At 66.6% G+C, this 50027-nt stretch carries 44 protein-coding genes (1 of these 44 only partly in view); 18 read left to right on the top strand and 26 right to left on the bottom strand.

Annotated elements, in window-relative coordinates:
- Positions 1 to 428 precede the first annotated feature (428 nt).
- Entirely contained in the window at positions 429 to 2528 is a 2100-nt protein-coding gene (locus AC5P76_RS16600) for a glycosyl hydrolase family 18 protein (RefSeq protein WP_065175337.1), read from the top strand.
- Positions 2529 to 2647: 119 nt separating this feature from the next.
- Here AC5P76_RS16600 and AC5P76_RS16595 read toward each other — a convergent pair whose 3' ends face one another.
- Both AC5P76_RS16595 and xerD read right to left on the bottom strand, forming a co-directional pair.
- On the bottom strand, positions 2648 to 3439 hold the full coding sequence (locus AC5P76_RS16595; RefSeq protein WP_065182489.1) for a DsbC family protein: 792 nt from the start codon (positions 3437 to 3439) through the stop codon (positions 2648 to 2650).
- A 101-nt stretch (positions 3440 to 3540) separates the two neighbouring features.
- On the bottom strand, positions 3541 to 4518 hold the full coding sequence (gene xerD, locus AC5P76_RS16590) for a site-specific tyrosine recombinase XerD (protein WP_253120252.1): 978 nt from the start codon (positions 4516 to 4518) through the stop codon (positions 3541 to 3543).
- 56 nt (positions 4519 to 4574) lie between these two features.
- Between xerD and AC5P76_RS16585 the strand changes: the two genes are divergently transcribed.
- Complete coding sequence (locus tag AC5P76_RS16585) at positions 4575 to 5066, top strand: RDD family protein (RefSeq protein WP_065175339.1); 492 nt, start codon at positions 4575 to 4577, stop codon at positions 5064 to 5066.
- Positions 5067 to 5107: 41 nt separating this feature from the next.
- Here AC5P76_RS16585 and lptG read toward each other — a convergent pair whose 3' ends face one another.
- Positions 5108 to 6214, bottom strand: coding sequence for an LPS export ABC transporter permease LptG (gene lptG / locus AC5P76_RS16580; protein ID WP_053516943.1), 1107 nt, complete (start codon positions 6212 to 6214; stop codon positions 5108 to 5110).
- The gene (gene lptF / locus AC5P76_RS16575; RefSeq protein ID WP_253120250.1) at positions 6211 to 7293 is read right to left on the bottom strand and encodes an LPS export ABC transporter permease LptF; all 1083 of its coding nucleotides are present in this window, start codon (positions 7291 to 7293) and stop codon (positions 6211 to 6213) included. Before lptF ends, lptG begins: the two co-directional genes overlap by 4 nt.
- Before the next feature lie 104 nt (positions 7294 to 7397).
- Between lptF and AC5P76_RS16570 the strand changes: the two genes are divergently transcribed.
- The 4 genes from AC5P76_RS16570 (at position 7398) to AC5P76_RS16555 (ending at position 13185) form a co-directional block, all read left to right on the top strand.
- Positions 7398 to 8876 carry a leucyl aminopeptidase gene (locus AC5P76_RS16570; RefSeq protein ID WP_111186579.1) on the top strand — a complete coding sequence of 493 codons (1479 nt, stop codon included), beginning with the start codon at positions 7398 to 7400 and terminating at the stop codon, positions 8874 to 8876.
- A gap of 82 nt (positions 8877 to 8958) precedes the next feature.
- On the top strand, positions 8959 to 9384 hold the full coding sequence (locus AC5P76_RS16565; RefSeq protein WP_004154132.1) for a DNA polymerase III subunit chi: 426 nt from the start codon (positions 8959 to 8961) through the stop codon (positions 9382 to 9384).
- 72 nt (positions 9385 to 9456) lie between these two features.
- Entirely contained in the window at positions 9457 to 12300 is a 2844-nt protein-coding gene (locus AC5P76_RS16560; protein ID WP_197600669.1) for a valine--tRNA ligase, read from the top strand.
- A 63-nt stretch (positions 12301 to 12363) separates the two neighbouring features.
- Positions 12364 to 13185, top strand: coding sequence for an EamA family transporter (locus tag AC5P76_RS16555; protein WP_111186577.1), 822 nt, complete (start codon positions 12364 to 12366; stop codon positions 13183 to 13185).
- Positions 13186 to 13260: 75 nt separating this feature from the next.
- Here AC5P76_RS16555 and rimI read toward each other — a convergent pair whose 3' ends face one another.
- The 3 genes from rimI to pssA are packed head-to-tail and all read right to left on the bottom strand — an operon-like array spanning position 13261 to position 15025.
- The gene (gene rimI, locus AC5P76_RS16550) at positions 13261 to 13758 is read right to left on the bottom strand and encodes a ribosomal protein S18-alanine N-acetyltransferase (RefSeq protein WP_053516950.1); all 498 of its coding nucleotides are present in this window, start codon (positions 13756 to 13758) and stop codon (positions 13261 to 13263) included.
- On the bottom strand, positions 13755 to 14195 hold the full coding sequence (locus AC5P76_RS16545; protein ID WP_253120256.1) for a hypothetical protein: 441 nt from the start codon (positions 14193 to 14195) through the stop codon (positions 13755 to 13757). The genes rimI and AC5P76_RS16545 overlap by 4 nt, the downstream gene beginning before the upstream one ends.
- 53 nt (positions 14196 to 14248) lie before the next feature.
- Positions 14249 to 15025 (bottom strand): CDP-diacylglycerol--serine O-phosphatidyltransferase, encoded by a 777-nt coding sequence (gene pssA / locus AC5P76_RS16540; RefSeq protein WP_053516952.1) that lies wholly within the window; start codon positions 15023 to 15025, stop codon positions 14249 to 14251.
- An 80-nt stretch (positions 15026 to 15105) separates the two neighbouring features.
- On the opposite strand from pssA, the gene AC5P76_RS16535 reads away from it, so the two are divergent.
- From AC5P76_RS16535 to AC5P76_RS16525, 3 genes are all read left to right on the top strand, one after another.
- Positions 15106 to 15483 (top strand): DUF4124 domain-containing protein, encoded by a 378-nt coding sequence (locus AC5P76_RS16535; protein ID WP_197572565.1) that lies wholly within the window; start codon positions 15106 to 15108, stop codon positions 15481 to 15483.
- A gap of 460 nt (positions 15484 to 15943) precedes the next feature.
- Positions 15944 to 17635 carry a proline--tRNA ligase gene (locus tag AC5P76_RS16530; RefSeq protein ID WP_180875768.1) on the top strand — a complete coding sequence of 564 codons (1692 nt, stop codon included), beginning with the start codon at positions 15944 to 15946 and terminating at the stop codon, positions 17633 to 17635.
- Positions 17636 to 17857: 222 nt separating this feature from the next.
- Positions 17858 to 18238: an H-NS histone family protein gene (locus AC5P76_RS16525; RefSeq protein WP_053516955.1), complete on the top strand. Its 381-nt coding sequence runs from the start codon at positions 17858 to 17860 to the stop codon at positions 18236 to 18238.
- A 54-nt stretch (positions 18239 to 18292) separates the two neighbouring features.
- On the opposite strand, the gene AC5P76_RS16520 is transcribed toward AC5P76_RS16525, so the two are convergent.
- Positions 18293 to 19552 carry a threonine/serine exporter family protein gene (locus tag AC5P76_RS16520; protein WP_053516956.1) on the bottom strand — a complete coding sequence of 420 codons (1260 nt, stop codon included), beginning with the start codon at positions 19550 to 19552 and terminating at the stop codon, positions 18293 to 18295.
- Positions 19553 to 19644: 92 nt separating this feature from the next.
- On the opposite strand from AC5P76_RS16520, the gene AC5P76_RS16515 reads away from it, so the two are divergent.
- The 4 genes from AC5P76_RS16515 to AC5P76_RS16500 are packed head-to-tail and all read left to right on the top strand — an operon-like array spanning position 19645 to position 23163.
- Complete coding sequence (locus AC5P76_RS16515) at positions 19645 to 20766, top strand: ABC transporter permease (protein ID WP_053516957.1); 1122 nt, start codon at positions 19645 to 19647, stop codon at positions 20764 to 20766.
- A 1-nt stretch (position 20767) separates the two neighbouring features.
- Complete coding sequence (locus tag AC5P76_RS16510) at positions 20768 to 21595, top strand: ABC transporter ATP-binding protein (RefSeq protein ID WP_053516958.1); 828 nt, start codon at positions 20768 to 20770, stop codon at positions 21593 to 21595.
- A gap of 3 nt (positions 21596 to 21598) precedes the next feature.
- Positions 21599 to 22525: an MlaD family protein gene (locus AC5P76_RS16505; RefSeq protein WP_128988236.1), complete on the top strand. Its 927-nt coding sequence runs from the start codon at positions 21599 to 21601 to the stop codon at positions 22523 to 22525.
- Positions 22522 to 23163 (top strand): ABC-type transport auxiliary lipoprotein family protein, encoded by a 642-nt coding sequence (locus tag AC5P76_RS16500; protein ID WP_053516961.1) that lies wholly within the window; start codon positions 22522 to 22524, stop codon positions 23161 to 23163. Before AC5P76_RS16505 ends, AC5P76_RS16500 begins: the two co-directional genes overlap by 4 nt.
- An 8-nt stretch (positions 23164 to 23171) precedes the next feature.
- On the opposite strand, the gene AC5P76_RS16495 is transcribed toward AC5P76_RS16500, so the two are convergent.
- The 7 genes from AC5P76_RS16495 to rfbB form a co-directional block, all read right to left on the bottom strand.
- The gene (locus tag AC5P76_RS16495) at positions 23172 to 23759 is read right to left on the bottom strand and encodes an alpha-ketoglutarate-dependent dioxygenase AlkB family protein (protein WP_164152899.1); all 588 of its coding nucleotides are present in this window, start codon (positions 23757 to 23759) and stop codon (positions 23172 to 23174) included.
- A 48-nt stretch (positions 23760 to 23807) separates the two neighbouring features.
- Positions 23808 to 24440, bottom strand: a complete 633-nt coding sequence (locus AC5P76_RS16490) for a CoA transferase subunit B (protein WP_065175345.1) — start codon at positions 24438 to 24440, stop codon at positions 23808 to 23810.
- Between the two features lies 1 nt (position 24441).
- Positions 24442 to 25173, bottom strand: a complete 732-nt coding sequence (locus AC5P76_RS16485) for a CoA transferase subunit A (RefSeq protein WP_053516964.1) — start codon at positions 25171 to 25173, stop codon at positions 24442 to 24444.
- Positions 25174 to 25263: 90 nt separating this feature from the next.
- Positions 25264 to 26163, bottom strand: a complete 900-nt coding sequence (rfbD, locus tag AC5P76_RS16480; RefSeq protein ID WP_253120244.1) for a dTDP-4-dehydrorhamnose reductase — start codon at positions 26161 to 26163, stop codon at positions 25264 to 25266.
- Entirely contained in the window at positions 26160 to 26717 is a 558-nt protein-coding gene (gene rfbC / locus AC5P76_RS16475; RefSeq protein WP_253120241.1) for a dTDP-4-dehydrorhamnose 3,5-epimerase, read from the bottom strand. Before rfbC ends, rfbD begins: the two co-directional genes overlap by 4 nt.
- Positions 26714 to 27601, bottom strand: coding sequence for a glucose-1-phosphate thymidylyltransferase RfbA (gene rfbA / locus AC5P76_RS16470; RefSeq protein ID WP_193396183.1), 888 nt, complete (start codon positions 27599 to 27601; stop codon positions 26714 to 26716). The genes rfbC and rfbA overlap by 4 nt, the downstream gene beginning before the upstream one ends.
- A 14-nt stretch (positions 27602 to 27615) precedes the next feature.
- Positions 27616 to 28671, bottom strand: a complete 1056-nt coding sequence (gene rfbB, locus AC5P76_RS16465; RefSeq protein ID WP_065175347.1) for a dTDP-glucose 4,6-dehydratase — start codon at positions 28669 to 28671, stop codon at positions 27616 to 27618.
- Between the two features lie 259 nt (positions 28672 to 28930).
- Between rfbB and AC5P76_RS16460 the strand changes: the two genes are divergently transcribed.
- The 5 genes from AC5P76_RS16460 (at position 28931) to AC5P76_RS16440 (ending at position 34978) form a co-directional block, all read left to right on the top strand.
- Positions 28931 to 29677: an electron transfer flavoprotein subunit beta/FixA family protein gene (locus tag AC5P76_RS16460; protein WP_053516970.1), complete on the top strand. Its 747-nt coding sequence runs from the start codon at positions 28931 to 28933 to the stop codon at positions 29675 to 29677.
- Entirely contained in the window at positions 29677 to 30618 is a 942-nt protein-coding gene (locus AC5P76_RS16455; protein WP_253120238.1) for an electron transfer flavoprotein subunit alpha/FixB family protein, read from the top strand. The genes AC5P76_RS16460 and AC5P76_RS16455 overlap by 1 nt, the downstream gene beginning before the upstream one ends.
- Before the next feature lie 143 nt (positions 30619 to 30761).
- Entirely contained in the window at positions 30762 to 32120 is a 1359-nt protein-coding gene (locus tag AC5P76_RS16450) for a phosphohexomutase domain-containing protein (protein WP_053516973.1), read from the top strand.
- 14 nt (positions 32121 to 32134) lie between these two features.
- On the top strand, positions 32135 to 33544 hold the full coding sequence (locus AC5P76_RS16445; protein WP_065175349.1) for a mannose-1-phosphate guanylyltransferase/mannose-6-phosphate isomerase: 1410 nt from the start codon (positions 32135 to 32137) through the stop codon (positions 33542 to 33544).
- A gap of 3 nt (positions 33545 to 33547) precedes the next feature.
- Positions 33548 to 34978: a UbiA family prenyltransferase gene (locus AC5P76_RS16440; protein ID WP_197572361.1), complete on the top strand. Its 1431-nt coding sequence runs from the start codon at positions 33548 to 33550 to the stop codon at positions 34976 to 34978.
- A 109-nt stretch (positions 34979 to 35087) separates the two neighbouring features.
- Here the strand turns inward: AC5P76_RS16440 and AC5P76_RS16435 are convergent, their stop codons facing one another.
- The 11 genes from AC5P76_RS16435 to AC5P76_RS16385 all read right to left on the bottom strand — a co-directional run.
- Positions 35088 to 36224, bottom strand: a complete 1137-nt coding sequence (locus tag AC5P76_RS16435; protein WP_111186688.1) for a glycosyltransferase family 4 protein — start codon at positions 36222 to 36224, stop codon at positions 35088 to 35090.
- 2 nt (positions 36225 to 36226) lie between these two features.
- Positions 36227 to 36574: an EamA family transporter gene (locus AC5P76_RS16430; protein WP_053516976.1), complete on the bottom strand. Its 348-nt coding sequence runs from the start codon at positions 36572 to 36574 to the stop codon at positions 36227 to 36229.
- Positions 36575 to 36635: 61 nt separating this feature from the next.
- Complete coding sequence (locus tag AC5P76_RS16425) at positions 36636 to 38834, bottom strand: hypothetical protein (RefSeq protein WP_253120235.1); 2199 nt, start codon at positions 38832 to 38834, stop codon at positions 36636 to 36638.
- A 94-nt stretch (positions 38835 to 38928) separates the two neighbouring features.
- Positions 38929 to 39831: a GDP-mannose 4,6-dehydratase gene (locus AC5P76_RS16420; protein WP_053516979.1), complete on the bottom strand. Its 903-nt coding sequence runs from the start codon at positions 39829 to 39831 to the stop codon at positions 38929 to 38931.
- Entirely contained in the window at positions 39815 to 40849 is a 1035-nt protein-coding gene (gene gmd / locus AC5P76_RS16415) for a GDP-mannose 4,6-dehydratase (protein WP_053516980.1), read from the bottom strand. The genes AC5P76_RS16420 and gmd overlap by 17 nt, the downstream gene beginning before the upstream one ends.
- The gene (locus AC5P76_RS16410; protein WP_253120232.1) at positions 40846 to 44526 is read right to left on the bottom strand and encodes a glycosyltransferase; all 3681 of its coding nucleotides are present in this window, start codon (positions 44524 to 44526) and stop codon (positions 40846 to 40848) included. The genes gmd and AC5P76_RS16410 overlap by 4 nt, the downstream gene beginning before the upstream one ends.
- Positions 44523 to 45944, bottom strand: a complete 1422-nt coding sequence (locus AC5P76_RS16405; RefSeq protein ID WP_253120230.1) for an FkbM family methyltransferase — start codon at positions 45942 to 45944, stop codon at positions 44523 to 44525. Before AC5P76_RS16405 ends, AC5P76_RS16410 begins: the two co-directional genes overlap by 4 nt.
- A gap of 9 nt (positions 45945 to 45953) precedes the next feature.
- On the bottom strand, positions 45954 to 47216 hold the full coding sequence (locus AC5P76_RS16400; protein WP_053516984.1) for an ABC transporter ATP-binding protein: 1263 nt from the start codon (positions 47214 to 47216) through the stop codon (positions 45954 to 45956).
- Entirely contained in the window at positions 47213 to 48007 is a 795-nt protein-coding gene (locus AC5P76_RS16395) for an ABC transporter permease (RefSeq protein WP_111186692.1), read from the bottom strand. The genes AC5P76_RS16400 and AC5P76_RS16395 overlap by 4 nt, the downstream gene beginning before the upstream one ends.
- A 37-nt stretch (positions 48008 to 48044) precedes the next feature.
- Positions 48045 to 49343, bottom strand: a complete 1299-nt coding sequence (locus AC5P76_RS16390; protein WP_253120227.1) for a glycosyltransferase family 4 protein — start codon at positions 49341 to 49343, stop codon at positions 48045 to 48047.
- 8 nt (positions 49344 to 49351) lie between these two features.
- Positions 49352 to 50027: the 3' portion of a cystathionine gamma-synthase gene (locus tag AC5P76_RS16385; RefSeq protein WP_253120224.1), read on the bottom strand. The gene runs 497 nt beyond the window's last position; the window shows 676 of its 1173 coding nt (coding positions 498-1173); its start codon lies off the right edge, out of view; its stop codon occupies positions 49352 to 49354.

Raw genomic sequence — 50027 nt, 5'->3', positions numbered from 1 at the left:
TTCTGTCTTTCGTGGCTGGCAGCCGCAGGAACCTGTCCGTAGCCGGGTGGGTGGGCTGCGCAGGGGCGTAAGCGCCATGGATGGCGCGCCCGAGCCTACAGGGACGTATTCACGGCGTCCCCTGCGCAGCCCACCCACCCGCCCCCCCCCCCAGAAGTCCGCTGTAAGCGCCCCCAGCCACGAGGGGGCTCCGCCGTTGGCCGCCAACTGCGCGCCAGCGCGTTCCGCCCGAATCCCGGAACCATGCGCTTGCTCACGGATTGACCACGCAATTGATGACAACGTTGTCCCCACCTGGCGCCGGACTCTCTCCCCGGCCTCCCAGGTGCCTCCGTCCGGCCCCTCCCGTCGCCTTCCCCGGCGACGCCCGGACCTGCGTCACGCGCGGCGCCATCGGGGCCCGCGCGCCCTTTGATCGGAGACACACCATGTACGACCCGATTGTGCGCAGTGCCGAACGTTCCACCCGAAGCTGTCGTCCCCGCCGCCTGGCCTGGCTGCTTGCGCTGGCCGCCGGTGCCGCCAGCCTGCCGGGCCTGGCCCAGGCCGCCAGCTGTGCCGGCGTGGCCGAATGGGACCAGGCCAAGATCTATCGCGCCGGCGACACCCTGCAGAAGGGCGGCGTGCTGTACCGGGCAAACCAGGACATCTGGAATGCCCCGCCAGACCATCCGGCCGGTGCGCCCTACTACACCAACCTCGGTGCCTGCGATGGCGGCGGCGTCAACCAGCCTCCCGTGGTCAGCCTGACCTCACCGGCCAATGGCGCTACCTTCAGCGCCGGCAGCACCATCAACGTCACCGCCAACGCCAGCGACCCGGACGGCAGCGTCAGCAAGGTGGAATTCTTCCGCGACGGCAGCTCGATCGGCGTGGATACCAGCGCTCCCTACAGCGCCAGCTGGGCCAATGCCAGCGCCGGCAGCCACACCCTGCGCGCGGTGGCCACCGACAACAACAACGCCACCACCAGCACCCCGACCATCACCATCACCGTCAACGCTGCCAGCGGCGATACCACCGCACCCAGCGTGCCCGGCGGGCTGGCGGTGGGCACCCGTACCGCCAGCAGCATCGCGCTGAGCTGGAGTCCGTCCACCGACAACACCGGTGGCAGCGGCGTGGCCGGTTACGATGTGTACCGCAACGGCAGCCTGGTCGGTTCTCCGTCCAGCACCAGCTACGTCGATGGCGGCCTGACCGCGTCCACCACCTACCGCTACCGTGTGCGTGCCCGCGACAACGCCGGCAATGCGTCCGCCCAGGGCACGGAAATCAGCGCCACCACCCTGGCCGGCGACGGTGGCGGCACCGGCAAGCGGGTCATCGGCTACTTCACCCAGTGGGGCATCTACGGCCGCAACTACCGGGTGAAGAACATCGACAGCAGCGGTTCCGCCGCGCGGCTGACCCACATCAACTACGCCTTCGGCAACGTGCGCAACAACCGCTGCGAAGTGGGCGTGACCCAGCCGTCGGATCCGAACAGCGGCGCCGGTGGCGATGCGTTCGCCGATTACACCAAGGCCTTCAGCGCCGCCGAGAGCGTCAGTGGCAGCGCCGATACCTGGGACCAGCCGCTGCGCGGCAACTGGAACCAGCTCAAGCAGCTCAAGGCCAAGCATCCGGGTCTGAAGGTGCTGATCTCGCTGGGTGGCTGGACCTGGTCGCGTGGATTCTCCAGCGCGGCCCGTCCGGAGAACCGCCAGGCCTTCGTCGCCTCCTGCATCGACGCCTACATCAAGGGCAACCTGCCGGTGACCGACGGCGCCGGCGGCACGGGCGCAGCGCTGGGCGTATTCGACGGCATCGACATCGACTGGGAATACCCCGTGGCCTGCGGCATCGAGTGCGGCAAGCCCGAGGACAACGCCAACTTCACCGCACTCATGGCCGAGTTCCGCCGCCAGCTCGATGCGGTGCGTCCGGGCCTTCTGCTGACCGTGGCGGTGGGTGCCGGCATCGACAAGATCCGCGTCACCGACCCGGCGGCCTATCACCCGTACCTGGACTACATCAACGTGATGACCTACGACTTCCACGGTGCGTGGGATGCAAGGACCAATCACCAGTCGGCACTGTTCGATTCGCCGAATGATCCGTCCACCGGCGACCAGAAGCTGTACAACAGCAACGACGCCATCGAGGCCTTCATCAGCCGGGGTGTGCCGGCCGCCAAGCTCAACCTGGGCATCGGCTACTACGGACGTGGCTGGACGGGCGTGGCCAATGCCAACAATGGCCTGTACCAGACCGCCTCAGGCGCCGCACCGGGCACCTATGAGGCCGGCATCGAAGACTGGAAGGTACTGAAGAACCTGGCCTGGCCGGGCTACACCGACAACACCGCCGGCGCCACCTGGATCTACAACGGCAGCACGCTGTGGAGTTTCGACACTCCGGCCAACATCACCCGCAAGATGGGCTACGTGAAGACCCAGGGCCTGGGCGGCGCGTTCGTCTGGGAATTCAGTGGTGACGATGCGCAGGGCACGCTGACCAAGGCCGTCAGCGATGGTCTGAAGTAAGGAAAAGGCCGGGGACGCCGTGCGCCCCCGGCCTTGATCGGATAAGGCATCCGCCGGGCATGGCCCGGCGCTACCGTGGCCGGGCGGGTAGCGCCGGGCCCTGCCCGGCGATATCCCGGTCAGCGCTGGGCCGACAGTTTCTCCAGCGCCGCACGCAGCTGCGCCGGCGGCAGGTAGCCGCCCAGCTGGGTGCCATCGGGCGCGAAGATCGCCGGGGTACCGTTCACCCCCAGCTGCTGTCCGAGCGCGTACTGCATCGCCACCGGATTGGTGCAGTTCTTCGCCGGCACGGTTCCGCCACGCTTGGCATTGGTCAGCGCCTGGCGGCGATCGGCTGCGCACCAGACCGAAATCATGTCGGTGTAATCCTTGCTGCCCAGTCCCATGCGCGGGAAGGCCAGGTACTCGACGCTGATGCCGTTGCGGTTGAGTTCGGCGATGTCCTGGTGCAGCTTGCGGCAATAGCCGCACTCGATGTCGGTGAACACGCTGACCGTGTACTTGGCGTTGGGCGCGGCGAACACGATGCGGTCGCCGTGGTTGGCCTTGGCCAGCAGCGTGCGACGGTAACCGAGCAGGCCCTCGCTGTTGGCCGGCCCCTTGGCCCGGGTGTCATAAGGCTGCGACTGGAACAGGTAGCGGCCGTCGTCGGAGACATACAGCAGCTGACCGGAGACCACCACCTCGCGGAAACCGGGGAAGGGCGCGGCGCCGATGTAATCCACTTCGAAACCGGGGTTGAGCGCGGTCAGCGCGGCGCGCACCGCCTGCTCTGCCGGACCATTGGCAGCCGGGGTGGCCCGGGCGGAGGCGGCGGCAGGCGCCTTGGCCGCAGGGGCCGGCGGAGCCGGCTGGGCGCAGGCCGTCAGGCTGAGCGCGCCGAACACGGCGGCGATGGCGAATCGGAGCATGGAGCATTCCGCAGCAGAAGAGGACCACCGATTCTGACACAGCCGCCCGGGGCGGCGCCGTGGCCCGCTGACGGAAGCCGGACGGGGTTCATCCAGGTCGCTCAACCACGGGGATGGTGGCGGGCGTGCAGCTTCTGCAGGTGTTCACGCGCCACCAGCGTGTAGATCTGGGTGGTCGACAGCGAGCTGTGGCCAAGCAGCATCTGCAGCGCGCGCAGGTCCGCGCCACGGTTGAGCAGATGGGTGGCGAAGCTGTGCCGCAGGCCATGCGGGCTGATGCGGGCCGGATCGATGCCGGCGACCTGCGCGTGGCGCTTGACCAGATGCCAGAACGCCTGCCGCGTGAGCGCGTGCAGCCGGGGCTCGATGAACAGCGGCGTCTGCCCATCGGCGAGTGCCTGCACCCCGCCCTTTCCCACCAGCTGCGGCCGTGAATCCTGCAGGTAACGCTCCAGCCAGTGCTGTGACTCCTCGCCCAGCGGCACCAGCCGCTCCTTGCTGCCCTTGCCGGTCACCCGCAGCACGCCCTGCCGCAGGTTCACCGCCGTTGCCGGCAGCAGTACCAGTTCGCTCACGCGCAGGCCCGCGGCGTACATGAGCTCCAGCATGGCCCGATCGCGCAGCCCCAGCGGACTGCCGACATCCGGCGCGGCCAGCAACGCATCGATCTGGCTTTCGGCCAGCGCCTTGGGCAGCAGTCGTGGCAGCTTCGGCGGATCCAGCAGAGCGCCGGGGTCCTCGCTGCGCTCGCCGCGACGCACGCCATCGGCGAAGAACGCACGCAGCGCCGACAGCAGGCGCGCATTGCTGCGTGGCGACCAGCCATGGCGCGTGCGCCAGGCCAGGTAGTCGAACAACCCGGCGCGTTCGACGCCGGCCAGGCCCCCTTCGCGGCCGTCCAGCCAGCGTGCCAACCCTTCCAGATCGCGACGGTAGCTGTCCAGGGTGGCCCTGGCCAGACCGTTCTCCGCCCAGATGGCATCAAGAAAGCGCTGGATGCGCATGCTGTCGTCGGCACGCAGTGCAGGCAGTTGCTGGACCAGCTGACGGCGCTCGGCGGGGGTGGAAATGACGGCCATGCGTGGAGGATACGAGGGTGACTGCGGACGCGGCCAGCTTTGCGTATGCTCGGCGCATGTCCAGCCCAGCCACCGACGTGTCTTCCACTGCCACGCCCGAGGCGCAGCGCCCCCGTGCGCTGCTGCCGTGGCGCGTGCTGGCGATGGTCTACGACGCGCTGCCCGTGCTCGCGCTGTGGATGCTGGCCGGCACGGCGTTCACCCTGGCCTACACCTTCAGTGGCCATGCACAGCGCGAGAACATCGCGCCCTTCAGTGCCTGGCAATGGCTGTTGTGGGCGGTGTGCTGGGTCGTAACCGGGGCCTATGCAACCGCCAGCTGGCGCCGGGGTGGGCAGACCCTTGGCATGCGGCCGTGGCGGCTGAAACTGGTGTCGGCCGACGGCACCGCGCTGCGGCGCGCGCAGCTGTGGCTGCGGTTCGCCGTGGCAACGCTGTCGCTGCTGCTGGGCGGGCTGGGCTTCTGGTGGGCCCTGCTGGATCGCCAACGCTTGGCGTGGCACGACCGTGCCAGTGGCACGCGTCTGGTGCGGATGCCCAAGCGCTGAAGTGTCCTGCTGGCGCCGGGCATGGCCCGGCGCTGCCAGAATCAGCCTGATTTCCGCCGGAACAGCAGGCCTGACACCACCAGCATCACGATCGGCGGCAGCGCGTAGGCGATGCGGTAGTCGAACTTCAGTGCGCCGGCCATGCGCCCGAAGAACAGCTGCAGCAGCCAGAAGCCCAACGCGAACAGGATGCCGAGGAACAGGCGCTTGCCCATGCCACCACTGCGCAGCGAACCAAACGCGAACGGCACGGCGGCCAGGCACAGCGCCAGTACGTTCACCGGATAGAACCAGCGGCTCCAGTACACATCCTCGAAGTCACGCGCATCCAGGCCGTTGCGCTCGCGATAGGCGATGCTCGTGCTCAGTTCGGACACGCTCAGGTTGCGCGGCTTGGCGATACCGGTCGCCAGTGCCGCCGCGTCCAGCTTGGAATTCCAGGGCTCGCGCGCCACTTCCTCGCGCGTTGCCGAGCGCTCGCCGAAGGTATCGCGGCGCACGCCGGTCAATACCCAGCCGTCCTTGTCATGTTCGGCAGTGGCGGCGTGGGTCAGGGATGCGATCCGCCCGTCTTCGGCGATCCGGTACAGGCGGACGTCACGCAGGATCAATCGCGTTCCCGTGTTGCCGACCAGCTGTTCCTCACCGCTCTGCGCGTTGAGGAAGGTATCGCCTTCGCGTGCCCACATGCCGGAATAACGGGCCACGGCCATGTCCTGGCCCCATTTGGCACTCATCTTCAGCGAATCGGCACGGTTCTGCCCCCACGGGCCCAGCGTCTCGGCGCTGAACACCATCACTGCGGTCAGCAGCGACAGGGCAATCGCCACCGACACGCTCAGGCGTTTGCGGGACAGGCCCAGCGCACGCAGCGCGGTCAGTTCGGAGGTCGCCGCCAGCTGGCCCAGCCCCATCAGCGCGCCGATCACCGCCGCGGTCGGGAAGAAGGTGTAGGCGCGGCGTGGCACCGTATACAGCACCCACGCCGCGGCGTGTCCCAGGGTGTAGCCGTTCTTGCCGATGTCCTTGAACTCGCCGGAGAAGGCCATCACCACGTCCAGGCCGGTCAGCACCGCCCAGGTCAACAGCACGGTGCCGAACACCGCGCGCCCGAGGTAGAAATCGAACCGCATCGGTCGCAGCATCATGCGCGGGCCCCCTTGGGCAGGCTCATGCGTCCATCACGCGCATACATCCAGACCGCGAACGCCAGCAGTGGCAGGGTCAGCCACCACAGGCCCAGCATCGCCGGCAGCTTGCCACTGGCGATCCAGCCGGCGCCGATGAACGTCAGGTTGGTGCCGACCATGTAGGCCAGCAGGGCCAGCATCATGCGCCCATAGCGCTGCTGGCGCGGCGAGCTGCGCCCCAGCGGCACGGTCAGCAGGGCGAACGCCAGGGCGATCAGCGGCGGGGCCAGCCGGCGATGCAGTTCGGCCTGGGCCTGGGTGCGGCCGTCGCCCAGCAGCTGCAGGGTCGACATCAGTTCCGGATCGTCATCCTTGCGGGTCTGCGCACCGTCAGGCAGGGCCACATCGTTGCGGGCGAAGGTGGCCAGCCGGTAATCCAGCGCACCGGCCAGCGGACCCTCGACCTGGTGGCCCTTGTCCAGTTCCAGGAAGCGCTGCCGCTCGCCCTCGAAGTACATGCGGCCGCTGGCGGCAGAGACCACTTCCAGCCGGTCGTCCTTGGCACGCTGCAGGAACACCTTGCCCAGCTGGGTGCCATCGGGCGAGATCGAGGACAGGTAGACCACGCCGCCGTTGGGCAGCGGGGTGAAGCGCCCGGGCTCCAGGCCGGCCATCAGTACGCTGCGGTTGGCGTCCTGCACCATCTGCTCGGCGGTGCGTGAGGCCCACGGCCCCAGCCACAGCGAACAGGCGCCCACCACCGCCACCACCGGCACCACCAGCATCAGCAGCGGCCGCAGCAGGCGCCTGGGGCCCACGCCGATGGCGGTGATCACCGCCATTTCCGAGTCGCGGTAGAGGCGGGCGATCGCCAGCAGCAGGCCCAGCATCAACGCCAGCGGCAGGATCAGCGGCATGTAGACGATGAACTGCAGCGCCAGCTGCGAGAACAGTAGCCTGGCCGGCAGGCGCCCGTCGGCGATGTTGCCGAGGATGTCCACCAGCACGCCGCCCACGCTGACCACCAGCAGGACGATCAGGGTGGCCAGGAAACTCTGGACGAAATCGCCCAGCAGGTAGCGGTCGAGCTTCAACATGGGGCGGTGGTTTAAACTCTGGGGTTCGTTCGCGGTGCCGCCCAGTCTAGCGTCTGGGCGTAAACGGTCCGCGATTGTACGGACTTGCCAATGGAATCTGCTCAATGGCTCTCGAATTCACCCTGAACCACCTCGCCCCGGCCGCCGCCCCCGTTGACTGCCTGGTGGTCGGCGCATACGCCGACCATACCCTGACTCCGGCCGCACAGGCGCTGGATGCCGCCAGCGGCGGCCGCCTGTCGGCCCTCGCCCAGCGCGGCGACCTGTCCGGCAAGACCGGTGCCACCAGCCTGCTGCACGACCTGCCGGGCGTGGCAGCGCCGCGCGTGCTGGTGGTGGGGCTGGGTGAAGCCGCCCGCTTCGGCGTGCCGCAGTACCTGAAGGCCGTAGGCGACGCCGTTCGCGCGCTGAAGGCAGGCGCCACCCGCAGCGCGCTGTTCACCCTGTCTGAAGTGGCTGTGAAGGAGCGCGATGCGGCCTGGGCGATCCGCCAGGCAGTGATCGCTGCCGATCACGCGGCGTACCGCTACACCGCCACGCTGGGCAAGAAGAAGGCCGATGATGCCGGGCTGGCCCAGCTGGCCATCGCCGGTGACGACGCGCAGGCCCTGGCCCAGGGCCAGGCCATTGCTGCCGGTGTCGAGTTCGCCCGCGAACTGGGCAACCTGCCGCCGAACTACTGCACCCCGGCCTACCTGGCCGAAGTCGGCGTGAAGTTCGCCAGCGAGCATGACGGCGCCGAGGCCGAGATCCTCGACGAGACCCAGATGGAAGCCCTGGGCATGGGCTCGCTGCTGGCCGTGGCCCGTGGTTCGGCCAATCGCCCGCGCCTGGTCGTACTGAAATGGACCGGTGCCGGCGACGCCAAGCCCTATGTGCTGGTCGGCAAGGGCATCACCTTCGATACCGGTGGCGTCAACCTGAAGACCCAGGGCGGCATCGAGGAAATGAAGTACGACATGTGCGGCGGCGCCAACGTCATCGGCACCTTCGTCGCTGCGGTCAAGGCCAGGCTGCCGGTGAACCTGGTGGTGGTGGTGCCGGCCGTGGAGAACGCCATCGACGGCAACGCCTACCGCCCGTCCGACGTCATCACCTCGATGTCGGGCAAGACCATCGAAGTCGGCAACACCGACGCCGAAGGCCGCCTGATCCTGTGCGATGCGCTGACCTACGCGCAGCGCTTCGAGCCGGCCGCGCTGGTCGACGTCGCCACCCTGACCGGCGCCTGCATGGTCGCCCTCGGCCATCAGACCGCGGGCCTGATGAGCAAGCACGACGACCTGGCCAACGAGCTGCTGGCCGCCGGCGAGCACGTGTTCGACCGCGCCTGGCGCCTGCCGCTGTGGGATGAGTACCAGCCGATGCTGGATTCGACCTTCGCCGACGTCTACAACATCGGCGGCCGCTGGGCCGGCGCCATCACCGCCGGCTGCTTCCTGTCGCGCTTCGCCGAAGGCCAGCGCTGGGCTCACCTGGACATCGCCGGCGTCGCCAGCGACGAGGGCAAGCGTGGCATGGCCACCGGCCGCCCGGTCGGCCTGCTGAGCCAGTGGCTGCTGGACCAGGCCGCCCGCGCCTGATGCTGTACCAGACCCTGGCCGGCCACCGCCGGCCAGGGCCTCGCCCGGCCAGACCGGGCCCCCGCCTGTTCCGGACCCTGCCATGCCCCGCGCCGACTTCTACCTGATCGCCAAGCCCCGTTTCCTGACCGAGCCGTTGCGCCTGGTCTGCGAGCTGGCACGCAAGGCCAACGATGCCGGCCTGTTCACCCTGGTGCTGGCGCGTGACCAGGCCCAGGCCGAGGAACTGGACGAACTGCTGTGGGCGTTCGATGACGACGCCTACATCCCGCATCAGATTGCCGGCGAGGACATGGACGAGGAAGAAGCGCTGGTGCTGATCGCCGTGCCCGGCACCGAGGCGCCGGCCCGCCCGCTGGTGATCAACCTGCGCGACGACCCCTGGCTGGGCCAGTGCGAGCGCGTGCTGGAAGTGGTCCCGGCCGACCCTGAAGCGCGCGAACCGCTGCGCGAACGCTGGCGCCAGTACAAGGCCGCCGGTTACGACCTGAACAAGCACGACATGTGAGCGCCCCGCGGCCCCCTTGATGGGCCACCCCCGCGCCCTGATCCTTCAACGATTACCTCCTGGTTCCCCCGCATGACCCAACTCGCCTCCAGCTACGACCCGAAGTCCTTCGAGACCGACCTCTACGAGGCCTGGGAGAAGGCCGGCCACTTCAAGCCGTCCGGCCAGGGCGAGCCCTACACCATCCTGCTGCCACCGCCGAATGTGACCGGCACGCTGCACATGGGACACGCCTTCCAGCAGACCCTGATGGATGCGCTGGTGCGTTACCACCGCATGCGCGGCTACGACACGCTGTGGCAGGTCGGCACCGACCACGCCGGCATCGCCACCGAGATGGTGGTCAGCCGCAACCTGGCGCTGGAAGGCAAGGGCGAAACCCGTGACTCGCTGGGCCGCGAAGGCTTCATCGGCAAGGTCTGGGAGTGGAAGCAGCAGTCCGGCGACACCATCGAACGACAGATGCGCCGCCTCGGCACGTCGGCCGACTGGTCGCGCAGCACCTTCACCATGGACCCGCAGCCCTCGGCGGCGGTGATCGAGGCCTTCGTGCGCTGGCATGAGCAGGGCCTGATCTACCGCGGCCAGCGTCTGGTCAACTGGGATCCGGTGCTGAAGACCGCCATCTCCGACCTGGAAGTGGAGAGCGCCGAAGAAGACGGTTTCCTGTGGTCGATCGCCTATCAGCTCGATGATGGTCTGAGCTACGAGCACGTCGAGCGCGACGCCGACGGTAACGAAACCCTGCGCGAGACCCGCGATTACCTGGTGGTGGCCACCACCCGCCCGGAGACCCTGCTGGGCGACACCGCCGTGATGGTGCATCCGGAAGACGAGCGGTACGCGCACCTGATCGGCAAGACCGTGGTGCTGCCGCTGACCGGCCGCCGCGTGCCGGTGATCGCCGATGATTACGTGGACCGCGCGTTCGGTACCGGCGTGGTCAAGGTCACGCCCGCGCATGACTTCAACGATTACCAGGTCGGGGTGCGCCACAGCCTGCCGATGATCAACCTGTTCACTCCGGTGGCGGCGCTGAATGAGAACGCCCCGGAACGCTTCCAGGGCCTGGACCGCTATGAAGCACGCAAGGCCGTGCTGTCCGAGCTGGAAGACCTGGGCATCCTGGTCGAGACCAAGGCGCACAAGCTGCAGGTGCCGCGCGGCGACCGCACCGGCCAGGTGATCGAGCCGTACCTGACCGACCAGTGGTTCGTGAAGATGGACGAGCTGGCCAAGCGCGGCCTGGAGCTGGTCGAAGGTACCGATGGGAAGCCGGGCAGCATCTCCTTCGTGCCGCCGAACTGGATCAACACCTACCGTCACTGGATGGCCAACATCCAGGATTGGTGCATCAGCCGCCAGCTGTGGTGGGGCCACCGCATTCCGGCGTGGTTCGACGCTGCCACCGGCACCTGCTACGTCGGTCGCAGCGAGGATGAGGTGCGGGCAAAGCACGAGCTCGGCAGCGATGTCGTGCTGAACCAGGAAAGCGACGTGCTGGAAACGTGGTTCTCCTCCCAGCTGTGGCCGTTCTCCACCCTGGGCTGGCCGAACGAACAGGCCATGGCCGAGCGTGGCTTCGACCGCTACCTGCCGTCGTCGGTGCTGGTCACCGGCTTCGACATCATCTTCTTCTGGGTGGCCCGCATGATCATGGCCACCGACAACCTGACCGGAAAGATTCCGTTCAAGGACGTCTACTTCACCGGCCTGATCCGCGACGGACAAGGCCAGAAGATGTCCAAGAGCAAGGGCAACGTGCTCGACCCGCTGGACATCATCGATGGCATCAGCATCGATGACCTGGTCGCCAAGCGCACCGGCGGCCTGATGCAGCCGAAGATGGTGGAGAAGATCGAGAAAGCCACGCGCAGGGAGTTCCCGGACGGCATCGCCGCCCACGGCGCCGACGCGCTGCGCTTCACCATCGCGGCGCTGGCCACCCATGGCCGCGACATCAAGTTCGACATGAACCGAGCCGAAGGCTACAAGAACTTCTGCAACAAGCTGTGGAATGCCAGCCGCTTCGCGCTGATGAACACCGAAGGTGCGGCGTTCAGCGGCGTGCCGACACCGCGCACCGATGCCGAGCGCTGGATCCTTGCACGCCTGGCGGCCACCACCGCTGAAGCGCAGGGCCACTTCGCCGCCTACCGCTTCGACCTGCTGGCGCAGTGCCTGTACGAGTTCGCGTGGAATGCGTTCTGCGACTGGTTCCTCGAACTGAGCAAGCCGGCGCTGAGCGGCAGCGACGCAGCGGATGCCGAAAGCACCCGCCACACCCTGCTGTATGTGCTGGAAGCCCTGCTGCGCCTGCTGCACCCGTTGACGCCGTTCATCACCGAACAGCTGTGGCAGCAGCTCGCCCCGCGCCTGGGCCTGGCCGAAACCACGCTGTCGCTGCGCCCCTACCCGACCGCAGCCGAGTTCCAGGGCGATTTCGCCCAGGCCGAGGCCGACGTCGAATGGCTCAAGGCGGTGATCAGCGCGGTGCGCCGCGTGCGCAGCGAACTGAACGTCGCACCGTCCAGGCTGGTGCCCCTGCGCCTGCAGGCCGGCCAGCAGCAGGATCGTGCCCGCGTCGAACGCTTCAGTGCGTCGCTGTCGTTCCTGCTGAAGCTGGACAGCGTGCAGTGGCTGGGCGAAGGCGAAAGCGCTCCGCCTGCGGCCGCCGCCATCGTCGGTGAGTTGAAGCTGCTGGTGCCGCTGGAAGGCCTGGTCGATCTGGATGCCGAACGTGCACGCCTGGACAAGGAGATCAAGCGCGTGGAAGGCGAGCAGGAGAAGAGCGAAACCAAGCTGGCCCGGTTCACCGACAAGGTGCCGGCTGCGGTGGTCGAGCAGGAGCGCGTGCGCCTGGCCGACTGGAACACCCAGCTGGCCGGCCTGCGCGAACAACGCGCGAAGCTGTAACAGCCGACCGGCGGGTGCGGATCCAGGTCCGCACCCGCCCAGGTCTTTTGGCATCATCAGAGGATGCCGCTTTCGATCTTCCTGCTGGTTCTCGCCGCTGCCGCGCTGCATGCCAGCTGGAACGCCATCGTCAAGCGTGGCGCCGACAAGCTCCTCGGCACCGTGCTCGTCACCGGCAGCGCCGCACTGCTGTCCGCCGCGCTGCTGCCTCTCCTTCCTCTGCCGGACGTGACCAGCTGGCCGTGGCTGGCGGCCTCGGTACTGCTGCAGGTGGTCTATTACGCGCTGGTCGCGCGCTGCTATCAGCAGGTGGACATGAGCCTGGCGTATCCGCTCATGCGCGGTTGCGCACCGATCCTGGTCGCGCTGGCCGGCACCGTGCTCGGCGAATCACTGCCCGCAGCGGCGTGGCTGGGCGTGGCGCTGGTCAGCAGCGGCATCCTGGCCATGGCACTGGGCGCGCGCGCAGGCCAGCTCGGCCTGCCGCTGCTGACGGCGACGATGATCGCAACCTACACCCTGGTCGATGCGCACGGCGCGCGCCTGTCGGGCAGCCCGCTGGCCTACACGTTGTGGCTGTTCCTGCTGTCGGGCATCCCGCTGCCGCTGTGGGCGTTGTACACCCGCCGCAGCGCGGTGCTGACCTATGCGCGCCAGCATTGGCCGCTGGGCCTGGCCGGCGGCGTGGGCACCACCGCGTCCTATGCGATGGCACTGTGGGCGATGACCCAGGTACCGGTCGCGATGGTGTCGGCCCTGCGCGAGTCCTCGATCCTGTTCGCCCTGCTGATCTCGGCATTCCTGCTGCGTGAACGGATACCGCGCGTGCGCTGGCTGGCGGCGTCGCTGATCGTCAGCGGAGTGCTGGCCCTGCGGCTGGCGTGAGCCACACGTGCCCGCCAAGGTTGGCACCTGCCGCCAGCGCCCGGCCGTACCGGCGGGCAACGCGGCGCATGCCGGTTACAGCGGCGGCATCGTCTGCAGGTCGCCCTCGACCAGCTCGATCGCCATCACCACCGCGTCCTCGCGTCCCTGCGCGGCCGGGTAATAGCGCGGACGCCGGCCGATCTCGTTGAACCCTTCGCTGTGATACAGCGCCAGCGCCGGCGCATTGGACGGGCGCACTTCCAGGAACACACGCTGGGCACCGCGATCACCAGCCAGCTGCACCAGCGCACGCAGCAGCTGCCGCCCCAGCCCGCGTGACTGCACCAGCGGATCGATGCAGATGTTCAGCACATGCGCCTCGTCGGCAGCGATGCTCAGCACGCCGTAGCCGAGCAGCTGGCCATCGCGCTCCATTGCCAGACCGGGATAACCCGCACGCAGGCAATCGATGAATATGCCGCGGGTCCACGGGAAGGGATAGCCACGCACCTCGATCGCCATCACCTCGGCAAGATCGCTCTCGCGCAGCGCCCGCAGGCGCACCGGGCCGGGCTGGCTGACCGCACTCACGGCGCGCCCCGCTTGCGCAGGGCGCGCAGCTGCGGCCACAGCGCGCGCTTGGCGGCTGGATCACGGCGCAGCTGCTCCAACGGCCAGCTGTCCATCAGCGCCTGCGTCGCGGCATCGTTGGGGTTGCAGCCGGATGCGCGCAGCAGCGCGATCTGCAGGCGATCAGGCAGACGTACCGCCGGCTGCCGGGTGGTGCCCGCCGAGGCTGCGCGTGCCGCCTGAGGTTCGGTTGCCGGCACCACGGCGGGCGCGGTGCGAGGCGGCGGCGACGGACTCCGCGGCTGGCGCGGTGCCGGCTCCACCGCTGCCGGTTCGGGCTGGCGTGACGGAGACTGCGCTGCCGGGGGGGTGGCCGCATCGGCGTCGGCCACGCTCAGCTGCAATGCAGCGTCCAGCTCCGCGGCGAGCTGGCCGTCGTGATAGACGGTATAGCCCATCGCCTGCAGCCAGGCCTGCTGGGCCGGTGACCACAGCACGGGCAGATCCTGGCTCACGCGGCCTCGGACTTCTTGCGCAGGCGCTGCACCGCCCACATCACCGGGCCGGACAGGGCATACAGGATGCCCACGGCGAACAGGACGCGCGGCAGGTCGATCACCGCGATCGCGATGGCCATCGGTACCAGTGCCAGGACCAGGAACGGCACCCGGTCGGAACGGGAATCCTTGGCGGCACCGCCCTTGAAGCTCCAGAAGCGGATGCGGCTGACCATCAGCAGCGCAGCGACCAGCGTCACCGCCAGCGCCACATAGCGCAGCTGATTGCCATCCCAGCCCAGGTTGCCATCGGCGAAGGCCCAGACGAACGACATCATCAGCCCGGCAGCAGCCGGGCTGGCCAGGCCGACGAACCAGCGCTTGTCCACCACCGCGACCTGTGTATTGAAGCGGGCCAGGCGCAGCGCCGCACATGCGGCGTACAGGAACGCCACGGCCCAGCCGACACGGCCCAGCAGGGGATCATCGAATTTCAGCCAGGACAGCGACCAGTGGTACATCACCAGTGCCGGCGCCATGCCGAAGCTGACCAGGTCGGCCAGCGAGTCGTACTGCACGCCGAACTCGCTGCTGGTGCCGGTCAGGCGCGCGACACGGCCATCCAGGCCGTCCATCACCGCCGCCACGAACACCGCGATGCTGGCATTGACGAAATCCCCGTTGGCAGCGGCGATGATCGCGTAGAAGCCCGCGAACAGGCCCGCAGTGGTGAACAGGTTGGGCAGCAGATAAATCGTGCGCGAACGCGGCGGCGGTGTGATCGGGTCCATGGAATCCAGTTTAATCGACTTGCCAGCGGTCGGTGCCAATGCTGCAATCGGCGTTCTACGCCCATTCTGCGGAGTTTGCCATGCGTGCCCTGTCCTGCCTGGGATGCCTGCTGCTGTTGGCCAGTTCCAGTGCCATGGCCGGCCCCGTCTACAAGTGGAAGGACGCCAACGGCGTCACCCAGTATTCGGAAACCCCGCCAGCAGGCAGGACCTACGAGACCCGGGCGCAGGCGCGCTCGGCGCCATCGGCTGACAGCGCCGAACGCCCGGCCGCACCCGTACCGGAGCAGTGCAGCACCGCCCGTGCCAACCTGGCCCTGCTGGAAGGCTCCGGCCAGGTGATGCAGGACACCGACGGCGACGGCAAGGGCGACACCGTACTGACCGCGGAGCAGCGCACCGCGCAGAAGGGACTGGCTGAAGCCAGCATCAAGGCCTACTGCCCAGCAGCCGGTTGAGGGGTCGGCAGGGCTGCGCCCTGCACCTGCTTCAGGCAACGGCAACGTCAAATGCCAAAGCGGCTCTGGTTTTCTGCTGGTCTGGCGGGGCGGTGTGGGCTGGCAGGACACGCCGTAAACCCATCCATGGGGCTACATCGAATCAAAAATGGGGTCAGATCCGTTTCCGCAGGAAAACGGATCTGACCCCAGGGCATGTCCTGGCAGGTCGCAGAGATCTGTCGAAGGCGGGGCGGGTCCGGTGGCAGGGGTGTGAGCGGCATGGATGCCGCGACCAAGCCCCCGTGGACGGGTTTACGGCGTCCCCTGCCACCGGATCCACCCCGCCATCCCACGCGAAGCCCGCTGTTGCTGTGGCAGTTGAAGTTGCCTGAGGCGGGTGCAGGGCGCAGCCCTGCCGATACCCTCCCCCCGCCCGGGCTGGCAGAATAGGGATCTCTGCCGTAGACCGAAGCCGACGATGCGCCTCTCCCAGTTCCACCTGCACACCACCAAGGAAACCCCCAGCGACGCGGAGCTGACCAGCCACCGCCTGATGCTGCGTGCGGGCATGATCCGCAAGCTCGCCTCCGGCCTGTACACCTGGTCGCCGCTGGGACTGCGCGTGCTGCGCAAGGTCGAACGCATCGTGCGGGAGGAAATGGATCGCGCCGGCGCCGTGGAGTTCCAGATTCCGACCATCCAGCCCAAGGAGCTGTGGGAGCAGACCGGCCGCTGGCAGAAGTTCGGGCCGCAGCTGCTGAAGATCAAGGATCGCAAGGACCAGGTGTTCTGCTATAGCCCGACCGCCGAGGAAGCCGCGTGCGACTTCGCGCGCAGCGAACTGTCCAGCTACAAGCAGCTGCCGGTGAACTTCTATCAGATCCAGACCAAGTTCCGCGATGAGATCCGCCCGCGCTTCGGCGTGATGCGTGCACGCGAATTCCTGATGAAGGACGCCTATTCGTTCCACCTGCACGATGAGTGCCTGGTGCGCGAGTACGAGAACATGAAGGCCGCCTACAGCCGCATCTTCACCCGGCTGGGCCTGGACTTCCGCATGGTGCAGGCCGATTCCGGCGCGATCGGTGGCGACGCGTCGCAGGAATTCCATGTGATCGCCGATTCGGGCGAGGACGCGCTGGTGTTCTCCACCGGCTCGGACTACGCGGCCAACATGGAAGCGGCGATCGCCGCGGAACCGGCACCGCGCGCGGCAGCCGGCGAGACGATGCGCAAGGTCGAGACCCCCACCCAGAAGACCTGCGAGGACGTTGCCGCCCTGCTCGGCATCGCGCTGCAGCGCACGGTGAAGTCGGTGGCGCTGATGACCGACGAAGGGTTCGTGCTGGTGCTGGTCCGTGGCGACCACGAGGTCAACGAGATCAAGCTGGGCAAGGTTCCCGGCCTGGAAGAGCAGCGCTTTGCCAGCGAAGCGGAGATCGCCGAGTACCTGGGCAGCGTGCCCGGCTTCCTCGGCCCGGTTTCACCGGCCAAGGCGATCCGCGTGGTGGCCGACCGCGAAGTGGCGGCGATGTCCGATTTCGTGGTCGGTGCCAATGAAGCGGGCTTCCACTTGGCTGGAGTCAACTGGGGCCGCGACCTGCCGGAACCGGAAGTGGTCGATATCCGCAACGTGCGTGCCGGTGACCGTGCGCTGGACGGCGGCGAGTTGAAGATCGCCCGTGGCATCGAAGTCGGCCACGTGTTCCAGCTTGGCCGCAAGTACGCCGAAGCACTGGACGCCACCGTACTGGACGAGAACGGCAAGGCCGCAGTGATGGCAATGGGCTGCTACGGGATCGGCATCTCGCGCGTGGTCGCTGCCGCGATCGAACAGAATCATGACGATGCCGGCATCATCTGGCCGGACGCGATGGCGCCGTGGCAGGTGGTGGTGTGCGTCATCAACCCCAAGGGCGATGCCGCTGTGGCCGAAGCCGCTGCCGGCCTGCTGCAGGAACTGCGCGATGCCGGTCTCGATGCCGCGCTGGATGATCGCGGGCTGCGCCCGGGTGCGATGTTTGCCGACATGGAGTTGATCGGCATCCCGCATCGCGTGGTGGTCAGCGAGCGCGGCCTGGCGGCCGGCACGTACGAGTACCGCTCGCGACGTGCCAGCGAAGCCGAAAGCCTGGATAAGGCTACCCTGCTGCAACGCCTGCAGGGTTGAGTGACAGGACCGGGGCATGCCCCGGTCTTTTTCTTTGTACCGGCGGTGGGCCGGTGAATATGCAACTGGACATAATCCGGTCAAAATGGTCACGATGCAGTCGGTCCATCGCCATACCCTGACATGCATGATTTGTACTGGATTTAATTCATCATTATCCTGTGCGCCGACGCCACGGACCGGCTCGTCCCTGTCCCCTATTAGTTTCCGGAGTAACCGTAGATGAGCATCGACCTGACCGGCCTGTCGGCACGCGAGCTGGGCGCATTGATCCGCACCGCGAAAAAGCAGCAGACCATCGTCGCCAAGCGTCGCCCGATCGCCAAGGTGCGGGCCCAGCTGAGCAAGCTGGCCAAGACCGAGGGTTACACCATCGAGGAGTTGTTCGGTACCGCTACCACGGCTGCCAAGCCACGCGCCCGCAAGGCAGCGGCGCCGTCCAAGACCGCCGGCCGCAAGCTGGGCAAGGTCGCCCCGAAGTACCGCAACCCGGCCAACCCGAAGGAAACCTGGACCGGCCGTGGCAAGCAGCCGCGCTGGATGGCCGAGCTGACCGCCAAGGGCAGCAAGAAGCCGGAAGATTTCCTGATCAAGAAGGCCTGAGGCCGGATCGGAAAGAATGAAGAACGCCGGCGCAAGCCGGCGTTCTTCATTCCATCACAACGTCTTGCGCGCCGGCATCAAGAGGTTGCCGAACAGCAGGCCCGCCACCAGCGCCATCACCACGTTGAGCACGGTCAGGAACACGCTCTGGCCGGCACCGACATCCTGCTGCTGGACGAGCGTCAGCACGCCACGCAGGCTGGTGCTGCCAGGGACCATCATGATGATGCCCGGCAGGCGGATGATCGCACCCGGACGCCCGGCCAGCCGACCGAACAGGTTGCCGCCGGCGGTCAGCACCATCGCCGACAGGAAGATGCCTGCCGGTGCCCCCCAGGCGTGCCCGCCAAACTTGGAAATGGCATAGCCGGCCACGGACGCGGCAATCACCCAGGGATAATCGCGACGGCTGGCCTTGAACAGCATCGCGAAGGCGAAGGCCGCGGTCAGCAGCGACCCCCACTCCACCCACGGTCCCTGCGGTCGCGAGGCACGGATCACCGGGTCCAGGCCCAGCACATCGGCCAGGGTCACCGCGATCATCGCGCCGACGCTCAGTTTCATGATCGTGGTCAGCGCACCGGCAAACCGCGCGGTGCCTGACACCCAGTGCTGGCTGGCCAGTTCGTTGACCGCATTGGTCAGCGACATGCCGGGCAGCAGCACCACCAGCGAGGCGATGATCACCGTGTTGAGGTTGAGCGCGCCGACAAACGAAGCGACCAAGGTGGCAACCAGGCCAGCCAGCAGCGCGGCCAGCGCCTCGGCGGCCTCGCGGGTCGCCGGGCGACGGTCGGTGACCATGCCGAGCAGGCCGATCATCAGGCCGATGACACCGGCGGTGGCGATGTCCAGCCAGGGCAGCTTCCACATGCCGGCGACGCCGGCCGCGCCGAGCGTGAACGAGAGGATGGTGCGGAGCTTGCCGCGACGGCCGGGATCCTTGTCCAGCTGACGCAGCGCGGTGTGCCCCTGCGCGATGCTCATCCGCCCGTTGGCCACTTCCTCGGCGATCCGGTCGGCGACACTGAGCTTGTGCAGGTCGTTCTCGCCCGGTGCCAGGCGGATCACGCGGGTGATGTCGCTGGAGCCAATCGCCTGGGCCGGGTCGCTGAAGCTGAGGATGATGCCGGTGGGGTTAGACCACGGTTCACAATCGAGATCGAGCTGTTTTGCCAGTGCGACCACGGCCGTTTCCAGACGCTGGGCCGTGGTGCCGTAGCTGTGGAGGCGGCCGGCGATCTCGGAAACGAAGGCCACGCGCTGCGCGTAGGTGGCCTGGGGCGTGGGGATCGTGTGAGCGTCTGCGGACATGCGCCGTAGTATTACCTAGGCCGGGCCCCGCCGGAGGAATTCATCCTGGTTCAACGCGAAGCACAATACAGAACGGTTATGCTGCGACCCGAATGGCCCACGTGACCCAGAACCTCGCCCCCCAGCTCGAACAGGACGCCCACGACCCCGGGCTGATCCGCCTGTCCGGCCACTGGACCTTGAAGACCGCGCTCGCCGCGGCCGAGGTGCTGCGCGCCGTTCCCGACAAACTGACCGGCATTGACGCCACGGGCATCGAGCAGCTCGATTCGGCCGGCGTACTGCAGCTGTTGCGCGTGGCCCATCGCGCCGACCTCGGTGAGGATGCGCTGCAGTTCCGGCCGGATCACCAGGCACTGGTGTGCACCATCGAGGAAGTGGCCGACGACCGGCCCAAGCCCAAGCGCGACTTCGGCGTGCTGGCCGCGCTGGAACGGCTGGGCGTCAGCATGCATGGCACCGGCCACAACATCGTGGCCCTGGCCAGCTTCCTCGGTGAGGCGATGGTCAAGACCGCTCGCCTGGTCAAGCAGCCGCGGCGCTTCCGCCTCACCGCCACCGTGCATCAGATGGAGCAGGTGGGCCTGGACGCCGTGCCGCTGGTGGCGCTGCTGTCCTACCTGGTCGGTGCGGTGATCGCGTTCCTGGGCTCGACCATCCTGCGCGACTTCGGCGCGGAGATCTACGTGGTCGAGCTGGTCAACATCGCCTTCCTGCGCGAGTTCGCCGTGCTGCTGACCGCGATCGTGCTGGCCGGCCGCACGGCAAGCGCGTTCACCGCGCAGATCGGCGCGATGAAGGCCCGCGAGGAGATCGATGCGATGCGCACGCTGGGCCTGGACCCGATCGATCTGCTGGTACTGCCGCGCCTGTTCGCGCTGCTGGTGACCCTGCCGCTGCTGACCTTCATCGCGATGATTGCCGGCCTGGCCGGCGGCATCACTGTCGGCGCGTTCGATCTGGACATTCCGCCGCAGATGTACATCGCGCGGATGCACGACACGATGGAGGTGCGGCACATGCTGGTCGGCCTGTCCAAGGCGCCCGTCTTCGCGGTGGTGATCGGCCTGATCGGCTGCCTGGAGGGCCTGAAGGTCACCGGCACCGCACAGTCGGTCGGCGAGCGCACCACATCCAGCGTGGTGCAGACCATCTCGCTGGTGATCATCATCGACGCCTTTGCGGCGTTGTGGTTCATGCATATGGACTGGTGACATGAACACGACCTCCGGTTCCGGCACCTTCGAGATGCGTGATGACGATGGCCATGACCTGGCCATCCGCGTGCGTGGGCTGGTCAACCGCTTCGGCAGCCAGACCGTCCATGAGGACCTCGACCTGGACGTGCGGCGCGGCGAGATCCTCGGCGTCGTCGGCGGCTCGGGCACCGGCAAGTCCGTGCTGATGCGCTCGATCCTGGGCCTGCGCGTGCCGGATGAAGGACAGATCGAAGTGCTCGGCCGCGATGCGCGTGCCGACGATGCCGAAAGCCGGCTGCATATCGAGCGCAACACCGGCGTGCTGTTCCAGGATGGCGCGCTGTTCTCCTCGCTGACCGTCGGCGAGAACGTGCAGGTTCCGCTGAAGGAGCATCATCGCGACCTTCCCGAACGCTGGCACTACGAGCTGGCACTGCTGAAGGTGAAGCTGGCCGGCCTGCCCGCCGATGCGATCAACAAGCTGCCCTCTCAGCTGTCCGGCGGCATGCGCAAGCGTGCCGGCTTGGCCCGCGCGCTGGCACTGGACCCGCCGCTGCTGTTTCTGGACGAACCGACCGCCGGCCTGGACCCGATCGGCGCGGCGGCCTTCGACCGGCTGATCAAGACCCTGCAGGAAGCGCTGGGCCTGACCGTGTTCCTGATCACCCATGACCTGGACACGCTGTACGCCATCTGCGACCGCGTCGCCGTGCTGGCCGATCACAAGGTGATCGCCAACGCACCGCTTGCGGAAATCGAGAAACTGGATCATCCGTGGATCCAGGAATACTTCCACGGACCACGTGCGCGTGCCGCGCGTGGTGAACAGATCGAGAGTGCCTGAGCCATGGAAACCAAAGCCAACTACGTGCTGATCGGCGCGTTCACCCTGATCACCGGCCTGGCCCTGCTGGCCTTCGGCCTGTGGGCAGCCAAGTACTCTTCCGACCGCACCTGGCAGGAATACCGCGTGGTGTTCCGCGAGGCGGTGACCGGCCTGTCGGTCGGCAGCCCGGTGCAGTACAACGGCATCGCGGTCGGCTCGATCATCGAGCTGAACCTGGTACCGGACGATCCGCGCCAGGTGGTGGCGCGCATCCGCCTGAACTCCACCACGCCGGTGAAGACCGATACCCGTGCCAAGCTGGCGATCACCAGCCTGACCGGTCCGTCGATCATCCAGCTCAGCGGTGGCACGCCGCAGTCGCCGGCACTGACCACGGTCAACAAGGACCCGGCGCCGATCATCCCGACCACGCCTTCGGCACTGCAGAACATCACCGATGTGGCCAACCGCATCGTCGAGCGCATGGACCAGATCCTCAGCGATCGCAACGTGGCGTCGATCAACGCGACCCTGGCCAACCTGGAAACCATCAGCGGCGGACTGGCCGACCGTGACCAGGGCACACAGGCGCTGCTGCTCAGCGCGCGCGATGCCGCACGCAGCCTGGACACCACGCTGAAGACCACCAACGGCACCATCGAGCGCCTCGACAAGAACCTGGTGCAGCAGCTGCCGGGCATCATCGACAAGCTCGACGCTACCCTGGTCAAGCTCGATTCGGCTGCCGGCAATGCCGATTCGATCCTTGGCGAGAACCGCGCCGCGATCAACAGCTTCGCCAATGACGGGCTCGGCCAGCTGGGCCCGACCCTGACCGAACTGCGTGGCCTGATCCGCGACCTGCGCCGGGTCAGCGACCGCCTCGAGAACAACCCCGCGCGCTATCTGCTCGGCCGCGATGCCCCGAAGGAGTTCGAACCCAAATGAGCCCGACCCTCTTCCCACGCCTGCTGCTGCCAGGCCTGGCCCTGGCGCTGCTGTCGGGCTGCTCGATCCTCGGCAGCGGCGACAAGAATCCCGTCACCCTGTACTCGCCTGCCGTGCAGGTGAAGGTCGATCCCAGCTGGCCCCAGGTCGCCTGGCAGCTGGTGCTGGCCAAACCCAGCGCGGCGCGCATGGTCGACAGCCCGCGCATCAACGTGCGTCCCACGCCGTCGGAGCTGGAGATCTACAGGGGTGCCAGCTGGGCCCAGCCGGCCACCGACATGATCGAGGACACGCTGCTGCGCGGTTTCGAGGACTCCGGCCGCATCAACGGCGTGGCCCGCACCGCCGCCGGTATCCGCGCCGATTACAAGCTGTCCACGGACATCCGTCGTTTCGAATCGGACTACCAGGGCCAGACCACGCCGACGGTGGTGATCGAACTCAATGCCAAGCTGATCCACGTGGCCGACCAGCGCGTGGTCGCTGATCGCACCTTCCGCCAGGCGCAGCCCGTTGGCAGTACCGATGTGCCGGCGGTTGCGGCGGCGTTCGAACGTGGCCTGCAGCAGATCGCGCAGGACGTGGTCGGCTGGACGCTGGTCAGTGGGCAGAACGACAGCGCCGCAGCACCGCGCTGATCCCTCGCTCAGCGCGGCGTGATCCAACGGAATGTCAGGTTGATCCGCTCGCCCTGGGCCCGCGCCATCTTCGGCAACGCGTGCTGATAGAAGCGCTGGGTGCTGCCGGCCATCAACAGCAGATCGCCATGGCCCAGCAGGAACTCCGCCTTGCGTGCCGGCTCGTCGCGTCGTCGCAGCAGGAAACGCCGCGCCGCACCCAGGCTCAGTGAAGCGATCACCGGCGCCGGTCCCAGTTCGGGTTCGTCGTCGCTGTGCCACCCCATGTAATCGCCACCATCGCGGTATCGATTGAGCAGCACGCTGTTGAACCGGCCGATACCCTCTTCCTGCAATCGCAGGCGCAGCGCCTGCAATGCCGGCAGCCAGGGCCGCGGGACGAACTCGGCGCCGGAATACCGGTAGCGCGCCTGCGGATCGCCGATCCAACTGCTCAGCCGCGGCGAATCCACCCAGTGACCAAACATCCGGATGCGGTGCACATCCCAGGCCACCTGTTCGCCCAGTGTCCGCTGCAGCGCATCCGCCCGATCCGGCAGCAGCCAGCCCGGAACATGACGGACGTCGGCATCGGGCAGCTCGTGTGGAAACAGCATCGGGATCGCCAGGCAGTGTCGGGGCGGCACGAGGCCGCCCCGCCGGACTCAGGCACGCCGGAACGGCACGCCGGTCTTTTCCTTCAGTTCGTCCTCGTCAACCCCCGGCGCGGTCTCCACCAGCACCAGACCGGCATCGGTCACGTCGAACACAGCCAGATCGGTGATGATGCGGTCGACCACGCCCACGCCGGTCAACGGCAGCGTGCATTCGGCCAGCACCTTGTGCTCGCCGTTCTTCGCGGTGTGCTCCATCAGCACCACCACGCGCTGCACGCCGGCCACCAGGTCCATCGCGCCGCCCATGCCCTTGACCATCTTGCCGGGCACCATCCAGTTCGCCAGATCGCCCTTGTCGGTCACCTGCATCGCGCCAAGAATGGCCAGGTTGATGTGGCCGCCACGGATCATGGCGAAACTGTCATGGCTGCCGAAGTAGCTGGCACCGGCGCGCGCGGTCACGGTCTGCTTGCCGGCGTTGATCAGGTCGGCATCGACCTCGGCTTCGGTCGGGAACGGGCCGATGCCAAGCAGGCCGTTCTCGGATTGCAGCCACACGTCCACGCCTTCGGGAATGTGGTTGGCGACCAGGGTCGGCAGGCCGATGCCCAGGTTCACATAGGCACCGTCGGTCAGTTCACGGGCGGCGCGGGCCGCCATCTCATCGCGGGTCCACGCCATGTCAGTTGCCCTCCGCACGCACGGTGCGCTGCTCGATTCGCTTTTCAGGATGCGCGTTGTGCACGATGCGATGCACATAGATCCCCGGCAGATGCACCTGGTCCGGATCGATCGCACCGACCGGCACCACCTCTTCCACTTCGGCGATGCACACCTTGCCGGCCATCGCGCAGGCAGGATTGAAATTGCGCGCGGTCTTGCGGAACACCAGGTTGCCGGCTTCGTCGGCCTTCCACGCCTTCACCAGGGCAACGTCGGCACGCAGCGCGGTTTCCAGCACATAGTGCCTGCCGTCGAATTCGCGGGTCTCCTTGCCTTCGGCCACCACCGTGCCGTAGCCGGTGGCAGTGAAGAAGGCAGGAATTCCGGCGCCGCCGGCACGCAGGCGCTCGGCCAGGGTGCCCTGTGGATTGAATTCCAGCTCCAGCTCACCGGCCAGGAACTGGCGCTCGAACTCCTTGTTCTCGCCCACGTACGACGAAATCATCCTGCTGATCTGGCGTGTTTCCAGCAGCTGGCCCAGGCCGAAGCCATCGACACCGGCATTGTTGGAGATCACGGTCAGGCCCTTGACTCCACTGTCGCGCAAGGCTGCGATCAGTGCCTCGGGTATGCCACACAGGCCGAAGCCGCCGACGGCCAGCGTCTGGCCATCGGCGACCACGCCCTCCAGCGCCTGGGCCGCGCTGGCATAGCGCTTGCTGCGCTTGCCGCCGGTATTGGACTTGTCCATCGCTTTGCTGTCCCACACGGTAAGGATGCCCGCATTCTAGCGGCACACCCGCATCCGGCTGGGATGCGCCGCAGCAATTGCGGCGTGCCCTCAGCCGCGCGCGATCGCGGCCATGACCTGCTTCAGGCCGTCCTGCCACGGCGGCAGCACGATGCCCAGCGCCTGCTGCAGGGCGCTGTTGTTCAGCACCGACCAGGCCGGCCGCCGCGCCGGGGTCGGATACTCGGCACCCGGAATCGCTTCAACCACCGGCACCCTGTGCAGGACACCGGTTGCCAGCGCTTCGGCGAAGATCGCTTCAGCGAAGCCGTGCCAGCTGGTCTGGCCACTGGCGGTGAGGTGCCAGGTACCGGAGAGCGCGGCAGGATGCTGCAGCGCGAGCGCGGTGACATCGGCGATCAGCGCAGCCGGCGTCGGCGTGCCGATCTGGTCGGCCACCACACGCAGATGGTCGCGCTCTGCGCCCAGGCGCAGCATCGTGCGCAGGAAGTTCGCGCCGTGCTCGGCATACACCCATGCGGTACGGAAGATCAGGTGGCGGCCACCGGCAGCGCGCACGGCGTCTTCGCCATCGCGCTTGCTGGTGCCATACACACCCAGCGGCGCGGTCGGCTCGTCCTCGCGATAGGGCGCGGAACCTTCGCCGTCGAACACGTAGTCGGTGGAGTAATGCACGAACGGCACGCCCTGCGCCTGGCACCAGCGCGCGATCACGCCCGGGGCCTGCGCATTGGCGGCGAAGGCGGCGTCGATGTCCTGCTCGGCGCGATCCACGGCGGTATAGGCCGCCGCATTGACCACCACCGATGGCTGCACGCGATCCAGCAGCGCCGGCAGGCTCCCGGGCTGGCCGAAGTCCGCCGTCTCGCAGGGGCTGCCATCAGGCAGCTGGCCACTGCGGGTGGTGGCGACCACCGGCCCCAACGGTGCCAGCGCGCGCAGCAGCTCCTGGCCGACCTGGCCGTTGCCGCCCAGCACGAGAACCGTCATGGCGCGAAGACCGGCAGACGTTCCTCGGCGATGTCCTTCAGGAACGGCGCATGTTCGTCCTTGGGCGAGAGCGTCGGCACGCCCACCGGCCAGTCCACTGCGATGTCCGCGTCGTTCCAGCGCACTCCGGCATCGGCTTCCTTCACGTACACATCGGTGCACAGGTAGTGGAACAGCGCGGTGTCGGACAGCACGGCAAATCCGTGCGCGAAGCCTTCCGGAATCCAGAACTGGCGCTTGTTCTGCGCGCTCAGCACCACTGCTTCCCACTGGCCGAAGGTGGGCGATCCGCGGCGGATATCGACGGCCACGTCGTACACCTCGCCTTCCAGCACGCTCACCAGCTTGCCCTGCGGTCGCGGCCACTGGTAATGCAGGCCGCGCAGCACGCCCTTGCTCGATGAGGAGACATTGCTCTGCACGAAGCGGTCGGGCAGGCCCAGCTGGCCGAATCGCGCCGCGTTCCAGCCTTCGAAGAAGAAGCCGCGCTCGTCACCGAACACCGCCGGTTCAATCACCACGCATCCCGGCAACCGGGTTTCAATCACTTTCACGGAACCACTCCACGCAATGCGAGTGTGTGCAGGTACTGGCCGTAGCCATTCTTGATCAACGGAGCGGCCAGCGCTTCCAGCTGCTCGGCATTGATCCAGCCCTGCCCGAACGCCACTTCTTCCGGACAGCAGACCTGCAGGCCCTGGCGCGTCTGGATGGTCTCGATGAAGTTGGACGCTTCCAGCAGCGACTGGTGAGTGCCGGTATCCAGCCATGCATAGCCACGCCCCAGCGCCTCCAGATGCAGGCTGCCCGCACCGAGATAGCGCTGGTTGAGATCGGTGATTTCCAGCTCGCCGCGCGGCGAAGGCCTCAGCTCGGCCGCATAATCGCTGGCGTTGCCATCATAGAAATAAAGGCCGGTGACCGCGTAGTTGGAACGCGGGTTCTGCGGCTTTTCGACCAGGCCGACAACCCGGCCGTCCTTGTCGAATTCGGCCACGCCGTAACGCTCGGGATCGTTGACCCAGTAGCCGAACACGGTCGCGCCATCGGCGCGGGCGTCGGCCCGCCGGAGCACGTCGCGCAGGCCATGGCCATGGAAGATGTTGTCGCCGAGGACCAGGCAGCTGGGCTTGCCGGCGACGAACTCGCGGCCGATCAGATACGCCTGCGCCAGCCCATCCGGACTGGGCTGCACGGCGTACTGGATGTCCATGCCCCATTGCGAGCCATCACCCAGCAGCTGCTGGAACAGGGCCTGCTCATGCGGGGTGTTGATGATCAGCACTTCCCGGATGCCGGCCAGCATCAGCACGCTGAGCGGGTAGTAGATCATCGGCTTGTCGTACACGGGCAACAGCTGCTTGCTGACGCCCTTGGTGATCGGATACAGCCGGGTGCCGGTTCCGCCGGCGAGGATGATGCCCTTGCGCTGGGTCATGACGTCTCCTGGGTTCAGGCCGTAGTGCCGATGCGCTGCAGGCGGTAGCTGCCGTCAAGCACGCCCTCGACCCAGTCCTGGTTCTCCAGGTACCAGTCAACAGTGAAGGCGATGCCCTGCTCGAACGTGTGCGCCGGCTGCCAGCCCAATTCGTTCTTCAGCTTGCTGGCATCGATCGCATAGCGACGGTCATGGCCGGGGCGATCGGCCACATGGGTGATCTGGCTGCTGCGCGGCTGCCCGTCAGCGCGCGGACGGCGCTGGTCCAGCAGAGCGCAGATCGCATGCACCACCTCGATGTTCTGCCGTTCCGAATTGCCGCCCACATTGTAGGTCTCGCCCACCCGGCCCTTGGCCAGCACGGTGCGGATCGCCTCGCAGTGATCTGACACGAACAGCCAGTCACGCACCTGCCTGCCGTCGCCGTAGACCGGCAGCGGTTCGCCGGCCAGCGCCTTGGCGATCACCAGCGGGATGAGCTTTTCCGGGAAGTGGTAGGGGCCGTAGTTGTTGGAGCAGTTGGTGGTCAGCACCGGCAGCCCGTAGGTGTGGTGGAACGCACGCACCAGGTGATCGGACGCGGCCTTGGACGCCGAGTACGGCGAGTTCGGCGCGTACGGGGTGGTCTCGCTGAACGCGCCGGTCTCGCCCAGCGTGCCGTACACCTCGTCGGTGGACACATGCAGGAAGCGGAACGCTGCGCCGCGCTCGGCCGGCAACGCCTTCCAGTAGTCGCGCACCGCTTCGAGCAGGCCCAGGGTCCCCACCACATTGGTCTGGATGAAGGCCCCGGGGCCATCGATGGAGCGGTCCACGTGGCTCTCGGCTGCGAAGTTCAGCACCGCATCGGGCTGATGCTCGGCGAGCAGGCGGGCGACCCGCTCACGGTCGCCGATGTCGCCGTGCACGAACACATGGTCCGGATTACCTTCCAGGCTGGACAGCGTCTGCAGGTTGCCGGCGTAGGTCAGTGCATCGAGATTGACGACCTTGACGCCACGGGCCACGGCCTCGAGGACGAAATTGCCGCCAATGAACCCGGCGCCGCCGGTGACAATCCAAGTTGGCACTACCCGTTACTCCTGTTCGATCAAGGCTCCCGCGCCGCCTGGCAGTCGGGTGCAGCGCAGCAGGATACATCGGGCCCACCTTTACCACTGCCTCTGACGGGTGAACAGAGCCCCTTCCCTGAGAGAGCATTAGTGCGCCGCAGCACAACCATACGCATTCGCATGGTTGCCCCAAGCCAGCTAGAATCGGGATCCCACCCCCGAACCGGTTGCTGTCAGGACCGGACGTTCTCCCTGTTACTGAAGGACCCCGTACCAGATGAAAATCCTCGTCGCATACAAGCGCGTGGTGGACTACAACGTCCGCATTCAGGTCAAGCCGGACGGTTCCGGCGTGGTCACCGACGGCGTCAAGCTGTCTCCCAATCCTTTCGATGAAATCGCCCTGGAAGAAGCCCTGCGCCTGCGCGACAAGGGCATCGCCACGGAGGTGGTGGTGGCCACCATCGCCCCGGCCGACGCCCAGGCGCATCTGCGCAACGGCCTGGCCATGGGCGCCAACCGTGCCGTGCACGTGGTCACCGACCAGGCCATCCAGCCGCTGACCGCCGCGCGCACCCTGCTCAAGCTGGTCGAGAAGGAGCAGCCGGACCTGGTGATCCTCGGCAAGCAGGCCATCGACGATGATGCCAACCAGACCGGGCAGATGCTGGCCACGCTCTGGGGCCGCCCGCAGGCGACCTTCGCCAGCAAGCTGGACATCGCCGATGGCAAGGCCACGGTGACCCGTGAGGTCGACGCCGGCCTGGAAACACTGGAAGTGGATCTGCCGGCGGTCGTCACCACCGACCTGCGCCTGAACGAGCCGCGCTTCATCAAGCTGCCGGACATCATGAAGGCCAAGGCCAAGCCGCTGGAAACCCTGCAGCTGGCCGACCTCGGCGTTGAAGCCGCCGACACCTTCAAGACCACCCGGTACGCTGCGCCGTCCAAGCGCAGCAAGGGTGTAATGGTCAAGGACGCGGCCGAACTGGTGGCCGCACTCAAGCAGAAGGGGTTGCTGTAATGAGCAAGATTCTCGTCATCGCCGAGCACCACGACGGCAAGCTCAACGCCGCCACCGCCAAGACCGTCAGCGCCGCCGCTGCCATCAGCGGTGCCAGCATCGACGTGCTGGTGCTGGCCGCCGATCCGACGGCCGTCGCCGCCGAGGCCGCCAGGATCGCCGGCGTCGCCAAGGTCCTGACCGTGGCCAACGCCGCCAACGCACAGGCCCTGGCCCAGGTGCTGGCGCCGCAGATCGCACAGCTGGCCAAGGGCTACAGCCACGTGTTCGGCCCGTCCACCACCTTCGGCAAGGACCTGATGCCGTGCGTGGCCGCCCTGCTGGGTGTCAACCAGGTCTCCGACCTGATGGCCGTGGAAGGCAGCCACACCTTCAAGCGCCCGATCTACGCCGGCAACGCCATCATCACCGTGGAAGCCCCGGCCGACCAGGTCGTGGTCGCCACCGTGCGTGCCGCGTCGTGGCCGGAAGCCGCGCAGGGCGGCAGCGCTGCCATCGAAGCGGCCAGCGTGGATGCGGTACTGCCGACCCACACCCGTTTCATCGGCCTGGCCGCCGGTGCCAGCGACCGTCCGGACCTGCAGAGCGCCAAGCGCGTGGTCTCCGGTGGCCGTGGTGTCGGCTCGGAAGAGAACTTCAAGGTCGTCTTCCAGCTGGCCGACAAGCTCGGTGCCGCCGTCGGCGCCTCGCGCGCCGCCGTCGATGCCGGCTACGTGCCCAGCGACCTGCAGGTCGGCCAGACCGGCAAGATCATCGCGCCGGAGCTGTACGTGGCCGTCGGCATCAGCGGTGCGATCCAGCACCTGACCGGCATCAAGGATGCCGGCACGATCGTGGCGATCAACAAGGACGGCGATGCGCCGATCTTCGAGATTGCCGATATCGGCCTGGTCGGGGATCTGTTCACGATCCTGCCCGAACTCGAGGCCGCGCTGGGCTGAGCGCCCGCCCGGGGTGCCGCGTAATCAACAGGTTACGCGGCATTCCCTTCCTTCTGGGGCCCGCAGGGACGCTGGCCTGGCTCACCCGTCCTTGCAGTGCCTGTCGCTATAATCCGGGGTCAACCCGTGTAAGGACTGCATTGATGACGCTCCCGTGTTTCAAGGCCTATGACATCCGTGGCCGCGTTCCGGATGAACTGGATGAACGCCTTGCCCGCCGCATCGGCGCCGGCACTGCCGCGTTGCTGGGCCCGGGACCGGTGGTGGTGGGACACGATATCCGCCTGAGCAGCCCTGCCCTCCTGCAGGCCGCCATCGAAGGCCTGACCGCCAGCGGCCGCGATGTCATCGACATCGGCATGTGCGGTACCGAGGAGGTCTATTTCCAGACCTTCCACCGCAAGGCCGCCGGCGGCATCATGGTCACCGCCAGCCACAACCCGATGGACTACAACGGGATGAAGCTGGTGCGCGAGGAGTCCAAGCCCATCAGCGGCGATACCGGCCTGTTCGACATCCGCGACTTCGCCGCCTCGGAGGCGCCGCTGGGAACCGGCCAGGGCGAGGTCCGCCAGGACACCGACAAGTCCGCCTACATCCAGCACCTGCTCGGCTACGTCGACGTGGCCGGCCTGAAGCCGCTGAAGATCGTCACCAACCCCGGCAACGGTGGCGCTGGCCTGGTGATCGACGAACTGGCGCCGCACCTGCCGTTCGAGTTCATCCGCATCCAGCACGAGGCCGATGGCAGTTTCCCGAATGGCATCCCCAATCCGCTGCTGCCGGAGAACCGTGCGGCAACGCGCGATGCCGTGCGCGCGCACGGTGCCGATTTCGGCATCGCCTGGGACGGCGATTTCGATCGCTGCTTCTTCTTCGACGCCGACGGCAACTTCATCGAGGGCTACTACCTGGTCGGGCTGCTGGCGACGGCGCTGCTGGCCCGCCAGGCGGGCGGCAAGATCATCCACGACCCGCGCCTGACCTGGAACACCGTGGAAATGGTCGAGCAGGCCGGCGGCGTGCCGATCATGAGCAAGACCGGGCATGCGTTCATCAAGGAGCGCATGCGTGCCGAAGATGCCATCTATGGCGGCGAGATGAGCGCCCACCATTACTTCCGCGAGTTCGCCTACTGCGACTCGGGCATGATCCCGTGGCTGCTGATCGCGCAGCTGGTTTCCACGACCGGCAAGTCACTGGGCGAGCTGGTGGCCGATCGCATGAAGGCCTATCCGTGCAGCGGCGAGATCAACTTCCGTGTTGACGATGCCAAGGCGACCGTGGCGCGCGTGCTGGCGCATTTCCAGCAACAGCAGCCGGTACTGGACCATACCGATGGCGTCAGTGCGGATTTCGCCGACTGGCGCTTCAACCTGCGCAGCTCCAACACCGAGCCGCTGCTGCGCCTGAACATCGAAACCCGTGGCGATGACGCCCTGCTGCGCGAACGCATCGCCGAGCTGACCGCCCTGATCGGCGGCACGCCGGCAAACCATTAACCGAAGGACGCACCATGAATCCCATCGTTCCCGTCATTCTTTCCGGCGGCTCTGGCACGCGTCTGTGGCCGCTGTCGCGCGAAGCGTATCCGAAGCAGTTCCTGCCGCTGGTCGGCAACGACACGATGCTGCAGGCGACCTGGAAGCGCGTTGCGTCGATTGCCGGCGCGGCACCGATCGTGGTCGCCAACCAGGAACACCGTTTCATGGCGGCCGAGCAGCTGCGCGAATGCAAGGTGCTGCCGCAGGCGCTGATCCTCGAGCCGGTCGGCCGCAACACCGCGCCGGCGATCGCCATCGCCGCGCTGCAGGCACTGTCGGCCGGCGATGACGCGCTGCTGCTGGTGCTGCCGTCGGACCACGTGGTCCGCAACGAGGCGGCGTTCCATGCCGCGGTCAAGCAGGCCGCCGTCGCGGCCGAATCCGGCAAGCTGGTCACCTTCGGCATCGTGCCGACGGCGCCGGAGACCGGCTACGGCTACATCAAGGCCGCCACGGGTGAAGGCGTGCGTGCCGTCGACCGCTTCGTCGAGAAGCCCGACCTGGCTACCGCCGAACAGTACGTGGCATCCGGCGAGTACTTCTGGAACAGCGGCATGTTCCTGTTCAAGGCCTCGCGCTACCTGAAGGAACTGGAGACGCTGCAGCCGGCGATCCTCGCCGCCTGCCGCAATGCGCTCGACAAGGCCGCACGCGACAACGACTTCATCCGCCTCGACGCCGAGGCCTTCGCTGCCAGCCCGAACGACTCGATCGACTACGCGGTGATGGAAAAGACCGCCGATGCCGCCGTGGTACCGCTCGACGCGGAATGGAATGACGTCGGCTCGTGGTCGGCATTGTGGGAAGTGTCCGACAAGGATGCCGACGGCAACGCCTGCCATGGCGATGTCATCGCCCTGGACTGCAAGGACAGCTATGCCTATGGCAACCGCCTGATCGCGATGGTCGGCCTGCAGGACGTGGTGGTCGTGGAGACCGACGACGCCGTGTTCGTCGGCCACAAGGACCGCGTGCAGGACGTCAAGGAGATTGTCGGCCGGATCAAGCGCGAGGGCCGCAGTGAAGCTGCCGCGCACCGCAAGGTGTACCGTCCGTGGGGCGCCTACGATTCCATCGACAACGGCGACCGCTTCCAGGTCAAGCGCATCACCGTCAAGCCGGGCGCGACCCTGAGCCTGCAGATGCATCACCACCGCGCCGAGCACTGGATCGTGGTCAGCGGCACGGCCGAGGTGACCCGGGGCGACGAGGTCATCCTGCTGTCGGAAAACCAGAGCACGTACATCCCGCTGGGCGTCACCCATCGCCTGAAGAACCCGGGCAAGCTGCCGCTGGAGTTGATCGAAGTGCAGTCGGGCAGCTACCTGGGCGAGGACGATATCGTTCGTTTCGAAGACCAGTACGGCCGCGCGGGAGGCTGATCGGTGAGTGCTTCGGGTGCCGGCCGTTCGAGGCCGTTGTGTGTTGATCTGGACGGCACCCTGCTGCGCAGTGACCTGTTGTACGAGACCTTCCTGAGGATGCTGGCACGGCAGCCCTGGATGCTGTTCGTGCTGCCGTTCTGGCTGCTGCGTGGCAAGGCGCACCTGAAGCACCAGCTGGCGGTGCACGGTGCCGGCGATCCGGCACTGCTGCCGTATGACCCGCGCGTGGTCGAACTGCTGCGGACCAGCAGTGATCGCAGGCGGGTCCTGTGCACGGCATCGGACGCGGCACTGGTGGAGCCGATCGCGCGCCATCTGGGCGTGTTCGACGACGTGTTCTGCAGCGATGGACACACCAATCTTGCCGGCCATCGCAAGGCCGATCTGCTGGTGGAGCAGTTCGGCGAGCGCGGTTTCGACTACATGGGCAACGCGCGGGTCGATCTGGCCATCTGGAAGCACGCGCATTCGGCCTGGGTGGTCAACGCCAGTGCCGGTGTCGCCCGCGCTGCGGCGCACTGTTCGGAGCTTGCCGCCCACTGGCCCCGCGAAGGCGGCGGCCCACGCGCCTGGCTCAAGGCGATGCGTGTCCACCAGTGGCTGAAGAACGTGCTGGTATTCGTGCCATTGCTGGCGAGTCATCGTTTCCTGGAGCTGGAGACCACGCTCAACGCGGTGCTGGCGTTCATCGCCTTCGGGCTGTGCGCATCCGGCGTGTATCTGTTCAATGATCTGCTGGACCTCGACTCGGACCGGCAGCATCCGCGCAAGCGCAAGCGCCCGTTCGCCTGTGGCCGGCTGGATCTGCGTTCGGGGCTGCTGGCCACGCCGGTACTGACCCTGGCCGGCTTCTTGCTGGCGGCCATTGTCGCCCCTGCATTCCTGCTGGTACTGGCCATCTATTTCTGCCTCACCCTGGCCTATTCGCTGCGGATGAAGCAGGTGGTGATGATCGATGTGGTGATGCTGGCCGCGCTCTACACCATCCGCATCGTCGGCGGTGCCGCGGCAATCGACGTCACGCTTTCGTTCTGGCTGCTGACCTTCTCGATGTTCATCTTCCTCAGCCTGGCCATGCTCAAGCGCTACACCGAACTGCGCATGACGCTGGCCAGCGGCAAGGAGAAGCCCAGCGGGCGTGGCTACCACGTCGAGGACCTGGGACTGGTACAGGCCCTGGGTACCGCGTCGGGCATGGCGTCGGTACTCGTGCTGTGCCTGTACATCAACGCGCCGGAAAGCCAGGAGCTCTACGGGCATCCGCTGTTCCTGTGGCTGCTGTGCCCGGTCCTGCTCTACTGGATCTGCCGCACCTGGCTGCTGGCCCACCGTGGACAGATGCACGACGACCCGGTCGTGTTCGCAGTGAAGGATCCCGGCAGCCTGATCACGGTGCTGGTGGGTGGCCTGTCGGTACTGGCGGCGATCTGACTCAGGCACATCACGGCTGCGCCACCGGCGCGCAGCCCGTCATTCGAGCGCGGGGAATGACGGTGCCATCGCTGCCCGCAGGCAGCGCTGGCAACCCGGCCAGGTCGGATCAGGCCGGACGCTCGGGTCCGGTGCGATCGAGCAGCATGGCTTCCTGCAGATCGTAGAAGCGCCGCAGCGGATAGGCCTGCAGTGCCTGTGCCCGTACCTCGGCACGGCTTGCCGCATCGCGGCTGGCCATCAGGCGCAGCATCGCTGCCGCCAGTGCCGGTGCATCGCCGACCGGCACCACCTCGCCATTGCCGGTGTTCTGCACGATGGTGCGCACGCCCGGCAGGTTCGACGCGATCACCCGTGAACCACTGAGCATCGCCTCCAGCTGCACCATGCCGAACGCTTCATAGCGGTTGACGCTGGGCAGTACCAGCACATCAAGCTGCGCATAGAACGCCTGCAGTTCCTGTTCGCTGACGCGACCGCGCACGTCGACCGCATCCCCCAGCGCGGCGATGCTGCCGTGGATGGCATCCATGATGCCGCCGCCGGCGATGTTGTGGGTATCCCCGACCAGCACCAGGCGGACACGGTCGCCATGCAGGGCATGGACCTGGCTGAAGGCCTCCAGCAGGACGGGCAGGCCTTTCTCGGCGACGAAGCGGCCCACGAAACCAAAGCGGAACACCCCGTCGGTACTCGCCGGGCGATCCTGCCAGGGCATCGCCTTCATCGGCGCCAGCACTTCATGCTGCTTGTGACGGATACCGGACAACCAGGCCGATGAGCTCGCGTAATCGTGGGTGAGCACCCCGACATCACGGGCGCGCCGCGTGGCCAGCCAGCAGGACACACGGGTGACGTTCACCGCCAGCCGGTCCAGCAGTCCACCCACCACGGCCATGTCGCACTGGTAGTTCACCACCAGCTTGCGGGCAGGAACCAGCAATGACAGCAGGCCCGATTCCAGCATCGGCATATGCAGGTTGACCACATCATGCTGCCGCGCCAGTCGGCGGAACCAGGTGATGAACTTCCAGCTCAGGACGCCTTTGTGCATGCGGGCGAACACCGGTGCGCGCACCACGCGCACGCCGTTGATGGTCTCTTCCACCGGCAGGGATGCATCGTGCTGGGTGGTGAGCACGGTGACCTCGTGGCGATGGGACAGGTCCTCGGCAAGCATCCGCGCGAATTCAGTCACCCCGCTCATGTAGGGCGTGTAGTAGGTCAGGACGATCAGGATCTTCATGCTCAGCTCGCGCTCACAAGTACCACGCCCAGCACGATCAGGCCGATGCCGGCCATGCGCAGTGGGCCGATGTGCTCGCCCAGGAACAGCACGGCAAGCACCGGTGTCACCACGTAGGTCAGGGCGATCATCGGCTGCAGCTTGGTCAGTGGCATGTACTTGAGCAGCACCACCCACGACACCAGCGGGATCATCTGCAGGATGAAGCCGGTCACCAGTGGCAGGTTGAACGCAGACGACAGCATGGGCAGGAGGCCATCGGAATAGGTGACACGCCCTGCCCCGACCTTCAGCAGGACGGTTCCACAGGCGCCGAGGATGACCAGGCCGAAGACGATCAGGAGTTGCATGGGAGACCTCTTGCGCCGTGGCCGTGGCCCGACGCTGTTCGATGGATGATTGCGAAGACCGTCATTCTGCCGGCTCGGCAGGCACGCCGCAGCTGATGCGGGCGTGGGACACGTTGGCGAACAGAGGCCGGGGATCGGTTGATAGACCCAACGCCTGCGGCGACGCAACCGGCCAATCCGGCGCGAGGACGACCACCGAGCTGCCGCCGGCCAGCTGCAGACTGACCTCGCCCTGGTGCCCGTCGACGGTTGCTGCTTCCACACCGTTGACGGTCACATGGATACGTCCCTCGGCGGGTGGCTGCAGCAGATCCAGATCAACCTGCAGTCGTGCGCCCGCACATCCTTTGGGCACGAAGGTTTCAAGGCTGAAGGCGCCGCGGGTCCAGCAGTGATCCTGTTCGCAGGTGTGCCAGCCCGTACCCGCCTGGGCCAGCGGCAACTGACCGGACTGCAGCGAGAACAATGCGAATGTGGGATCTTCCAGGAGCGGGGCAGTACCCGGCGGCAGCGCTGGGCCCGTCCCGGGCTGCCTGAGTACCAGCAGCCAATCGGGTGATTCGGCACCGCGCAGGCTGTCATTTAACAGGGCATCGCTGTACCCCACCGGAGCGTCGCCACGGTCGGCAATGCGCGCGCGCACCCCGCGCCGATGCAGCTCCAGCACAGCAAAGTCCTGCTTGACGTAGCGCTCCGGCCCGTTGACCCCGGACGTGTCGATGACAACCTCATCTCCCTTCTGCGGCAGCCTGATCGCTTCCGAGAGGGCATGGGTGATACCCGAAGGCACATGCGAGACCAGGATCGATCGCGAACGCACGGCGTAGGCCGCCGACAGCGCCCCCAGCGTCGCCATCAGCAGCAGTACCACACCTGTGCGGCCGCGACGGCGCGCATGGCGCAGCAGAAGCCAGCTCAACAGCGCCACCCATGCCGGCCCGAGCACCTGCACCAGCTTGTGCTCGCCGTACTGATAGCCATGGCTCTGCACATAGGCAACCAGCACCATGCTGGCTGCCAGCAAGCCGACGAAGAACCGCCAGCGTCCTTCCCGGATGGAAAGCCATGCAGTGGACGCCATCAGCACCAGCCCGAGCATGATGGCTTCCGGATTCACGGCAGGTTCGCCGGTCATCAACAGGCCGGCGAAGGGAGCCGACAGCCACCAACCCCAGAAGGGCTGCCGGATGTACCAGCTGGGCCACGACGACTGCGCGACGATGCCACTGACCTGGGCATAGGATGCCATCAGCTCGGGCAGCATCCGGTTGAGGACGATCGCGCAGGCCAGCATCGCCAGCAGGCCGCCCAGCAGGAACACCCGCCAAGAACGCAGCCACATGGCCGTCACCAGTACGGCCAGGGCCACGATCATGCACGCATGCACCGCCGCTTCGCCGTATGCCATGCCGGTACAGCCCGCGGCTGCACCCAGCATGATCCACTTTGCACCCAGCGACTGCATTGGCGTAAGCGCCCACAGCACGATCATCATCAGCAGGGCGCCCGCCATCGCCGTACCGATGTTCTCGTTGACCACCGCAAGCATCATGCCGGTACCCAGCATGCACAGCACCGCCAGCAGGAAGGCCACCGCGGTTCCCCGCGGCCAGCGACGCGCGCCGCCGAAGCGGCCTGCCATCGAGGGCAGCATGCCGAGCACCGGGAACAGTGCGGCGGTACCGATCATCGCCCGCACCTGGTTTGGGCCTGCCTCCGGCACGAAGCTGGACGCCAGTGCCAACAGGCTGTACGCCCCATTGCGCTGCACGATGCAGCCGTTGCCGATGAACTGCATGCCCTGACCGCATTGCCCCAGCGCCCACTCGCGGGCCACCGTGGCCTGCTCGACCCAGAGCGGGTGTTGCATGGCCCATTTGGCACCGCCGTAGAAGAACACCAGATCATGGTTGGTGCCTTCAAGCATCCACAGATGCCGGGAGGCGAACATGAGATTCCACCATGCGACCAGCAGAACGCCCGCAAGCAGACTGATCGTGAACGCCCAGATCGACGCATGGGCGAGCGGATCGGCGAAGCCACGGCGAAGCGCCACGAGGGCTCCCACGGCCCCGCTGATCAGGAAACAGGGAAACACCACGTAGCCGGGCAGCCACGCATTGGCATTCATCAGCAGGGCCAGTACGCACACGCTTGCGAGCAGCAACGCCTGGACCGGCCCGATCTGTCGCAGATGCGGACTCACGCGGATGCCGGCGACGGCCAGCAGGGTCGAGCTGCCGATGACAGCAAGACACATCGCCAATACCGGCGCAATCAGTTGCCAGACATAATGCACTGCGTGTTCTCCCTGCACTGAAGGCGGGATCAGCCGAAGCGGACCCCGCGCTCTTTCAGGCCTCCGCGCGGGCCTGGTACATCCAACGAAGCGTCTCGCCCAGATCGAAGTCCGGCAATGAGCCGACCGCGGCCCGCAGCTTGCCGTTGTCACCACGCAGCGACTTGACCTCGTTGGCGCGGACGAAGGCGGGATTCACTTTCACTTCGATGTCGCGGCCGGAGATGCCACGCATGCGTTCGATGACCTCATGCAGCGAATGCTCCTGGCCGGAGCAGACGTTGTAGGTCTGGCCATTGCCCGGCAGTGCCAGCAGGCCTTCGTAGGCAGCGGCCACACCCCGCACGTCATTGAAATCGCGCGAGACATCGGTGTTGCCCAGCTCGATCACATCGGCACCGCGGCGGAAGTGCGCCACGATCTTCGGAATCAGGAACTTCTCGTCCTGGCCCACGCCGGTGTAGTTGAATGGACGCACCAGGGTCAGCGGAAGCTGATCGATCCACAGCGCCGCCATGGCCTCCATCGCCATCTTGCTGACCGCGTAGTCGTTCTGCGGCGAAAGCGGCGCCTGCTCGTCGAGCACGCCGGACGCGTTGCCGTAGACATTGGCACTGCTGGCCAGCAGTACATTGCTCGGCGCCTCGTCCAGGGACGCCAGCGCTTCCAGCAGATTGCGCGTCCCCACCACGTTGACCCGGTAGATCTCGTCGGCATCACCGTGGGCGACGAACGAGATCGCAGCCAGATGGACCACGCGCTGCGGACGCACTCTGGCGACGTGCTGCTTGAGCGCAGCACGGTCGAGCAGATTGACCGACGTAGCGGTGTCACCGGAATGCAGATCATGCACATCGCACCCGGCAGCACGCAGGCGTTCGATCACGTAGCGCCCGGTGAACCCGGACGCCCCCGTGACCAGCACGCGCTGGCCTGACAACTCAGAACGAGAAGCCACGCTCGTTCCTCTTGAGGTCAGCCTCGACCATCATCTGGCACAGCTGTTCCAGGCTGGTCTGCGGCTTCCAGCCAAGGATGCGCTCGGCCTTTTCCGGGTTGCCGATCAGCAGATCGACTTCGGCCGGGCGGTGGAACTTCGGATTGATGCGCATCACGGTCTTGCCGGTGGCGGTGTCCACCGCGACTTCGTCGACGTCCTTGCCCTTGAACTCGACATCGATGCCGGCGCCCTTGAACGCCATCGCCACGAAGTCGCGCACGGTCTCGGTACGGTTGGTGGCCAGCACGAAGGTGTCCGGCTGCTCGGCCTGCAGCATGCGCCACATGCCTTCCACGTACTCCTTGGCGAAGCCCCAGTCACGCTTGGCGTCCAGGTTGCCCAGTTCCAGGACGTCCAGCTGGCCCAGCTTGATCTTGGCAACCGAGTCGGTGATCTTGCGGGTCACGAACTCGCGCCCGCGCAGCGGGCTTTCGTGGTTGAACAGGATGCCGCTGGAACCGAAGATGTCGTAGCTCTCGCGGTAGTTGACGGTGATCCAGTGCGCGTAGAGCTTGGCCACGCCGTACGGGCTGCGCGGGTAGAACGGGGTGTCCTCCACCTGCGGCACGGCCTGCACCTTGCCGAACATTTCCGAGGTCGACGCCTGGTAGAAGCGGATCTTCGGATTGACCAGGCGAATCGCTTCCAGCAGGTTCAGTGCACCCACACCGGTGATCTGCGCGGTGGTAGTCGGCTGGTCGAAGCTGACGCCGACGAAGCTCTGTGCGGCCAGGTTGTAGATCTCGTCCGGCTGGATCTTCTGCACCATCGCCAGCGACGTGCCGAGGTCGGTCAGGTCGTACTCCACCAGGTGCAGGTTCGGGTGGTTGGTCACGCCCAGCTCATCCAGGCGCCAGAAATTCACCGAGCTGGTGCGGCGGTAGGTGCCGTGCACTTCATAGCCCTTCTCCAGCAACAGCTGGGTGAGATAGGCGCCGTCCTGACCCGTGATGCCTGTGATGATTGCCTTCTTCATTGCTTCTCGTCCTGATGATTGAGTGAATTTGCAGCCAGAGCCTGCCGACGCGTGCGGAGGATCTGTCGAGCCATGGAGTCCAGACGGCGGGCCAGCGCAGGATACCGGTGTTCGGCGCGCCATTGTGCGGCACGCTGCTGCACATCGGCCAACACTGGATCGCCGTCGCGGCTGGCACGCAGCAGTTGCCGCAGACCGGCCGCAAGATCGGGCGGGGAGGTCCCGGGCAGACGGTGAACGACGTCGCCGACGTTGTCGAAGATCGCCAGCGGCGTGACGGCCACCGGGCGGCCTGAGGCCAGCCCGTAGCGGACTGCCGCGCTGGAGGATTCGCCGGTGCCCTGGTATGGGAACACCACCACATCGGCCTGCACCAGCTCCTGCATGCTCTCCTGGTCACGCAGGAAACGGGTCACCATCCGCACACGCGACTGCAGGCCATGCTGCACGACCCGGGCCACCGCCTGGTCGATCTGCTGCCGCGAGACATCCACCGGATACTCGGCATTGATCATCGCCAGTTCGACGTCCACGCCCTGGGCGACCATCAACGCAACAGCGTCGATCAGTTCCAGCAACCCCTTGTGCGGCAGGAAGAAACCGTAGGAAACGACGCGCAGGCGTGCGCCCGTGTTTGCCGCCGCCGGCTCAGCCGGTTCCAGGATGCCGTGCGGGAACATCGCGGTGTTGCGCTCCACGCCGATGTCCTTGAGACGGTTGAGGTCGTGTATGGAGTGCACCAGCACGCGATCGCAGCCGGCCAGTGCCGGCCCCAGGTCGCGCAGCCGCTTGCGCGGATTCTCCGCGGCATCAACGGTTGCATGCATCATCACGATCAGGCCCCTGCCGGCCGCCTGCTGCCGCTCAAGGAAGGCCGAGAACGCGGGGAAGTCAAAGAAGCCGTACTGGAACTGGATGATCAGCGTGTCCAGCTTCAGACGCTCGATCTGCTGTTCCAGCCGCTCAAGCATGTCGCCTTCGCCCTGCCGCCAGCAGCGGACAACCTCTGGCCCATCGCGGAACGTGCGGTCATCGGCCTCGGCCGCCAGGATCGCCACCGGTGTTCCGCCGCTCTCCACGAGATAGCTTGCGTAACTGGCCACGCCGCAGCGCGTATTCCAGGTCGTGATCCAGCCGACGCGCGCATCGGGCAGCGTCGGCTGCGCCGCGAACGCGCGTACGTCCTGCTCCAGTCTCCGCGCGGCATCGGACCACGTGAAGCGCGACTTCAGAAGTCGCCGCGCGGCCTCGACCTTGTCCCGCACACGCGCCGGATCGGCGCCGTGCACCTCACGCATTGCGGCGGCCAGCGCGTCGACATCGGGTTCGGCCCAGACCGAATTGCGCAGATTGAAGTGGGTCTGCGCCGGAACGAAGCGGTAATCCACCATCCAGGCGGTTTCTTCGCTGCAGAAATCCAGCTGCCCCCCCCAGTTGGTGGTGATCACCGGCAGGCCGCCCAGCATCGCTTCGGCCAATGGCAGGCCAAAGCCTTCAGCCCGGCTCGGCGCCAGCAGCGCGTTGCAGCTCGCGTACAGATGCTTGAGCTGGGCGTCGCTCACGTCCTCCTCGATGATGTGCACGTCCGGATAATCCGGGTTGTCGCGGCGTGCGTCAGCCAGCCAGCGATGCACTTCATTGTGTGGATTGGCGAAGGTCTTGATGACGAGGCTGACATCGTCGGCGGCGCTGAACGCCTTGCCATAGGCCAGAAGCATCGCGTCCACGCCCTTGCGCGGGAAGCACGAGGACACGTGGAGGAAGCGGAACCCCCTGCCCGGCACCGGATAGGTCGCATCGGCAACAATCTGCTCCCAGTGATCCACGCCGTTCCAGCAGACGCCAAGGGGAACCGACACGCCGTTATCCACCATGATCTTCTCGACATGATGCGAAACGCAGGAGATCCCCTGCAGGCTGTCATTGAACTCCTCGACCCACTCCTGCGGAAAACCGCTCTCCTCCCAGGGATAGGCGTGCAACAGGTTCATCCTTGCGCGTGCATCGGCAACCCGTGGCGGATACAGCAGTCGGCTGGTCACATCGGCCTGGTCGGCCGGGATCGCGGCCACGGCAGCATGCAGCGCCGCCACGCGCGGATTGCGCGCAAGGAACTGCGGTGACGGATCGAAATCACCCGGGCCTTCGGTCGAATGCAGACCCACGTGGTGGCCACGGTCGGCCAATGCTTCCGCGAGGCAACGGTTCACCAGGGCCAGGCTGTAGCTGCTGTCGAATGGACCTTCCACGCGCCAGGACAGCGACGCGGGCAGTTCACCGCCGCGTGCGAGCGCCTCGTTGGCCGCCATTCCGGAGGAGATCAGCGCTGCCGCCTGCTGCAGTTCGAAGGGTTCCGGCTCGCAGCCGACGTCCAGCCCACCCACCGCCTGGACCAGGGTACGGTAGCCGGCGTCGAGTGCAGGCGACGCGGCGACCCAGCGGCGATCGCGTGGCGCACGACGCGATGCGACCGCTTCCATGGCCTGCAGCGCGGCCTTGGCCGAATTGTCCCACGAGAACTTCGCCGCCTGCAGGGGGGCATGGGCACGCAGGGAGTCGGCGAATGCGGTGTCAGTCAAGACGTTCTGCATGGAGCGGGCGATCGAAGCAGGCTCCGTTGGATCGAACAACGCATCTTCACGACCGATCACCTCGGGGATGCTGGTCGTGCCTGAGCCAATGGTCGGTGCTCCGCAGGACATGGCCTCCAGCGCGGGCAGGCCAAAGCCTTCATGCAACGAGGGGAACACGAAGGCCGCCGTCGCGCTGTACAGCGCGATCAGCTCTTCGTCGGTGATATAGCCGGTGAACACCACCTGGTTGCTGACGCCGAGCTGCGCTGCCAGCGCATCGAAATTGCGGCGGTCGTGCTCGGACACTTTGCCGGCGATGACCAGCTGCGTCGACGCACGTACGGCAGGATCCATCAGGGAGAATGCCCGCAGCAGACCCTCTGCATTCTTGCGCGGCTCCATTGCCCCGCTGTACATCACGTAGCGGCCACGCAGGCCGAAGCGCTCGCGGAACAGGGTCTGCTCGCGTTCGCCGATGGCCATCGGCACGAAGTGCGGCGAGATTGCCGAGGAGATGTTGACCACACGCGCCGGATCGATATCCAACGCCTGCAATGCCTCCTGCCGCGCGTGCTGGGAGATCGACAGCAGCAGGTCGGCGCGCTTGAGCGACTCGACCTTGTCCATGTACCAGGACCCGACCCAGTCCGATGCCAGATAGACGTCGGGATTGAGCAGCGGAATCAGGTCATAAAGGGTCAGCGCAGTCGCCGCCCGTACGCCCGGCAACTTGCCGATCGAGCCGACCGCACCGCCCTGGGAACCTTCGAACAGGCTGGATACGTGGATGAAGTCGGGCTGGAGGCCATCCAGGAACGCTTCCCACATCAGCTCGGATGCACCACGCCGCCACGCATCCGCGGCGTTCGGCCAGCCTACCCGGCTGAAGGTATCGAACTGACGGATCCGTTCCTGCGGGACCAGGCCATCCAGGGCCTGGCGGATGTCGCCGATGCCATCGGGGAAGGTGCCGTTGACCGCCACCCAGATCTCATGGTCGCCCGCATTGCGGGCCATCGCTTGCGCCAGCGAGGTCGAATAGCGCCCGATGCCCCGGAATCGGCTCTCGGTCTGTGCACCCTGCAGGTCAATCAGCACTCTCATCGGGCAGCCCTTTCATTCCTTGAACGCTTCAGGTCTTCCAGCACGCGCCGGGCCCGTCGATCCAGATGGACGACAGTGACTTCGTGCTCGTTGCCCTCCATTGCAGCCAATCGCGCCCGCTCGATCTCGAACAGCTGTTCGCTGATGGCGATCTTCTGCAGGCGCTGGTGAAGGAAGGGAATGCGCGTAACCAGGGGCTTGGCCAGGCGTCGCAGCCACGGTGCGGCCATGGCGACCTTCAGCGCGCGCACGACCGCCGGCCGCAGCGCACGTTTCATGCGGCCCAGCACGCTGGACGACAGGCGTCGGCGCACGGCCCGGAACGGCCGCGTGAGCTGCCACGAACGGCTGCGTTCGATCGCATCCAGCTGCGCGCGCAGCTGCTCATGCGCCAACCACCAACGATGGGCCTCGTGCTTGCCCTTGGTGACCTGCTCAGTCAGCTCGTGCAGTTCGGTCAGCGCCTTCCTGTCGAGCAGGCTGCGCTCACGCTCATGCTTGCTCACCAGTTCCCGCTGGGCCACTGCCATCGCACGGACCGCGCCTTCGTGCTCGCTGCGCAGCCTTTCCATTGCACGGGCGTTGTGCTCGGTTGCCTCGGCGGATTCTTCCTGCGCCCGCTGCAGTGCCGCGTCCAGATCCTGGATCCGCTCGTTCAATTCGACCTCGCGTCGATCCGCCAGCGTCTGCAGTTCGTGATAGGCCAGGTTGATCTGCGAGCAGAACTGCGAGCCCGAACTCAGACTGAAATCATCGAACACATTGGGTCCGCTCTCGAATGCCGCATCCAGTTCGGGATGCTGCGCACTGGCGTAGAACCGGTTGAGGCCGTCGAAATAGACGAACCGGTACCCCTTGTCGAGCAGGATCGGTTCCCAGCTCTGGTGGGATTGTTCCGAACTCAGCGGACGCGTGCTTTCCACCACGACCAGCCAGGGCAAGCGGGTATCGCGCTGCCAGCCGCGCAGCACCAGTTCCTCTGCGCCCTCGACGTCGACCTTCAACCAGTGGATGTCAGTGGCTGGCACCTGCTCCAGCACGGTGTCCAGCGTCAGCGCCGGCACACGCACGTCGGAGACGTTGAAGCCCGCCTCCCGATGTTCGGCAGCGATGGCCGGATCCGTGGTGCTCAGGCCGGTATCGGCGATGTTGAAGAACTGCAGTATCCCGGGTTGATCGCTTACGGCAACCTGCAGCACCACCTCATCCGGCCGGCGATCGCGCAGCAGGTTGGCATACTGCGGCGTGGGCTCCACGTGCACGCCGCGCCAGCCATGCTCGTAGAACATCCGGCTTACCGAGTCGGTATCGGGGCTCTGTGCGCCCACATCGACATAGCAGCCATTGTCCACATGTGACAGCGCGCGCCAGAGCATGACGTCTTCGAAATTCTGCGCGTAGGAAATCAGCTTTGACATGGTTGTCCGTCAGTCCGCCTGCACACCATCGGCCGATGCGCGGCTGCGTTCGACGCTGAAGGCAGCATCGAGCCAGTTCGATCCGATGAACGTGGTCCTGTCGGCATTCATCACGTCGAACACCAGCAGGTTGTCCACCCACTCGAAGTTGTCGACCATGTGCGTTTCGGTGCTGACCAGCGCCGGCGACACCGAGTAGGAACCCGGGCCCAGCGTACAGGTGAAGTCCAGGTGGTAGACCACCTGTTCTCCGCCCCGTACATCTCGCTGGACCTGACCGGTATGCCAGGTATTGCTGCCCCAGATGATGTGGCCCTGCTTGTCGCGCAGCATGAACCCCAGTACCAGGCTGGGCAGGTCGGCACTGACCTGTGCCTTCAGTTCAAGCCGGAGCTTCTGGCCAACGGTTGCCAGCTTGACCTCCTGGCTGCTTTCGCCATCGAGCAGTCGCAGCGATTCCACGCGGGCCTGGCCGGTCCCGCTCCGGGTAGTCACCCAGCCGGATTTGCCACGGCGCTGCTCGACCGCAAGCGTCTCGTTTTCCTTCTTCGCGATCAGCGCGTTGTAGAAATCGATGACCTCGTCCGGCTCGCCATCCTTCAGCACTCGTCCCTTGTCCAGCAGGATCGCGCGGTCGCACAGTGCCTTCACGTCGCTGAGGCTGTGCGAGACCAGCATGATCGACGTGCCCTCCTCGCGGAAGCGACGCATGCGGTCGAAGCTCTTGTGCTGGAAGTAGCTGTCGCCGACCGACAGGGCCTCGTCGACGATCAGCAGGTCCGGGGTGAATGCAGTGGCGACGGCAAACGCCACGCGCACCTGCATGCCGCTGGAATAGGTACGCACGGGCTGGTCGAAGTACTCGCCCACTTCGGCGAAGGCCTCGATCTCCGGCATCGCGGCTTCGATCTGCTCCTGCGAGTAGCCCATCAGGCCTGCGGAGTGGAACGCGTTCTGGCGACCGGTGAGGTCGGGGTTGAAGCCCATGCCCAGCTCGAGAATCGCCGCAACGCGGCCGGTCCGCGTCACCTGGCCCTCGGTGGGCTGGGCGGTTCCGGTGATGAGCTTGAGCAGGGTGCTCTTGCCCGCGCCGTTCTGGCCGATCACGCCCACGGCTTCGCCGGGCGCGATGGTGAAAGACACATTGCGCAGCACCCAGTTCTCTTCCTTGGGCCGCGTCGGCACACCGAACCAGCGGGCCGCGCGCAGCCACTCGCTCGTCCAGACACGATACGCCTTGCCGACGTTGTCGACCTTCAGTTCACCACTCATAGCGCATCCACCATTTCCGGGCTGGCACGACGGAACATCACCAGCGAAGCCAATGCCAGCACCACCGTGGCGATCATCAGCCACAACAGGTCACCCCAGACCGGCGGCTTGTCGAACAGCAGCACGTTCTGGTAGCTGGTAACCAGCGGCAGCAACGGGTTGAGCCGGAAGATGGCCTGCACGCGCTCGGGCAGAATGGTGATGTGGTAGACGATGGGGGTCAGCCAGAACAATGCCTGCAGGACCACCGGGACGACCTGGCCGATATCGCGCATGAACACGTTGAGCACGCCCAGCAGCAGGCCCAGCGCCATCGAGAAACTCAGCGTCAGCAGCATCAGCGCCGGCAGCCACAGGGCCTCGGCAGTTGGCATGTGGCCCATCACCGCGAACACCGCGAAGATCGCCACCAGCAGCAGCACGTTGTTGACCAGCATCGTGCCACCGGCGATGAACGGCAGGCAGATGCGGGGGAACGACATCTTCTTCATCAGGTTGCCGCTGTCGACGAACAGGTTCACCGACTTGCCGATGGTCTCGGAGAACATCGTCCAGCACAGGGTGCCGGACATCAGGTACAGCGCGTAACCGTACTTGTCATCGATGCCCGGCAGCTTGGCGGCCAGCACCTCGGACAGGATCGTGGCGAAGATCAGCACCTGCATCAGCGGGTGGATGATCATCCACAAGGCGCCCAGGCGGCTGCGGATGAAGCGCAGCCGCAGCTCGTTCTTGATCGAGGAAAAAATGAAATAGCGGTAGTTCCACAGGGCTTTCAGCATACCCAGCATGTCCAATCCTCGTGCCCGGTGGTGGTGGTTCTTGGGTTCATCGGTCGTGTCGTTCCAAAGACTGCAATCGAGCGCGCATGGCCGTTGCGGCGGCCTGCAGGCTCATGGTTTCCAGGATGTCGCTGCGTGCCTGCACGCCGATCCGCTGCGCCAGGCCCGGTTCACGGGCGAGCCGGCGCATCCACGCTGCCGCGGCCGGCACGTCGGCCTCGGCCCAGGTGCCGCCATCGGCGAAGGGATACTCCCCCGGGCGGATCGGCACCGTGCGGAACGGCACCAGGCAGCTGTTGCCCTCGTTCATGAAATCGAGATTGCCCGACCAGGCGGTGGCGATCACCGGCTTGCCACGGGCCATGCTCTCGGCCAGTCCGAGCCCCAGCCCTTCCGCGCGGTGCAGCGAGACATAGGCATCGGCAGTTTCCTGCAATGCGTGCAGCTGCGCATCGTCGAGCACCTGGTCGCGTACCAGGATGCGCGGATCGCCGGCAGCCTGCTGCATCAGCTCGCGCAGCCGCTGCGGATGGCGGAAGCCGTTGCTGCACTTCATCACCAGCTGCACGTTGTCCGGTGCGCCATCGAAGGCCGCGCGGAACGCCGCCAGCACCGCCCACGGATTCTTGCGGTGGATCGACGAATTGAAGTCGAAGCTGCACAGGAACACGAACGCGTCGTCGTCCAGGCCGAAGCTGGACCGGGACAGGTCCGCGCCGGGCTGCGGCACGATCGGATGCGGAATGCGCACCACCGGCTTGCCGGTCGCGCGCCGGAAGGCATCCTCGACGAAGCGGGTGGAGACCCAGACTTCGTCGACCTGCTCCAGCGTTCGCTGCCATGCGGCCGGCACGGTATCCAGTTCCCAGAACCAGAACGCGATGGTGTAGGTATCGCGCGGCAGGCGGGGCGCCAGTTCACCGAACAGGTCCGGATTCACGAATACCAGGTTGAAGGGATAGGGCGCGCCCCGTCCGAGCTGGCCGGACAGGCTGTGGTCATTGCACGCATGCGGGATGCGGAGGGCGGCATCGTTCACCGCAACCGGATATCCCTCACCCAGCAGGGCCCGGGCATACATCCGTGCCGTCTGCCCCAGGCCGAACTGGCCGTGGATGTAGCCGTACAGATTGACGCCGGGCCCCAGGGTGGGATCTGTCGGCGGGAAGACCAGCGCTTCACCGCGCGCGTCGCCAGCGGCCGGTGCGGGCAGCGTGGGGAAACGTGCCTGCTCCAGTCCGCGGGCAAGCCACCAACGGCGCAGCCCGCCCAGGCGGGCGCGCAGGGCGTGGACGATGCGACGTGGCGCCCGCCTCCCTCCCCTGCTTTCGTCGTTGCTGGCCATGGTGCGGCTCAACCCAGCGCCCGTTCCAGGTCCAGCTGCAGGTCGCCCAGGTCTTCCACCCCCACGCTCAGGCGCACCAGCGCATCGCTGATGCCCAGCTGCTCGCGGCGCGCGACCGGGATCGACGCATGGGTCATCACGGCAGGATGGTTGACCAGGCTCTCCACGCCGCCGAGCGATTCGGCCAGGGTGAACAGCTCGGTCTTCTCGCAGAAGCGCTTGGCCGCCTCGAAACCGCCCTTGAGGACGATCGAGACGATGCCGCCGTAGCCGCCCATCTGGCGGGTCGCCAGGTCGTGCTGCGGGTGCGAGGCCAGGCCGGGGTAGATCACCTTGTCCACCGCCGGGTGCTTTTCCAGCCATTGGGCCAGGGCCAGCGCATTGGCGCAGTGCGCCTTCATGCGCAGCGGCAGGGTCTTCAGGCCACGCAGGGCCAGGAAGCTGTCGAACGGCCCCTGCACGCCCCCCACCGAGTTCTGCAGGAACGCCATCTGCTCGGCCAGTTCGGTGTTGTCGCCGACCACGACCATGCCGCCGACCATGTCCGAATGCCCGTTGAGGTACTTCGTGGCCGAGTGCAGGACCAGATCCGCACCCAGTTCCAGCGGACGCTGCAGCATCGGTGAGGCGAATGTGTTGTCCACCACCACGATCAGGCCGTGGCGCTTGGCGATGGCGGCGACC

The organism is Stenotrophomonas sp. YJH_SMC_36 (genome assembly GCF_059369935.1).
This window is presented reverse-complemented; position numbering and strand designations above follow the sequence as displayed.

Coding starts and splice junctions, on each gene's coding strand:
- AC5P76_RS16455 (WP_253120238.1), top strand. CDS start 29,677: ATGAGCAAGATTCTCGTCATCGCCGAGCACCACGACGGCAAGCTCAAC.
- AC5P76_RS16520 (WP_053516956.1), bottom strand. CDS start 19,552: ATGTCCGCAGACGCTCACACGATCCCCACGCCCCAGGCCACCTACGCG.
- pssA (WP_053516952.1), bottom strand. CDS start 15,025: ATGGACCCGATCACACCGCCGCCGCGTTCGCGCACGATTTATCTGCTG.
- rfbD (WP_253120244.1), bottom strand. CDS start 26,163: ATGACGGTTCTCGTGCTGGGCGGCAACGGCCAGGTCGGCCAGGAGCTG.
- rfbA (WP_193396183.1), bottom strand. CDS start 27,601: ATGACCCAGCGCAAGGGCATCATCCTCGCCGGCGGAACCGGCACCCGG.
- AC5P76_RS16495 (WP_164152899.1), bottom strand. CDS start 23,759: ATGCTGTTTCCACACGAGCTGCCCGATGCCGACGTCCGTCATGTTCCG.
- AC5P76_RS16525 (WP_053516955.1), top strand. CDS start 17,858: ATGAGCATCGACCTGACCGGCCTGTCGGCACGCGAGCTGGGCGCATTG.
- AC5P76_RS16555 (WP_111186577.1), top strand. CDS start 12,364: ATGCCGCTTTCGATCTTCCTGCTGGTTCTCGCCGCTGCCGCGCTGCAT.
- gmd (WP_053516980.1), bottom strand. CDS start 40,849: ATGAAGAAGGCAATCATCACAGGCATCACGGGTCAGGACGGCGCCTAT.
- AC5P76_RS16490 (WP_065175345.1), bottom strand. CDS start 24,440: ATGGCGTGGACCCGCGATGAGATGGCGGCCCGCGCCGCCCGTGAACTG.
- AC5P76_RS16565 (WP_004154132.1), top strand. CDS start 8,959: ATGCCCCGCGCCGACTTCTACCTGATCGCCAAGCCCCGTTTCCTGACC.
- lptF (WP_253120250.1), bottom strand. CDS start 7,293: ATGTTGAAGCTCGACCGCTACCTGCTGGGCGATTTCGTCCAGAGTTTC.
- AC5P76_RS16500 (WP_053516961.1), top strand. CDS start 22,522: ATGAGCCCGACCCTCTTCCCACGCCTGCTGCTGCCAGGCCTGGCCCTG.
- AC5P76_RS16410 (WP_253120232.1), bottom strand. CDS start 44,526: ATGAGAGTGCTGATTGACCTGCAGGGTGCACAGACCGAGAGCCGATTC.
- AC5P76_RS16450 (WP_053516973.1), top strand. CDS start 30,762: ATGACGCTCCCGTGTTTCAAGGCCTATGACATCCGTGGCCGCGTTCCG.
- AC5P76_RS16585 (WP_065175339.1), top strand. CDS start 4,575: ATGTCCAGCCCAGCCACCGACGTGTCTTCCACTGCCACGCCCGAGGCG.
- AC5P76_RS16395 (WP_111186692.1), bottom strand. CDS start 48,007: ATGCTGGGTATGCTGAAAGCCCTGTGGAACTACCGCTATTTCATTTTT.
- AC5P76_RS16545 (WP_253120256.1), bottom strand. CDS start 14,195: ATGGGCTATACCGTCTATCACGACGGCCAGCTCGCCGCGGAGCTGGAC.
- AC5P76_RS16430 (WP_053516976.1), bottom strand. CDS start 36,574: ATGCAACTCCTGATCGTCTTCGGCCTGGTCATCCTCGGCGCCTGTGGA.
- AC5P76_RS16435 (WP_111186688.1), bottom strand. CDS start 36,224: ATGAAGATCCTGATCGTCCTGACCTACTACACGCCCTACATGAGCGGG.
- AC5P76_RS16535 (WP_197572565.1), top strand. CDS start 15,106: ATGCGTGCCCTGTCCTGCCTGGGATGCCTGCTGCTGTTGGCCAGTTCC.
- AC5P76_RS16530 (WP_180875768.1), top strand. CDS start 15,944: ATGCGCCTCTCCCAGTTCCACCTGCACACCACCAAGGAAACCCCCAGC.
- AC5P76_RS16390 (WP_253120227.1), bottom strand. CDS start 49,343: ATGGCCAGCAACGACGAAAGCAGGGGAGGGAGGCGGGCGCCACGTCGC.
- AC5P76_RS16505 (WP_128988236.1), top strand. CDS start 21,599: ATGGAAACCAAAGCCAACTACGTGCTGATCGGCGCGTTCACCCTGATC.
- AC5P76_RS16510 (WP_053516958.1), top strand. CDS start 20,768: ATGAACACGACCTCCGGTTCCGGCACCTTCGAGATGCGTGATGACGAT.
- AC5P76_RS16570 (WP_111186579.1), top strand. CDS start 7,398: ATGGCTCTCGAATTCACCCTGAACCACCTCGCCCCGGCCGCCGCCCCC.
- AC5P76_RS16400 (WP_053516984.1), bottom strand. CDS start 47,216: ATGAGTGGTGAACTGAAGGTCGACAACGTCGGCAAGGCGTATCGTGTC.
- AC5P76_RS16445 (WP_065175349.1), top strand. CDS start 32,135: ATGAATCCCATCGTTCCCGTCATTCTTTCCGGCGGCTCTGGCACGCGT.
- lptG (WP_053516943.1), bottom strand. CDS start 6,214: ATGATGCTGCGACCGATGCGGTTCGATTTCTACCTCGGGCGCGCGGTG.
- AC5P76_RS16425 (WP_253120235.1), bottom strand. CDS start 38,834: ATGTGTCTTGCTGTCATCGGCAGCTCGACCCTGCTGGCCGTCGCCGGC.
- AC5P76_RS16600 (WP_065175337.1), top strand. CDS start 429: ATGTACGACCCGATTGTGCGCAGTGCCGAACGTTCCACCCGAAGCTGT.
- AC5P76_RS16515 (WP_053516957.1), top strand. CDS start 19,645: ATGGCCCACGTGACCCAGAACCTCGCCCCCCAGCTCGAACAGGACGCC.
- AC5P76_RS16595 (WP_065182489.1), bottom strand. CDS start 3,439: ATGCTCCGATTCGCCATCGCCGCCGTGTTCGGCGCGCTCAGCCTGACG.
- xerD (WP_253120252.1), bottom strand. CDS start 4,518: ATGGCCGTCATTTCCACCCCCGCCGAGCGCCGTCAGCTGGTCCAGCAA.
- AC5P76_RS16485 (WP_053516964.1), bottom strand. CDS start 25,173: ATGGACAAGTCCAATACCGGCGGCAAGCGCAGCAAGCGCTATGCCAGC.
- AC5P76_RS16560 (WP_197600669.1), top strand. CDS start 9,457: ATGACCCAACTCGCCTCCAGCTACGACCCGAAGTCCTTCGAGACCGAC.
- AC5P76_RS16405 (WP_253120230.1), bottom strand. CDS start 45,944: ATGTCAAAGCTGATTTCCTACGCGCAGAATTTCGAAGACGTCATGCTC.
- AC5P76_RS16460 (WP_053516970.1), top strand. CDS start 28,931: ATGAAAATCCTCGTCGCATACAAGCGCGTGGTGGACTACAACGTCCGC.